The 56,046-nt window shown below is 62.0% G+C and carries 60 protein-coding genes (2 of these 60 running past the window's edge); 18 read left to right on the forward strand and 42 right to left on the reverse strand.

What is annotated here, in order from left to right:
- The 21 genes from BSE24067_RS04140 to BSE24067_RS04235 form a co-directional block, all read right to left on the reverse strand.
- A protein-coding gene (locus BSE24067_RS04140) for a TadA family conjugal transfer-associated ATPase (protein ID WP_062911845.1) crosses the window boundary here: on the reverse strand, window positions 1-781 show its 5' portion. The gene continues 266 nt to the left of window position 1, outside the view; only the first 781 of its 1,047 coding nucleotides appear in the window; its start codon is at window positions 779-781; the stop codon falls past the left edge of the window.
- 275 nt (window positions 782-1,056) lie between these two features.
- On the reverse strand, window positions 1,057-2,265 hold the full coding sequence (locus BSE24067_RS04145) for a vWA domain-containing protein (RefSeq protein WP_151062609.1): 1,209 nt from the start codon (window positions 2,263-2,265) through the stop codon (window positions 1,057-1,059).
- 7 nt (window positions 2,266-2,272) lie between these two features.
- Window positions 2,273-3,202: a hypothetical protein gene (locus tag BSE24067_RS04150; RefSeq protein ID WP_151062610.1), complete on the reverse strand. Its 930-nt coding sequence runs from the start codon at window positions 3,200-3,202 to the stop codon at window positions 2,273-2,275.
- A gap of 99 nt (window positions 3,203-3,301) precedes the next feature.
- Window positions 3,302-4,327 carry an ATP-binding protein gene (locus tag BSE24067_RS04155; RefSeq protein WP_151062611.1) on the reverse strand — a complete coding sequence of 342 codons (1,026 nt, stop codon included), beginning with the start codon at window positions 4,325-4,327 and terminating at the stop codon, window positions 3,302-3,304.
- A gap of 119 nt (window positions 4,328-4,446) precedes the next feature.
- Window positions 4,447-4,698: a DUF3717 domain-containing protein gene (locus BSE24067_RS04160; RefSeq protein ID WP_151062612.1), complete on the reverse strand. Its 252-nt coding sequence runs from the start codon at window positions 4,696-4,698 to the stop codon at window positions 4,447-4,449.
- 256 nt (window positions 4,699-4,954) lie between these two features.
- Entirely contained in the window at window positions 4,955-5,419 is a 465-nt protein-coding gene (locus tag BSE24067_RS04165) for a hypothetical protein (protein ID WP_151062613.1), read from the reverse strand.
- A 14-nt stretch (window positions 5,420-5,433) separates the two neighbouring features.
- Window positions 5,434-6,954 carry a hypothetical protein gene (locus BSE24067_RS04170; RefSeq protein ID WP_151062614.1) on the reverse strand — a complete coding sequence of 507 codons (1,521 nt, stop codon included), beginning with the start codon at window positions 6,952-6,954 and terminating at the stop codon, window positions 5,434-5,436.
- A 78-nt stretch (window positions 6,955-7,032) separates the two neighbouring features.
- A complete protein-coding gene (locus BSE24067_RS04175) occupies window positions 7,033-7,428 on the reverse strand; it encodes a hypothetical protein (RefSeq protein WP_151062615.1) in 396 nt (131 codons plus the stop codon).
- A gap of 88 nt (window positions 7,429-7,516) precedes the next feature.
- Window positions 7,517-7,648 carry a hypothetical protein gene (locus BSE24067_RS32755; RefSeq protein WP_257737063.1) on the reverse strand — a complete coding sequence of 44 codons (132 nt, stop codon included), beginning with the start codon at window positions 7,646-7,648 and terminating at the stop codon, window positions 7,517-7,519.
- Complete coding sequence (locus BSE24067_RS04180; protein WP_124680441.1) at window positions 7,645-8,118, reverse strand: hypothetical protein; 474 nt, start codon at window positions 8,116-8,118, stop codon at window positions 7,645-7,647. The genes BSE24067_RS32755 and BSE24067_RS04180 overlap by 4 nt, the downstream gene beginning before the upstream one ends.
- Before the next feature lie 8 nt (window positions 8,119-8,126).
- Window positions 8,127-8,519, reverse strand: a complete 393-nt coding sequence (locus BSE24067_RS04185) for a hypothetical protein (RefSeq protein ID WP_151062616.1) — start codon at window positions 8,517-8,519, stop codon at window positions 8,127-8,129.
- 86 nt (window positions 8,520-8,605) lie between these two features.
- Entirely contained in the window at window positions 8,606-9,067 is a 462-nt protein-coding gene (locus BSE24067_RS04190; protein WP_151062617.1) for an outer membrane lipoprotein, read from the reverse strand.
- A 268-nt stretch (window positions 9,068-9,335) separates the two neighbouring features.
- Complete coding sequence (locus BSE24067_RS04195) at window positions 9,336-10,163, reverse strand: PRTRC system ThiF family protein (RefSeq protein ID WP_151062618.1); 828 nt, start codon at window positions 10,161-10,163, stop codon at window positions 9,336-9,338.
- On the reverse strand, window positions 10,163-10,798 hold the full coding sequence (locus tag BSE24067_RS04200) for a PRTRC system protein A (protein WP_151062619.1): 636 nt from the start codon (window positions 10,796-10,798) through the stop codon (window positions 10,163-10,165). Before BSE24067_RS04200 ends, BSE24067_RS04195 begins: the two co-directional genes overlap by 1 nt.
- Complete coding sequence (locus BSE24067_RS04205; protein ID WP_062911837.1) at window positions 10,795-11,523, reverse strand: PRTRC system protein B; 729 nt, start codon at window positions 11,521-11,523, stop codon at window positions 10,795-10,797. Before BSE24067_RS04205 ends, BSE24067_RS04200 begins: the two co-directional genes overlap by 4 nt.
- A gap of 11 nt (window positions 11,524-11,534) precedes the next feature.
- A complete protein-coding gene (locus BSE24067_RS04210) occupies window positions 11,535-12,677 on the reverse strand; it encodes a PRTRC system protein F (RefSeq protein ID WP_151062620.1) in 1,143 nt (380 codons plus the stop codon).
- A gap of 99 nt (window positions 12,678-12,776) precedes the next feature.
- Window positions 12,777-12,995 carry a PRTRC system protein C gene (locus BSE24067_RS04215; protein WP_046424183.1) on the reverse strand — a complete coding sequence of 73 codons (219 nt, stop codon included), beginning with the start codon at window positions 12,993-12,995 and terminating at the stop codon, window positions 12,777-12,779.
- 8 nt (window positions 12,996-13,003) lie between these two features.
- Window positions 13,004-13,438, reverse strand: a complete 435-nt coding sequence (locus BSE24067_RS04220) for a PRTRC system protein E (RefSeq protein ID WP_062911835.1) — start codon at window positions 13,436-13,438, stop codon at window positions 13,004-13,006.
- A 77-nt stretch (window positions 13,439-13,515) separates the two neighbouring features.
- Window positions 13,516-15,189, reverse strand: a complete 1,674-nt coding sequence (locus tag BSE24067_RS04225; protein ID WP_151062621.1) for a PRTRC system ParB family protein — start codon at window positions 15,187-15,189, stop codon at window positions 13,516-13,518.
- A 507-nt stretch (window positions 15,190-15,696) separates the two neighbouring features.
- Complete coding sequence (locus BSE24067_RS04230; protein WP_233629406.1) at window positions 15,697-18,828, reverse strand: SNF2-related protein; 3,132 nt, start codon at window positions 18,826-18,828, stop codon at window positions 15,697-15,699.
- Window positions 18,829-18,898: 70 nt separating this feature from the next.
- Complete coding sequence (locus BSE24067_RS04235; RefSeq protein WP_151062622.1) at window positions 18,899-19,687, reverse strand: hypothetical protein; 789 nt, start codon at window positions 19,685-19,687, stop codon at window positions 18,899-18,901.
- Between the two features lie 449 nt (window positions 19,688-20,136).
- On the opposite strand from BSE24067_RS04235, the gene BSE24067_RS04240 reads away from it, so the two are divergent.
- The 7 genes from BSE24067_RS04240 to BSE24067_RS04270 all read left to right on the forward strand — a co-directional run bounded on the left by BSE24067_RS04240 (window position 20,137) and on the right by BSE24067_RS04270 (window position 24,480).
- A complete protein-coding gene (locus BSE24067_RS04240; RefSeq protein WP_151062623.1) occupies window positions 20,137-20,589 on the forward strand; it encodes a hypothetical protein in 453 nt (150 codons plus the stop codon).
- A gap of 24 nt (window positions 20,590-20,613) precedes the next feature.
- Entirely contained in the window at window positions 20,614-20,934 is a 321-nt protein-coding gene (locus BSE24067_RS04245; protein WP_062911832.1) for a hypothetical protein, read from the forward strand.
- Window positions 20,935-21,000: 66 nt separating this feature from the next.
- Window positions 21,001-21,336: a hypothetical protein gene (locus BSE24067_RS04250; protein WP_151062624.1), complete on the forward strand. Its 336-nt coding sequence runs from the start codon at window positions 21,001-21,003 to the stop codon at window positions 21,334-21,336.
- Window positions 21,333-22,562, forward strand: a complete 1,230-nt coding sequence (locus BSE24067_RS04255; RefSeq protein ID WP_151062625.1) for a DUF1173 family protein — start codon at window positions 21,333-21,335, stop codon at window positions 22,560-22,562. Before BSE24067_RS04250 ends, BSE24067_RS04255 begins: the two co-directional genes overlap by 4 nt.
- A gap of 53 nt (window positions 22,563-22,615) precedes the next feature.
- Complete coding sequence (locus tag BSE24067_RS04260; RefSeq protein WP_151062626.1) at window positions 22,616-23,035, forward strand: hypothetical protein; 420 nt, start codon at window positions 22,616-22,618, stop codon at window positions 23,033-23,035.
- A gap of 110 nt (window positions 23,036-23,145) precedes the next feature.
- A complete protein-coding gene (locus tag BSE24067_RS04265) occupies window positions 23,146-23,817 on the forward strand; it encodes a Lar family restriction alleviation protein (RefSeq protein ID WP_151062627.1) in 672 nt (223 codons plus the stop codon).
- An 81-nt stretch (window positions 23,818-23,898) separates the two neighbouring features.
- Complete coding sequence (locus BSE24067_RS04270; RefSeq protein WP_151062628.1) at window positions 23,899-24,480, forward strand: cold shock domain-containing protein; 582 nt, start codon at window positions 23,899-23,901, stop codon at window positions 24,478-24,480.
- Between the two features lie 78 nt (window positions 24,481-24,558).
- On the opposite strand, the gene ltrA is transcribed toward BSE24067_RS04270, so the two are convergent.
- A complete protein-coding gene (gene ltrA / locus BSE24067_RS04275) occupies window positions 24,559-25,848 on the reverse strand; it encodes a group II intron reverse transcriptase/maturase (protein ID WP_170297404.1) in 1,290 nt (429 codons plus the stop codon).
- A gap of 924 nt (window positions 25,849-26,772) precedes the next feature.
- Between ltrA and BSE24067_RS04280 the strand changes: the two genes are divergently transcribed.
- Window positions 26,773-27,144 carry a hypothetical protein gene (locus BSE24067_RS04280; RefSeq protein ID WP_151062630.1) on the forward strand — a complete coding sequence of 124 codons (372 nt, stop codon included), beginning with the start codon at window positions 26,773-26,775 and terminating at the stop codon, window positions 27,142-27,144.
- Between the two features lie 88 nt (window positions 27,145-27,232).
- On the opposite strand, the gene BSE24067_RS04285 is transcribed toward BSE24067_RS04280, so the two are convergent.
- Window positions 27,233-28,375 (reverse strand): integrase domain-containing protein, encoded by a 1,143-nt coding sequence (locus BSE24067_RS04285; RefSeq protein WP_151062631.1) that lies wholly within the window; start codon window positions 28,373-28,375, stop codon window positions 27,233-27,235.
- Between the two features lie 1,467 nt (window positions 28,376-29,842).
- Here BSE24067_RS04285 and BSE24067_RS04290 point away from each other — a divergent pair.
- The 4 genes from BSE24067_RS04290 to BSE24067_RS04305 all read left to right on the forward strand — a co-directional run bounded on the left by BSE24067_RS04290 (window position 29,843) and on the right by BSE24067_RS04305 (window position 31,714).
- The gene (locus BSE24067_RS04290) at window positions 29,843-30,847 is read left to right on the forward strand and encodes a PRTRC system protein D (protein WP_062911823.1); all 1,005 of its coding nucleotides are present in this window, start codon (window positions 29,843-29,845) and stop codon (window positions 30,845-30,847) included.
- 9 nt (window positions 30,848-30,856) lie between these two features.
- A complete protein-coding gene (locus BSE24067_RS04295) occupies window positions 30,857-31,195 on the forward strand; it encodes a hypothetical protein (RefSeq protein ID WP_062911822.1) in 339 nt (112 codons plus the stop codon).
- Between the two features lie 118 nt (window positions 31,196-31,313).
- Complete coding sequence (locus BSE24067_RS04300) at window positions 31,314-31,463, forward strand: hypothetical protein (protein WP_170297405.1); 150 nt, start codon at window positions 31,314-31,316, stop codon at window positions 31,461-31,463.
- Window positions 31,460-31,714 carry a hypothetical protein gene (locus BSE24067_RS04305; RefSeq protein ID WP_062911821.1) on the forward strand — a complete coding sequence of 85 codons (255 nt, stop codon included), beginning with the start codon at window positions 31,460-31,462 and terminating at the stop codon, window positions 31,712-31,714. The genes BSE24067_RS04300 and BSE24067_RS04305 overlap by 4 nt, the downstream gene beginning before the upstream one ends.
- Before the next feature lie 46 nt (window positions 31,715-31,760).
- Here the strand turns inward: BSE24067_RS04305 and BSE24067_RS04310 are convergent, their stop codons facing one another.
- The 6 genes from BSE24067_RS04310 to BSE24067_RS04335 form a co-directional block, all read right to left on the reverse strand.
- A complete protein-coding gene (locus tag BSE24067_RS04310; protein WP_211195073.1) occupies window positions 31,761-31,988 on the reverse strand; it encodes a hypothetical protein in 228 nt (75 codons plus the stop codon).
- A 94-nt stretch (window positions 31,989-32,082) separates the two neighbouring features.
- Window positions 32,083-33,225: a DUF7146 domain-containing protein gene (locus BSE24067_RS04315; RefSeq protein WP_151062632.1), complete on the reverse strand. Its 1,143-nt coding sequence runs from the start codon at window positions 33,223-33,225 to the stop codon at window positions 32,083-32,085.
- 435 nt (window positions 33,226-33,660) lie between these two features.
- Complete coding sequence (locus BSE24067_RS04320; protein ID WP_151062634.1) at window positions 33,661-34,215, reverse strand: single-stranded DNA-binding protein; 555 nt, start codon at window positions 34,213-34,215, stop codon at window positions 33,661-33,663.
- An 11-nt stretch (window positions 34,216-34,226) separates the two neighbouring features.
- The gene (locus BSE24067_RS04325) at window positions 34,227-35,066 is read right to left on the reverse strand and encodes a hypothetical protein (RefSeq protein WP_151062635.1); all 840 of its coding nucleotides are present in this window, start codon (window positions 35,064-35,066) and stop codon (window positions 34,227-34,229) included.
- Window positions 35,054-35,503 carry a hypothetical protein gene (locus tag BSE24067_RS04330; protein ID WP_062911817.1) on the reverse strand — a complete coding sequence of 150 codons (450 nt, stop codon included), beginning with the start codon at window positions 35,501-35,503 and terminating at the stop codon, window positions 35,054-35,056. The genes BSE24067_RS04325 and BSE24067_RS04330 overlap by 13 nt, the downstream gene beginning before the upstream one ends.
- Before the next feature lie 112 nt (window positions 35,504-35,615).
- Window positions 35,616-35,978 (reverse strand): hypothetical protein, encoded by a 363-nt coding sequence (locus BSE24067_RS04335; RefSeq protein ID WP_062911816.1) that lies wholly within the window; start codon window positions 35,976-35,978, stop codon window positions 35,616-35,618.
- A 425-nt stretch (window positions 35,979-36,403) separates the two neighbouring features.
- Here BSE24067_RS04335 and BSE24067_RS04340 point away from each other — a divergent pair, with 425 nt between their 5' ends.
- From BSE24067_RS04340 to BSE24067_RS04365, 6 genes are all read left to right on the forward strand, one after another.
- Window positions 36,404-37,105 (forward strand): nuclease-related domain-containing protein, encoded by a 702-nt coding sequence (locus tag BSE24067_RS04340; RefSeq protein WP_151062636.1) that lies wholly within the window; start codon window positions 36,404-36,406, stop codon window positions 37,103-37,105.
- A gap of 230 nt (window positions 37,106-37,335) precedes the next feature.
- Entirely contained in the window at window positions 37,336-38,571 is a 1,236-nt protein-coding gene (locus BSE24067_RS04345) for a hypothetical protein (RefSeq protein ID WP_062911814.1), read from the forward strand.
- Between the two features lie 52 nt (window positions 38,572-38,623).
- Complete coding sequence (locus BSE24067_RS04350) at window positions 38,624-39,823, forward strand: FlhC family transcriptional regulator (protein ID WP_151062637.1); 1,200 nt, start codon at window positions 38,624-38,626, stop codon at window positions 39,821-39,823.
- Window positions 39,813-40,010: a hypothetical protein gene (locus tag BSE24067_RS04355; RefSeq protein ID WP_062911812.1), complete on the forward strand. Its 198-nt coding sequence runs from the start codon at window positions 39,813-39,815 to the stop codon at window positions 40,008-40,010. The genes BSE24067_RS04350 and BSE24067_RS04355 overlap by 11 nt, the downstream gene beginning before the upstream one ends.
- A 7-nt stretch (window positions 40,011-40,017) precedes the next feature.
- Window positions 40,018-40,383: a hypothetical protein gene (locus BSE24067_RS04360; RefSeq protein ID WP_151062638.1), complete on the forward strand. Its 366-nt coding sequence runs from the start codon at window positions 40,018-40,020 to the stop codon at window positions 40,381-40,383.
- Between the two features lie 222 nt (window positions 40,384-40,605).
- On the forward strand, window positions 40,606-41,619 hold the full coding sequence (locus BSE24067_RS04365; protein WP_151062639.1) for a CAP domain-containing protein: 1,014 nt from the start codon (window positions 40,606-40,608) through the stop codon (window positions 41,617-41,619).
- Between the two features lie 877 nt (window positions 41,620-42,496).
- Here BSE24067_RS04365 and BSE24067_RS04370 read toward each other — a convergent pair.
- The 13 genes in view from BSE24067_RS04370 to BSE24067_RS04430 are tightly spaced (at most 26 nt apart) and all read right to left on the reverse strand, a layout consistent with a single transcriptional unit that may run on beyond the window.
- Complete coding sequence (locus BSE24067_RS04370; protein WP_151062641.1) at window positions 42,497-43,699, reverse strand: hypothetical protein; 1,203 nt, start codon at window positions 43,697-43,699, stop codon at window positions 42,497-42,499.
- 10 nt (window positions 43,700-43,709) lie between these two features.
- Entirely contained in the window at window positions 43,710-44,303 is a 594-nt protein-coding gene (locus tag BSE24067_RS04375; protein ID WP_151062642.1) for a type 4 pilus major pilin, read from the reverse strand.
- An 11-nt stretch (window positions 44,304-44,314) separates the two neighbouring features.
- The gene (locus BSE24067_RS04380) at window positions 44,315-45,448 is read right to left on the reverse strand and encodes a type II secretion system F family protein (RefSeq protein WP_151062643.1); all 1,134 of its coding nucleotides are present in this window, start codon (window positions 45,446-45,448) and stop codon (window positions 44,315-44,317) included.
- A complete protein-coding gene (locus BSE24067_RS04385; protein WP_151062644.1) occupies window positions 45,445-47,751 on the reverse strand; it encodes an ATPase, T2SS/T4P/T4SS family in 2,307 nt (768 codons plus the stop codon). The genes BSE24067_RS04380 and BSE24067_RS04385 overlap by 4 nt, the downstream gene beginning before the upstream one ends.
- Window positions 47,748-48,326 carry a hypothetical protein gene (locus BSE24067_RS04390; RefSeq protein WP_151062645.1) on the reverse strand — a complete coding sequence of 193 codons (579 nt, stop codon included), beginning with the start codon at window positions 48,324-48,326 and terminating at the stop codon, window positions 47,748-47,750. The genes BSE24067_RS04385 and BSE24067_RS04390 overlap by 4 nt, the downstream gene beginning before the upstream one ends.
- Complete coding sequence (locus tag BSE24067_RS04395) at window positions 48,313-49,641, reverse strand: type IV pilus inner membrane component PilO (protein WP_151062646.1); 1,329 nt, start codon at window positions 49,639-49,641, stop codon at window positions 48,313-48,315. Before BSE24067_RS04395 ends, BSE24067_RS04390 begins: the two co-directional genes overlap by 14 nt.
- Before the next feature lie 2 nt (window positions 49,642-49,643).
- Window positions 49,644-51,248, reverse strand: coding sequence for a type II secretory pathway protein (locus tag BSE24067_RS04400; protein ID WP_151062647.1), 1,605 nt, complete (start codon window positions 51,246-51,248; stop codon window positions 49,644-49,646).
- 5 nt (window positions 51,249-51,253) lie between these two features.
- Window positions 51,254-51,811, reverse strand: coding sequence for a toxin co-regulated pilus biosynthesis Q family protein (locus BSE24067_RS04405; RefSeq protein WP_151062648.1), 558 nt, complete (start codon window positions 51,809-51,811; stop codon window positions 51,254-51,256).
- 2 nt (window positions 51,812-51,813) lie between these two features.
- Window positions 51,814-52,209: a lytic transglycosylase domain-containing protein gene (locus BSE24067_RS04410; protein WP_062911873.1), complete on the reverse strand. Its 396-nt coding sequence runs from the start codon at window positions 52,207-52,209 to the stop codon at window positions 51,814-51,816.
- A 26-nt stretch (window positions 52,210-52,235) separates the two neighbouring features.
- Window positions 52,236-53,501, reverse strand: coding sequence for a TrbG/VirB9 family P-type conjugative transfer protein (locus BSE24067_RS04415; RefSeq protein ID WP_151062649.1), 1,266 nt, complete (start codon window positions 53,499-53,501; stop codon window positions 52,236-52,238).
- Complete coding sequence (locus BSE24067_RS04420; RefSeq protein WP_151062650.1) at window positions 53,498-54,304, reverse strand: transglycosylase SLT domain-containing protein; 807 nt, start codon at window positions 54,302-54,304, stop codon at window positions 53,498-53,500. The genes BSE24067_RS04415 and BSE24067_RS04420 overlap by 4 nt, the downstream gene beginning before the upstream one ends.
- Window positions 54,301-55,575, reverse strand: coding sequence for a TraB/TrbI/VirB10 family type IV secretion system protein (locus tag BSE24067_RS04425; RefSeq protein ID WP_151062651.1), 1,275 nt, complete (start codon window positions 55,573-55,575; stop codon window positions 54,301-54,303). The genes BSE24067_RS04420 and BSE24067_RS04425 overlap by 4 nt, the downstream gene beginning before the upstream one ends.
- A 6-nt stretch (window positions 55,576-55,581) precedes the next feature.
- Window positions 55,582-56,046: the 3' portion of a TrbG/VirB9 family P-type conjugative transfer protein gene (locus BSE24067_RS04430; RefSeq protein ID WP_151062652.1), read on the reverse strand. 411 nt of this gene lie beyond the right edge of the window; the window shows 465 of its 876 coding nt (coding positions 412-876); its start codon lies beyond the right edge, outside the window — the gene reads right to left on this strand; the stop codon is at window positions 55,582-55,584.

Raw genomic sequence — 56,046 nt, forward strand, 5'->3', positions numbered from 1 at the left:
GGATGAAGTCGTACGCTTCCCCGCCGCGCACTTCGCCGACGATGATTCGGTCAGGTCGGAACCGCAGGCAAAGTGCAACGAGCACTTGCGCAGTCACCCCCTTATCCAGATTCGAGAGCAAGCGGACGAGATTCGGAACCGTCAGCTTCAGTTCCTTCGTGTCTTCGATCGTGATGACACGCTCGTCGTCCGGGATCGCGCCATTGAGCGCGTTGAGGAAGGTCGTTTTGCCGGTAGAGGTTCCGCCCGCTACCAGGACGTTGGCCCGGCTCCTCACCATTTCGGCGAAAGCTTCTTCCAGCACCTCGTTCTCGGCGCCCCGGGGGAAAATTGCCCGCTCGGCGTCGCGCTTCGCGTGCACACGAGAGAACGCCCCCAGCCGGGTGTAGTCCCCCAATGCCAGATTCGTTTCACGATGTCGACGTATCGCGAGCGCATCACCGTCGATGGCGGTCGGTTTCATGACCGCGGCGATCCGGAGGTTGTCGTGCCCCGCGTTGATGATCCCTTGCGCGGTTCCCCGCAGCGCCGACTTCTCGACGGAGGCTGCGAGCGAATGGATAGCACCGGTCAATGTCATCGGATTGAACTGGGCGTCCAGGCGATGCATCACGCCCCGCTCTTCGACCCAGATGTTGCCCGCGTTGTTGATCAACACTTCGGCGACGTTCGGGTTGTGTAGCGGTTCTTCGATCAACTTCAACGACTCGAAGAACAGCTTCACAGCGTTCTCTTCGAGTCGTGCGACCTTCAGGAAGGGACTTTCGGCAATTTCAGACATGCAGCTATTGTTCAAGCTGGCACATCCGCCAATCGCCTGAAAGAATGGCTAAATTGAGCAGCTTTTCCGCGGCTGGCGAAGTGCGCCGCGGTACGCACAAAGCACGGCATCGCGCGCAACTGGTTGAGGGGGTAAAACCGAAATGCTCCAGAAAAACGTATAGCTTTCTCCCCGCTCTTACCTCTGGACTGGTGGCAGGCGTTTGCGAGGGACCAAAAAAAACCCGGTCACGTGGACCGGGTGTGTTTCAGGAAATAGCGAGCCATTGCAGCCGCTCAACAGACGACTTCGATCGTCTCGCCGAACGGCGCGCGCCGGGCGCGCTTCAGCGGTGTCGTCGACGCCCAAAGGACCGGGTATGCCGGCTCTTCGGTGGGAAACATCCCCTCCATGTCGGTCAGGTACACCAGGAACGCGGGGCGGATGTCCTCACCCTTTATCCGGCGGAACGGATCGACAAACGAGGTGCCACCGCCGCCTTTCAGCGGCGCGAGGTCGACCGGATCTCCCAACTCGAAGACCTGAACCTGCGTCACACGCTCGTCGCAATCGATCACGATCAAGCGACGCGGGCGGATCGCACCGGCAACCGCCAGAATCTCGGCCGCGAACTGCGCCTGCGTTTCGTCCCAGACCGAGCCGCTGGCGTCGCGGACGAACACCGCATCACCCACCTGCGGCTCGTTCAGCGACGGCAAATACATGCCGAGGTGCAGGTAGCGCCGATTCGGCTGCGCCCACGTGTAGTCCGTCGGCACCGCATCCTGCGCGAATCGATGCAGGAGCGACCGCCAGTCGACCACCGGTGCCACGGATTGCTCGACCGCGGCCTGTAACGCGCCTCCGAGCTTCCCGCAGACCTGCGCCGCCTTGGCCGCCTGCAGCACAGCCAGCTTCCACTCGGCTTCCTTGGCCGCCTTATCGGGCCCGGCGTACTGCCGAACTTCCCCGCAAGAATTGGCAGGCCAGGCCGACCGATCATCCGCCGGATCCAACGGTTCAGCGCCCGGCGAGCCAGCGGATTTTCCCGGCTTGCCTCCCGACTGCGGAGGGGACGGCTGGCTGCCGCCCTGTCGCTTCGCCGTTTGCCGAGAATCGTTCAGGCGCTTGCCGTAGATTTCCTCCGCGGACATCCCCTTGAAGCACGGGTCGACGAGCGCACCACGTGGAAGCTGCATGCCGGCATCCAATACGATCGGGTTGATCGCGTAGTCGGCCGCCTCGTTCCAACCTGCCGGATCGCGATATCCCTGCCGCCAACAATGCCCGTTCGCGACGTGCCACACCTCATGGGCGAGCACGCCACGGATCTCCAGGTCGGTCAGGTCCGCCGCATACGCCGGGTTATAGCCCAGCGATTCGCCGTCCGTCCAAAACGTCCTGCAGCTCGGATCCTCGCGGACTTTGAGCCGAAGCGCCAGGGCGCCGATGAACGGGTGGTCGAGTACCAGCGCGGTGCGCTGCTTCGCGATGCGTGCGTCCATGGCGACCTCATGCAGCGGCGAGGAACGACAGACCAGTCGGGGACAGAGCCGAGACCTGGTCGGTCAGCGGCACCGACGGCGCTCCGCCCATGAAAGCCGCCATCAGTCCCTCGATTTCGGTCGCCTTGGTGGCCACCTGCGAACGCAGGACGCTGGACTCCTTGAGCTCGGCGCCGTTGTGCGCGGCGAGGTGCTGCTTCGCCTCCGTAAGGATGTGCGCGAGTTTCGGGTCGTTGCTGAAATTCAGCTTCGGCAACAGATCGCACAATTCGCGTACGTGATTCGCGACGTCGAGGCGGACGTTACCGGACGCGTACAGACGCGAAGCCATCGTCGAGACAGCCTCGTACAGCCGCCCGACCAGGTCGTGGTTTGCGGTCTGGATCGACGCCATCGCATGCTCGTCGATCTCCGTGCGCAACGTAGTCAGGACATCGTTCGGCAGGTCCACACCGAACTGGCTGGCGTCCGGGAACGGCAGCACCGACAACTTGACGCCGAACTTGCCTTTCAGCTCTGCCAGGCTCGGATAGTCCGCCTCGTTGTACAGGGTGTTCATCTCCGCCCTCGCCTGCTCCTTCAGGTCGAGGTAGTTCGTCAGGAAGATCGACACCGCGAGATCGAACTCGTCCTTCATCGCACGCAGTCGGTCGGCCAGCTCCATGTAGACCCTGGTCGGCAGCAAACGCACGCCCAGCTGGTCGTACTTCAGCGTCCGGCCATAGTAGTGCGAGCGAATCCTGTTGCCGATCGACAGCACTTCGGCATAGCTCGGCGCGTGCTCGGGGAGCAGGCGCTTATTGAAGCGTCCGATACCGCGCGCGCGGTGGCTTTTCTCGACCTCCTCGGTGACTTTCCCGTCGTAACGACGGGCAACCCACGTGGAAATTGCGAGGGATGACAACATGACCTTCGACTGCAGATCGGTGATGTTCATGAATAGCTCCAGATAGACAGAAAATGTCGAGACGAAAAAAAACCACGGACCGGAATCGGCCGTGGCAACAGGGAAAGGCACTACGGGGTTTGAAGACGGTTACTCGCCGCGAATGATCTTGCCGATCTCGCCGCCTTGCGCACGAATGAACGCATGGTGGTTTGCCAGCTCGGGCGTGCGCGCAGTGGCATCACGCACCAGCAGCGCCGTAAACTCGCGATGGCCGGCATCTACGAGGCGATCCGCATATCGCAGTACCCGCTCGAAATTGCCGTCGCTCGCCTTGTGTGCGAGCGCGGCGGTGAGCGCGTACAGGATGCTTGGCTCTTCCGGGATGGGGCCCAAATCGGGATTCAGGAGAATCGCGTCGACCGAAGGCAGCGCCCGGTAGATCGCGAGAAAGCTGAGCAGCTCGGTGCCGGCAGCTTCGCCGACCGTCGCACTGATCGCATCAGGCAGCATATCCGCCGGGACAGCTTGCATCGTCTTGGCCAGAAATCCCCATTTGCGGGGACTTGCCGACGCAACGATGTCGCGACTACTACGCTCCTCCCAGAGCAGGCTGGGCCTGAAACGAAGGAACGCGATCAGCTCGGGCGGCACGTTCTGTTGAACCGCCCAGGTCGTCCAGTCATCCACCGTGGCTTCAAGATCGACGACAGCCGCAAAGCGCGAGATCAGGGGATCGAGAATCCCGTTGACCGCAGCGTTGTCTCCGCGGCGATTGGTCGCCGCGACAAACGTGACGCAGTCCGGCAGTTGGTGTTCGCCGATTCGACGCGCCAGCAACAGCTGCATCTTGGCGGCCTGCACCGCCGGCGAAGCCTGGCCGAGATCGTCGAAGAACCAGACCAGTGGACGCGTCGCCGACAGTGCCCTCTCGAGGTCCCCGAAAGGTAAGAATCGAGCATGCGTGCCGTCTGACGACGGAAACGGCAACCCCTTCGAGTCCGTCGGGTCTTCGACAACCGGGTGGCTGATGAGGAGGTCGTGCTCGGCCGCCTTGGCGGCAGCCTCGACGATGTCAGATTTGCCGATACCCGGCCGGCCGGAGACCAGGACCGGGAAGCGATTCGGGATATAGGCGGCAAGCAGCTTGGTAAGACGTGCGGGAGAGAGTTTCATGGGGTTCCTGAATTGAAAGAGCCCCACGGGAACCGCGCCCGGCAGGGACGTGACCCTGCGGGGCGATTGAAGATGCCGCGATGCGGCGAATCGATGCGTCCTGGGACGCCGGTTTGTACTTACGCGCGTGCGCCGAGCAGCGCCGCGGCCTGCTTCGGCGTCAGTGACGATCGCGGGACACTGCTTGAGCGGTTCACGATCATGACGCCGTAGACGTCCGCGAGAACGCGTGCCTCGGCGCAGAGAACGAGCAGCTCATCGGGGCCAGTCGGCACCGGCGAGCGATTGCGCCACACGTTAATGGCCCCTTCGATCTCCGCGATCGAAACGGCGTCCAATCGCAAGGAGGTTGACGCGTCAGGTTGGCTCATGGGTGACCTCGAAAGTATCGCCCCGTGAACGACGCCCTGCGGGGCATGATCCCCTGGGGCTGTAGGTGGCCGCATTGCGGCGGATTCGATGCGTCGATGACGCGGTGAGTAAAGCCAGTGTAGGAGTCGCAATTCTTTGGGTCGGCCGGAAAGATCGAGAAATTCGCGGGGCTTTGAAACCATCCCGTTCCGTACGGACGAAAAAAAACCGGCGCACGTGGCGCCGGTTGTTCAACATCGGTGGGCGAACCACCTCTTACGTCCCAAGCAGGTCGCCCTGAACGTTCACCATCGGAAGGACTGCCTCCCGGATCTCAGCATCGCGCTCACGCATCCGTCGCGTTCGCTCCTCGCCGACACCGTTGTGCTTCTCAACCACATAGATGAAGTACAGCGGCGTTGCCGGTCCCCGCCACGCGGTCCATTCGGCCATGATTCGCGCACGAATCTCCGGCTCGCACGCGAAATAGGACGCACGACCGGCGCGCCATTGCCTTGCGTCGAGATCACGCATTAGCTGCTCGCTCTGGCGGGCCCTGTCGATACGCAGCGCCTTCTCCGCGTCGACGTCCGTCTCGGGTGCCGGCGCAAGCTGATCCGCGAACAGCGGGCAGTCACGCTCGAGCTTCCGAGCAACACGTATGTGCCGATTGAGAAACGCCTGCTCCTTTCGGCGGGTCCAGACGTAGTCTCCGTACCGCACGGTTCGATCGAATCGCATCTTTCGCTCCTCGATCAACCGGCGAACGACGTGAGCCGCGACCGCGCATAGTCCAGCGTGCCATTCGTCGCGTGAAGCGTCCGCGCCTCCGTGGAACCCGGCTTGGCCAACGCGTAGCGCGTCGCCGCACCATGGCGAAAACTGCGGATCTCGGAATAGCCGTCAGCGATCGCGCGATCGACGTGTTCGACACCGGTGATGACGGTGTTGTCGGGCGTCCGATACCGCGCGAGGCCGGCCTGCTGCTTCGCGTCGTTGGCGACCTCTTCGGCGAGACGTTGCGCCTTGGCGGCGTCCTGCTTCGCCTGCCACTCGGCTTGTGCCGCCTCATCGAAGCCGCAGAACGCAAAGATCGCGCGCCACCGGCGGGCCGAATTCAGCCCGCGCAACGACAGCCCAAACTGCTCGCGAAGCACCTGCTTGCTTTGGTCGTTCCGACCGTCGGGGTGATCCAGAAACTTCAGCAGGGTGGCGACGTCACGGGCCTCGACGGCGGCCGCAAACTGGTTCGGCCTTTCGAACGTCGTACGCCCTCGATCCAACCTCGCCATATCGGTCCTCAGGTCATACTGCCGTTGCGAGATCCGCCCTTTCTGTCGGTCAGATTCGAGACTGTCCAGCGCCTTCCTCAGGACCGCGTCCCCAATCAGCTCACGCAAGCGCTCAGCGACAGGAGACATCCCTATACCAACATCCAACGGGCGTTGGTATTGCTCAGGAAGGGCCGGCTTGTCCACGAGGCCATCGGCGAACAGCCTGTCGTCGACGTCGACATACGTGCTGTTCGCCGGAGCGGTCCGCAACGCCTCGACGACCCTCGCGCCGAGCGCCGCGTCGATCGTCCGCTTTTCGTGACGGAAGATCGCCACCGCAGACTGCATGACGTTGTACGGAAGCGAGTTACGAAGAACGGGAACCTCCAGAAGGACGGGGAACCACTCCAGGTCGTACCGGAAGTGTTTTGTGTCGCCACGATAGTCCGCCAACACCGCGTCAGGAATCGGCTGATCCTGGAACAGCGCATAGGCGACGTGGAGCTCGTGTCGACCGTTGACCCCGCCCGACAGCGAGAGACGCGGTCCTTGCGATGTGTAGCCGAAGAGGTCGACGGCGACCTGATCGCAAACATCGGGTAGGCGAAAATTGGATCCGGCGGCACGCGCAGTCTCTACCTCGGCCTCCAGTTGCTCGCCTGACAGCATCCACGCCGGCCGCTTCGCCAGCTCGAACACGAACTGGAAAACTTCCCAGCGCTTGCGGGTGATCTGCCATGGCTGCAGCTGCCTTCCGTCCTTGGTGAACCAGCGGTCACGAAGTTCGGCAAAGATCGACGTGAAGATCGCGTGCGCGGTGCCCGGCTGACGGACGGTCAAAATCCCGTTGTAGCGCAGGATCGGCAGCGCGGTACCACCACGTGTCAACGAGATTTCCGTCGTGTCGTAAGCGGACAGCGATGCGTCGTGGAAGAACACGTGGAAAACGTGCGCCAGGGTGTCGACTTGAATTGCTGCGTTAGGGGTGTGAATCGTGTACATGAGTGGTCGTCCTTGCAAAAGGGGCAACCACCCCATCCGGGCAGTTGCCCCGGATTGGGAGAGAGAGAGGGTGATGCGTCAGTCGAGGTCGAACAATCGCGATACGGCGGCAGCAATTGCCCAGGCATCGGACCGCGAGCGCGCGCCGATGCGAATCACCGGCTGGATGCGCCTATGCCCGTCCATCGCTCGGATCAAGTTCACTTGCACACCAGTCGCCGATTCGAACCGAACTACCGAGACGCAGGTCTGCCCTGCCAGATAAGGTGCTTTCGGCCACGCCGATGTTGCACGGAGCCCGCAAAGTTCTTCGGGTGCAGTCGCGTATTGGTTGGCAGGCAATACCCATTCGGGCTCGAGGCCGCCGTTTCGCAACGCACCGTCGATTTCTGCGGCGACCTCACCCACCGTCTTGCCGACCGGCTCGAACGGCACGCTCGCCAGTTCGACCGGCAAATCCAGTACTTCAGACATGGAAACCCCGAAAATAAAAAGGGCCACACCGAAAGGTGTAGCCCTTGATAGGAAGGTGGCCGCCCAGAGGGTCGGCCGTCAGTTCGATTTAATGCGTGTGGTGACGCAGAGAACGACGTTGGTCGCGCTCCGCCTTGCGACCGCGTTCGCATGCGACGATGCCGTAGCCGCAGAACACCAGCGTCAGAAGCAGTGCAACAGGACCGAAGTACATATTCATTCTCCGTTCATGGAATCCATGCCTACGATGTAGGTTATCACACCGATCACGACCAGAGCAGCGACGTTCATCGCGGTCCAGATCGAGAACTCCGAGATGGCGTGCACGTAGCCGACTAAGCCCACGATCGACGAAACCGTCAGCGTGTGGCAGAACCGCCCGAACTGCTGCCGCTGGTCCTTCGACCAGGACGCGCGAACAAGCCGCGTACCCAAGCGGGACCGCGACGAGGCCGCCGGCGGCACCACCGAGACGACAGCAAAGCTATCCCCAGTCGATTGAATGAGCTTGGCCTCATTCCCATCCCAGGATGCGGTGATCGTCGGCGGCGGCTCGCTGTCGTGCACTACCGCCAGGACGGCACGGACGCGGGCCGAGACATAGACCATGCCCAGATCCGCGTCATAGGACCCGCGATCGATGATCGTCACCCCCGAAGGGTACTCAATGCAGACGTCGACGAATTGCATCAAGCCCCCTATCGCCTGTCGCTATCGAGACCATCCACGAGCCGCAGGCCGCCAAGAAATGCCTGGTAGCCCTCGTCCGTGTCGAGCTGCGCGAGCGGCACGACGTTGTCGCCACCGCCCGACAGGTCACGGCAACCGCGCCGGGTGCGGAACGACACCGCGACATGCTGGCGCGACGTCGAATCCGCAACCTCGAGCATCATCCGGCTGGTGCGCAGGGTGACGCGGCAGCCGCGGCCGGCCTTCGCCGGCTCAGCCACCACCTCGTGCTCGCCCGCGCGCAACCGCAGATCGCGCGCAACACGGTAAAGCATTCGCGTTGCATGTTGGGTCAACGCCGCATCGGACGCGACGCCGCCCGCGCGCCGATCCGCATACAAAACTTTCGGTACCTTGAACATCTTGCCCTCGGAATAAAAAAAGCGAGGCCCCGGACGGGAACCTCGCTATGCAGGAAGAAGCCGGCGGCTGCCGGCGATTAAACGGCTCAGCGCGTGATGCGCATGCCGGCAGAACTGCTGACGAGCATCACGCGATCGCCGGGGGCGAAGCGCTGCTCGTCGGATTGAACGACCACCAACGTCCGCCCGGATCCCGTGCGTACGACGACCTCAAGGCCGGCGTGACGCGCAAGCGATTCCGACAGACGCTGCGAGACGTAGGCCGCACCGGCGCCAGCAAGCGCGCCGGCGATGTACCGCCCGTTGCCGCCACCGATCGTGCGGGAGCCGAGAAATGCGCTGACACCCGCGCTCAACAGCGACGCCAGGCCGGAACGGTCCGACTCGTTGGTGATCGTGATGCCGCGCACGCTGACGACGGTGGCCGCCTCGATTTCACCCGCGCGCTGAACGTCGTAGCGCTGGTAGACGTCGGGAGAGCCGAAGTCATACGAAGCACATGCGGTCAGGGACGCGAGAAGCAGGACAGAGATGAGAAGCTTGAGCATGACGATTGCCTCAAAAAAGAGGGCAATCGCCCGTCAGGGAGATTGCCCTGACAGGGGAGCCGACACGTTGTCGGTGAGAGAAATGCGCACGGACAGAGCCGATGCGATTGGGTCGATGCGCAGATGCGCGAGAAACAGATTCAGTGTAGGACCGCGCGCCGGCGCCGCGCGCCAGAATCATCGAGAAAACGGCCCCGCTTTCCACTGGACGAAAAAAAAGCGCCTGCCCGATTACTCGGGAGGCGCTGGTTGAAGTTGGGTTGGCAATCTACCACGGGATATCCGGGTCCATCGGATCCGCGCCCTTGCGCCGCCTCGACTTCTTCGGCTTTGGTGCGTCATATCCGAAGCGCGCCCACGCGACAGGATCGATCGGTATCGGGCTTGTGCGCCCCGTCTCGAGGTTCACAAAGCTGCCCGAATACTTCAGCGACCCCGTCCGATAAAGCGTCCAGAGTAGGTTGTAGGCCTGTACCGAGATCGCCTGATTGATGACCAGGGACTGCTTGCGCAGGGCATCAGCCATCGAGCAGGACGGCGCGTCGTCGTCCTTGTCGTTCTCGGCGTTCAGCAGGTCCGGGAACAGATCACCCACATGGGGCAATCTGTCGTGCCGGGCCCGGCCGAGCTCGCCAAGGATGACCTGGCCGCGATCCGTCTCATTCCCGCAGTCGAGGTAGTAACGACAACTCCCCCGCTTCGCTGCCCGCACAATGGCGTGCCGCGCGCGACGTGAGTCGACGCAACCCACCACGATGTCGGCGATGATCCGCACCGACGAATCGACACGCCGCGGCTCCGCAACCCAGTTGGTACCCATCAGGTTGTTGAGCCGATTCACGAGCAGCAGCGCCTTGTAATGCCCGACGTCATTGGGATAGAACCCCTGCCGCCCGACATTCGTCTCGCTTACCGTGTCATCGTCGTACACCGTGCACTCGAGCCCGCCAGGGTGGCCGAGCTCGATCATGGCGTGATGCAACCGCGCGAGACTGGGAAGAAATGCGCTCCCGGTCCCGCCGGCTCCAACAACCACGACACGCCACGGCCGACGGATCATGTCGGCCGGAATACTGTGAGTGATCACCTCGCTCATCACACCACCTCCGTCGTCAGCGCGGCCGCCCATGACTCGGGAACGCGTTCGAACTTCTCGAAGATTCCTTTCGCGCAAAGCCGCAGCGCGACCGACGGCGTACGATCGCAATCGCCCAGCACAAGCGCAAACTTCACGTCGTGCTTGTCATCCTGATTGTCCGTGCGCGAGAAGAACGCCTGGCCGGTGCCATGGGAATGGCAATCCACCACCAGCCATTCGTCATCTGCCAGTCGCGGACGCTCATAGACCAGATGCCCCGGCCCGTGCGACAGTGAAGGCAACGCAACGATACGGAACTCACCGGTCACGCTGTTCCAGACAATCCACGCGCCGACCTCGTTTGGCAACGCCGCCCGGGCCATCGCATGAAACTCCGCGACGAGCGTGACGGGAATCTGCCCGCACAAGAGCACCGTCGTCTCTTCGACGTTCCCGTACGGGACAGCCGTCGAGACCGCGTACTGCGCGATGCGACGCACCACGTGCACCCAGGGACGCGAGATTTCGAGATAGACGCCATCCGATGCGATGAGCAGACGCTCACCCGAACGCGCCATCGGGACAACGGCCTCCCGCGACGGAACCATCACCGAGGGGAACGACTGCTGAAGAACGGTATCGAGCGGATTCATGCATTCCTCCCGAGTTGGCCGTTCACCAGCTGCTCGAGCGTCCGCCTCATCGGGACCAGCGCGTTGAGCGGAAACGTCTCGCCGAACTTGCCGTCGAGCATGTCCCGCCAGAACGCGTACTCGCCGTCCTTGTACTCGATGCGTTTACCGCCGGCGTTCGGATGCGTGAAGGCCGAGTCGAAGAACCCGGCTTCCCAGCCATCGATCGACGCCACATCCACACGCTTCGGAACCCGCGCGCTACCGATGCAGATCCGACCCATGTCCCAGGTGTTGAAGTACGGCGGCTCGAACAGCGGCGTCTCGCGTACGGGGCGATCGCTGCATGCCACCGCAAACACGGAAAAACCCTGATTCGAGGCCTGGAACACCAACCCGGGATTCGGAACCACGGCGCTTCGCTTACCGAGGCTCTCGCATTCGAAGAACACCCGGCGCATCGCTGGCGGACACCACCACGTGACTGCTTCTGGCGAGACCCCGAGCACCGTCGCTGGCAAAAACTCCGCCCGCGGGGCAACGTGTTCGGCGAGATGCTGAAGCGTTTGAACAAGCACCTTCCGGTCAAGCGGACGACCGGCGCCAATGACGGGTCGACCGCTTTTGCGGTCAGCGATGACAGCGTGGGCTGTCGCAAAGTGCGCGCCATCCTTGCCCGTATAGAGCAACAGCGCTTGCGACAACGCGACATCAGAGCCGGTTCTACCGGCCGAGATACCAGACATAACACACTCCTTTAAGTAGGTTGGCTCACCAGCGCGAGAAGTCGGTCGAGATGCGTGAGAATTCGAAACGCCAGTGCCAGGTCGGCGTACTGGCGGCGGATAGCCTTCGGAGTCGACTCCAGCCGGGAGAACCCGCTATAGGTCGTTGCATCCCCGCATTGAGCGGCACCGTCAAAGTGATGGTCGAGAAGGTCGCCAACAAACGCGTTGTCCTCGACGATCACCGAACAAATTCCATAGACGGGATTTGCGTCGTAGCTCACGTGAAACAGATCTCGCGTTCGGCTACGGCGCATCAGCGCCCGGAGGTTGAGAACCTCGGTGCATACGCGCCGAGGCATGCCCCTGCTGCGAGCGCGAAGCCGCACCAGCTCCGGGTCGGTCATGGCGCGCCGATCACGCCACTTACCGCCGCTAAACACACACGGATCAGCGTCGTCCGGGCAAAGCTGTGGCCGAACAACCGACGGCAGATACGCGGAGCGTGTTTCTGTGTCGTCCTCGAAGCGTTCCTTCAGCGCTTCGTCCGCATCCTTGTCTGAAATGTTCGGATCGCCGTCCCAATACCAGCACGAAAATTCGTATATGAACCAGTCAGGCAGGCGGATGAACATCGTTCGGGCCGATGCGCGGTACACCGCGGCCATCACCGTTCGGAAGAGCAACGGGTGGGCCGACCGCAGTGTCTCGATCGCCCCTTCAAGCGAGTAGACCCACTCGTCTTCAAGACCGAATCCGAAAAATAGCGGCGTCGGATCCTCATCGTTGTTCCCGTTACCGAGGCCATCGAGAACATCACGAACCGCATGCGCGTCGAATAGATGCGGCGTGAATCGCAGCCGGGAAAACTGCCCATGCTGACGTCGCGTCCACGCATGAAACGCCTGCTGGAACGCGTCGCCGGCGTCGGCCGGATCATGAACATCGCCTGCGCGTAACGGCCCGTACTGGAAATGCTTAAGGACCAAATCGGACAGGTTCACGTTTTCGCGCCACTTCAACCGCACCGCGCCCGGCACCTCCGTCGAGAAGGAAGGAAGCGTCAGAAGATCAGCGGCAGGTCGACGTCCGGCAGCGGCAGCGCGTGGCGGTTGCCAGCGCGCGGCCGAGCCAGCTGCGATGCTTGAATCAGGGAGTGCAGGATCGAAGAACATTTCCGCATTTCCTCGTCATATAAAAAAACCGGCCTTTCGGCCGGTTCCTGTTGATTGAAGCCACCATCCGGAGCGGACAGGGCTTTGAGCAGATCGCGTTTACGCATGGGCACCCTTGGCACCCGCTGCGCGGACGAATTTGTAGTGCGCCACCTCGCCCTTCATGTCCGGGCCGTCGACCGCAGCGGTCGTCAGCTCCGGATACTGAGCGGTGTACAGGTCACGAACCTGATCCGGCGAGAATGCCGGGCCGGGATCCATGAGCGCCATACCGTTGTAGGTGAACTCGCGTACCAGTGCAGCAATGCTGATCGACATGATTTACCTCACAGAATCAACGAGGACAGATCCGTGCCGGCCGGCTTCTCAGCGGCAGCGGGCGCGACATCCGCCGGTGTGGCGGTCGCACCGTCTTCGTCGTCGGCGTCGCCTGCGCCCGCGTCTGCGGCCGTCGGCATCGATGCTTTCGCCAAGACCTTCTGCGCCTTCGTCGCCTGCGTCTGCTGCTGGGCTTCCAGGATCGCGTTGGTAGCCGCCACCTGTTCGCCGAGCGACTGGTGCGCCGCGGTAAAGCTACCGATCGCCGCCGCGAAACCCTCGTCGAGCTCGCTGGCCGTCGCTTTCAGGATCAACGGCTGTCGCAACATCGCGTCCTTACCGCCGGCCGGCGTCAAAAACACAACGATGTTGTCGCCATCCATCGTCAGCGACAAGACGAGTTTTTCCGCGGAACGAAGCAGCGGTTCGAGTGCTTGAAACATTTAAATCTCCAAAAAAATATGCGCCGCACGAGGCGGCGAAGAATGTTGATGCGGCTCGGCCATAAGCCGCCCGCTACTTAGAACTTGAGAACCTTCAGGAGCTTGCCCTCGTAGGTGAACCCTTCGACGGCGAGCAACGCCGTGATGACATCAGCCTTCGCCTTCGAGAACACCTTCTTGAAGTTGTCGCCCATCGCCGTGCGCAGCCCGAGCTCGTCCGCGATCACCATCATCTCGGCCTTGGTGACGAGTTCCAGAAACTCTTTGTCGAGCTTCCAGTACTGCGTCAGGTCGAGGTTGTGGTGCTTGCAGAGTTGCTTGAGATACGGAACGTCGAGGCCTTCGATCGCCGCGACGAACATGCCGGTGACCAGCGTCGCGGCCTGCTCATCCGACGTGGCGCAAGCGAGAAAAAGGGCCTTCGAGAGATCAGTTGCAGGAGCCTTCTCGTCCGTCACCTTTTCGTAGACGGATCGGAAAACGTCCTCCTTGATCTGGCGCGCGTATCCCGCGAGGACGATTGCGATCAGGTACTGTCGCGCGAGCGCCGCGTTCTTGCCGACGTCCCGCCGCAAAGCCTTGCGCCAAAGTGCCTCGCGGTACTGCTTCACCCGGTCGGACTCAGCGACGACGGTTACCGCCGTCGGCGCAGACGTATCGGATCCGCCCTTACCAGCTGCCTTAGTCGAAACGGTCGAACCCTTGGTGTCAGAGGTCGCGGCTTTCGCCGCCGCCTTCTCAGCCGTGATCCGGTCCGCGACCTTGCGCATATTGCACACAGTGTCGAAGCACTGGCCGCGGAAGGTCTTGCCGAGAGAGTCCGGCAACCCGCTGACCGCGACGCCGTAGTTCTGGCAGCCGTGGCACGCCTTCGCTTGCGCCTCGCCCACCCCGTTCGGCCCTTCGACCGCGAGTTGGACGCGCGTGTGGTTGTCACCGGCGCGCACGATCCGTACGGTCGGAAATTCGTCCCGCAAGCCGTCAGCAATCGCCTCGAGCTGCTTTTCGGTCTTTCCGTTGTAGCACTGGCGATTCGTGCAGTTACCAGTCGCTATCGACTCGCCGAACATCTCGGATTGCGTTGCCGAGTTGTGTGGGCACGCCGCGCAATCGGTTTTGTCGAAGATAGCGGCGGACAGAGAGCATGCCGCGCTCTCGACCAGCTTTCGCACGTCGGTGACGGACTTCTTCTCGGCGATGATCACCGGAAGAACGCGATCCTGATTTTCCTTGGAGAGCGCGGCCAGCAGCTCCGCATGACCAAGAAGAATCTGGCGCGTATTCAGGGCGATGAGGACTTCGTTACTGCAGTTCAGCAACGCGAGACGACTGTTGAGCGTGGGAAGGCTCCAGCCGATTCGCCTGGCAGCCTCTTCGCGATCGCCCTTGCAGCGGCCGAGCAGTCGCGCTGCGTCAACTGCTTCTTCACCGGGGGAAAGGTTCGACCGCTGGATGTTCTCGATGAGAGCGATGTCTTCAGCTTCGGCATCGTCGACAAACACCACCGTAACCGGCATGTCGTAGTCTTCACCGCGCGTTTCCATTGCGGCTTTGTACCGACGGCCTCCGGCTATCAGCTCGAAGTACTCTTCGTCGAGCGGCCGAACGATGACCGCGGTATGGACGCCGCTTACGCGGACCGTAGCCTTCATCTCCTCCATCTCGGCGTCGTCGAAGTACGTTCGGGGGTTTCGCCCGAGCTTGATCCGGCGCAGCTTGACGGTGGGTTGCTGCAGATGTGCGTGTTGCATGTCAGGTCCTCCGAAGTGGGAACCTGCCCCCGATCGGGAGTGGTTCCCGATGGGGTTGGAAAGGAATGCCGGCGACGCCGGCTGAGTCGATGCGTCAGAGACGCGGTAGATGAGGAAAAGATACCGCCTGAATTCGCGGGACTGCCGCGGAAAGCCCGAAAGAAACACCCAGCTTTCAAGCGCGTGCGCCCGCCGCGCGCATCAATTAAAAAGGCCCGATCAAATGACCGGGCCTGAGCAAAGGAACTGGGGCGTCCACTGAACGCTACGCTGCACCTTCTCCATTGACGGAGCGACTGAGCAACGTCGTGACAGCGCCGCTGACCATCCATCCAACAAACTCGGTCTCGTACGGTTGGTGGACAAGGCGATCGAGACATACCACTTCCGCACCGCCCTTCGTCACCTTTCCGAGAACTCCCGCAACGGTTGCGGTGCTCGACCCATCCCGCTTGATCGTCACCACGCCATCGCCAATCGCAACAGTCACGCGCCGTTCCGCTTTCATTACGCTGCCTCCTTCAACAATTTACGCATGTCGTACGTCTTTTCACCGTGAAGCCGTGCAATGTCTTCGACGAACGCATCCAGCAAGGTGTCCATGTGCAGAAACGCCTCGTCTTCGAGCTCGGGTGTCGCCCAGTCCAGACCTGCCTGCATCGCGTCACGCTTGTGCGCGACCATCTGGTCCTGATAGACATCGATGCTTCCGGGCAAGTGGAAGTACTCGACACTCAACCGCCCCTTGCGATTCCACCGCAAGGCCCGCCGCATCGCCTGGTACTCCGCACGCCAGGTCCACGACCGGTCGTAGAACAAGACATAGTCCGCGTTCGGGAGGTTATAGCCTGCCCGACCCGACTCCTTGGTTGAAAGCAGGCCCGTTGCGAGTCCGGTGAGGAACCGTTGGTCCTTTGCCTTCACCCGCTTGGCTATCGGGACACCGCCATGGAACAGCACCGTGTCGATCTTGCTAACGTCGAGCTCGCGGGCGATCAGATTCAGCACGCCGGGGTTTTCGGCGAAAACGATCGCCTGCTTACCTTCGGCTGCAATCTCCCGCATCCGGTCGATCACGGCACGCTGTTTGCTGGTCAGCCCACTGCGGCGCTCGATCCCCTCCATCCCGTACTGCGGATAGTTTGCGGCGAAGTGCACCGCCCGCATTCTCGCAAGGATCGTCACCAGATTGCAGGATGTACCGTCCTTCTGGCGATCTCGGTACCACGATGCGAAGTCGTCGGCCGCGCGCAAGTACATCGCGAGATGATCCGGCTCCCAGTCCACTGTGTGAACGCGGATTTCCGGCGCCTCGATCTGGATGTATTTCGCGACGTCCGGCTCGCACACCAAGCGACGCTTGAGGTGCGGCGCGAGCATCGCTCGGTAAAGCGACAGATTTCCTATCTTCGGCACTTCGCGCTTCGCCCCATCCTGCAAGTTCTCCGCGAATTGCCACGTGACCCACTCCGTCACGACGAAATCGTCTCGGAATCGATCTATGCCGCGGTCGGCGTACTCTACTGACTGGAGCCAGCTCTGTTCGAGATAGCCGCGACGATACCCGTACGGTTGAGCAGCGGTGCCATCACCCCCTGCAAATGCGATCAGACCGAACGCGTCTCGCGGGTAGTTCGGAATTGGGCTACCCGTCAGCACGTACCGCCGGCGTGCCGACAATCGCCACAGCGCACGGCTTTGCTCGCTTGTCGGGTTCGCTAGACGCTCCCCTTCGTCAGCGACCAGCAGCCCAATTCGACGCCGCAGGCGGTGCGCATACGTCGCCCGTCTCGACTGCGACGGATCGACCACCATACGCAAGCGCTCATACGAGATCAGGTTGAAGCGGCGCAGATCATCCAGATCGGCGGGCGACTCGATAACCTTGATTTCGTCCATACCAATCGGCGTTAGCGCAGCTTCGGCCAACAGCTCCGAGACCAGACGCGCTTCCACCACAATCAGCCCATGCTTGACGCCGGCCGCCAGAATCAACGCGAGCGCGAGCCGCGACTTGCCGCAGCCCTGCTCCCAAGCGATCACGCATCCCGACGGCTTCATCAGCGTCTCGATAAGATCGTCGACCTGGAATTCCCAGTCCAACCACGTGGGAATCCCGAGTGTACTGACGCGGGAACGAAGCGCCGCGGCGTGATCAGGAAAGCGCGCCGCCAACCCTTCGTGGACAACCTCCCATACCTGAGCGACGTTTTCAACCGCGAATCGCGCGTTCAGCTCGTCGACCGCGAGGCGGTACTTCGCGCCCTTGAACACGTACGCGTACGTGCCATCGGCTTCCCGCTCGAACACCACTTCGTCTCCTGCCTTGATGAGCGGGCTCGCCCACATCCGGTCGTCAACCTTATGCGTCGCACGCGCCCTGCCAACCACCGACGACGCCGATCCGGCTCCCGCCGAATACACAACGTGCCGCAACGGTGTCTGCTGCCGCAGTGATCGCCGGGATCGCGCGGCGAGGTGCTCACGCAGGCCGGGCGCGACGCTAGGTTCTCCGCCTGCGGCTCGGATACGCTCGATCAGCCTCTCGAAGGCGCCTTGCGGATCGTCCTGTACCAGATACACCTCCAGGTCGAGTAGCCCCTGACCCGCATATCGGAACCCGCGCGGCAACCGATGGCCATCCGTCGAGAAAATGCGGTGATCGTAGATAGCGTTCAGCACCATCGCTTCGGTGAATCCGCACCTGAAACCCAGTCGAATCCAGCGACCGTCATGCGCCACGCCAACGCGGGCGTCTCCGGTTACCGGTCGTGTGATTGCAGGAATGGAATCGTCGAGCGTCTGCAACTGCAGCCGTGGCCGATCAAACGACCGCTCCTCCCAATGTAGGCTTAGGAGCGGTGCGGGTCGGCCGAGGTCAGCAGCTGCACGGACGAAGTCGCCCGGCCGTGTCCTGTATCGATCGAAGACAAGCACTGCCGTCCGGACGTTTGCGCCCTCCAGCTGGAATGCGTCGTCCGGCAGCTCGAAGTAGCCGGCCAACCGTTTTGCGGCCCCGTAGTAGTGAAACGGCTTTCCGAAAGTCGCACCGGCGATTGCTTCGGCCATCGTTGCCGGTAACAAGGCAACGACCACGTTAGCAGCTTTCAGAGCTTGAGCCAGTGCATAGTCATGGGACAACGCGCTGGTGTTCGGGCCATATCGTCCGATCGTGGTGCACTCGAACGGATACAGGTGCGGCGACTCGAGGTGCAGCGAGAACGGCGGATTGATCATCGCAACGTCGAACCCGGACGGTCGGATTTCTTCCATTCCAGCCCGACGAATCGATACCTTGAAACCCGCTCCCTCGAATGCCGACTGACATGCCGCCACCGCAGGATCGTGTACATCGACGCCGTAGATCGAATGCCGCTCCGGATCACCGAACTGCAGGAGGCGCCCCGAGCCGATCGAGTTGTCGAGAACATGGACCTTGCGCTTCGGGTTAAAGCGCTCTACGAATCCCCACATATATCGGGCAACTTCGTCTGGCGTGAAAAATTGTCCGAGGTGGCGCCGTCGCGCTGCGGCCAGCTCACCGTGGTGGGCCACGCCGACATCGAGCGAACCGAGGCTTTTCATTGCCCGTAGCGGCGCATACCAGTCGCTGGCTTCGAAATCGAATGCAGTCTGCATAGAAATCTCTCGATAGAAATAGAAACGGCCCGCCGAGGCGGGCCGAAAAAGGAAGGTTGGAGCTACCGAACTATCCGCGCGATGCGAGATGTTCGGCTCCGAACTCGCTGATGAAGATCGACAGCGCATCGCCGATCGCGTGCGCGAACTTGAACTGCCATTTGTCGTTGTAGCGGACAATTTCCAGGCCAGTGAAGCTCTCCTTGTCTCGCGAGCGATACTCGTCACTCACGAGGCGGCAATGCCTTAGCTCGCCTGCAAGTGCCGCACAACCAGACTTCACGGCAAATGTCGTGAGGCCCGTCACCAGTGCTGCAACGCGGCTTTGCGAGTAGTAGCTAACGCGACGCCACCCGCTGCTGCTGAAGGAAGCTTCGCTTCCAACCGACGCCTCGATCACAATGCCGCTGTTGGTGCGCTTCATTTCTGTCGTCGGCTTCAACCAAAGCCCGTCGATGATCGCCTTGGCGGCTTGCTGATACGCGATCGATGCGCCGGCATCTCCTGCGAACTTCTGCTTGAGATGCGACCAGAATGCGTCCAGATCCGGCGTTGTGCCTGATCGAATGGCTTCGCCGATATCGATGCCTGCCGCTTCCAACTCGGCGGCTCGGTCGATCTCGATACGCGTGCCGGCGGGCGCCACTTCGCGCCGCGCGACTCGCACTACTACTTCGGAGAGGTCGACACAGAACTTCGTCAACTCTCGCTCGACCTTGTATTCGTGTCGCGAGCGTGTGGCACGCTCGTAATCTTCGCAGCCAGGAAACAGGGCGATTTCTGCGTCTGCAACTGCGCGATAGGCGTCGGCCGCTCTCGTCTGTGCCGACTTGAACTGCTCGATCAAAGCGTTGTACATGATGTGCTCCACCAGTAGAAGACGGAGCACCGCCCGGACCGGGAATGCCCCGATCGGGTTGTGTAGGAAGATTTGGTGCCACGCGAGGTGGCTGGTTGTCGATGCGTCGAAGACGCGGAGTACACGACGATCGTAGCCGCATCATTTCGGGCCACAAGGTGGAAATCACGACTGTTTGCGTGCTGCTTTCATCTCTGTTGACGGGACCAAGTTTTCCCCAAAAGCGTTGGACAACCTTGTGGAGAACGGGCGCAGACCCTTTAGTGCTGGGACCGTCGACCAGATGCTCAATTTTTAGGCATCACGGGCGGACGCAACCGGTTGAGGGGGCTTTGGAAGAAAGCTCCTGAAAAATGGTGGCCTTTCCCGGTCACCTCCTGCGCCCACCGGCTGCATGGTTGAGGTGGGCACATCCGTCGCCCTTGTCACTCCAACCGGGCAACCACACAATGATCGATCTATCCAAACGCGTCTCTCTCAGCTACGCGCAATATCTCTTCAGCCAAGCCTTGTTCGTGGGCAAATGGGCCTTCTACGTTTTCTTCGTGCTTCCGAGCGTAATCGTAGGTGGCGTGCTCGCTCTTTACAGCAACTTCTCCTTCCAGACGATTCCGCGTGAGGTTTTGCAGTTCGCCGCGCAGACAGCGGCCAATCCGCCCGCGCAGCATGGCTCGCTTTGGATCCAGGTTTGCAAGGACAAAGTTCCTGACTATGCGCTTCCGGCTTCTCCGATCTGCAAGTCGAAAGGTCTCGAGCAGCGACCGATCGAAGCACTGGCGAGGGAGGTAGGCGAGCGCCTCTCGTGGGCGTATGCGGTCGTCGTGGCACTTGCGGCAGGACTCGCAATCGTCTTCGGGCCATTCCTCAATGCTCACCGCGGGCGCCGGCGGCAAGAGAGCTAAATCCGGCCGCTGGCGTTATCGAAAGTGTTACTCCAGACTCTAGCGGTACCCAGCCCCATCGCCGTCGACCTGGTCGCTCAGCTCGCCAGTACCGGCGCGTGGCCATACATCGCCATTGGGACTGTTGCGGCCCTGCTCATCGCAGTCGTCAACACAGTCCGCGTCGTAATTGCGGCAATCCGTCGATACGAGCGCAGCCGCGCTGTTCGCATCATGCAGCTACGCCATCCGCATTGCCACGTAAAACGGCTTTCCAAGGGGCAGTGGCTCTTGATCGACAAAGACACCGGCACCGAATACGTGCCGCCACCGCTCGAACACCCACCAATCAATGAATGGATCTAGCCGCAGATTCACGTCCTGGAACACCAGCACTGCCGGTGATAGATCCGACCGCTCAATCCACCTGCCATGAACCTGTTCATTCCGATTCCACTGATGATCCTCACCCTTGCGGCGATCTTCGCAAGGCTCAGTGTCGACAACAAGGTGATCAGCGGCTGTGCAGTCGCGGTCTTCCTCGCGATCTGCTGGACGTACTCTCGCCTGTTACGCCGGCGCGAAGGCGGGAGAATACGACGCGACGAAGACGAAAAAGTCGCTATGGAGCAGCGCTATCCGTTTTGCCACGTGACGCTCCTATCGAGCGGGGAGTGGTTCCTCACCGAAAAGGCAACCGGACGCGAATACAAGGGCGGGGCCAGGGTCGGAGTTACGGCACCCGGCACCAATGAGGAAACCCGATGAACAACGTCTTCTTCTCCGGCCTTACCGTGCCGCTTAATGATGTCCAAGAGCACCCGGCTGCTTTTGTACGCCAGCTCGAGCGCGCGAAGATCAATCCGGGTTACGCGCAGTGCCTTTGCCTGGGTGCTGCGCGCCCTCTCCGCCTCCAGATCCGCCGATACGGCAGTCTGCTGCACCTCGCTGGGTGGCCGGATGAAGGGCCGATGCACGACGCCCAATCGTGTTCGTTTCACAAGGCACCGAACGAAGGCGAAAACGAGGCCGGCAAAACCCTGCCGGGCATCGTCGCGACCGCCGCGGGCTTGCGCGCAAAGCTCGACGTTGCCCTCACTCAGCGCACGGTCCGCACCGCCTCCAAGTCCGCCCGGCAAGCTAGCGGTCCGACAACCTCACGCCGCGCGGCCCCTCTTCTAGGCTTCCTGCAGGCGCTCTGGAACGTCGCCGGCCTCAATCGCTGGTCTCGCGCAGAGGGGACGCGGAACTGGGGTGTCTGCAATGCGCGCGTCCTCTCCGAGCTCGGTGACGCCGTGATCAACGGCGAGCCCGCCGAGCAGGTGCTGCACGTCATGCGTCGTTTCCAGGAGGCTGATCGCGTTGCGATCAACGCCGAATTCGATGCCTTCCTTGGCCGCGTCGGCCAGCGAGATGGAACGAACCATCGCGGCCTGGTCGTCGGCGAGATCTCAGAAATCGGCACGACGCCCTACGGCCGGTCGATCACTTTGCGCCAGAGCAAGAAGCCGTACTACTGCAGCTCCGGTTTGATCGCCCTCGCGGAGAAGCGATACGGCCACGCGCTACGCGCGCTCGGCGACCGTGCCGCGCGAGTCGTCACGATTCTCCTGATCGAGCGCACGTCCAAGGGCCATCACATCGTGGTCGATCTCGCCGCAATGCTTTGCTCGTCCACGTACATCACGTGCGATTCGATCCACGAAGTCGCTATGGCAAATCGGCTCGTTGCCGAAGGCCGCGCCTTCGACAAGCCGATCCGGCTAAACGAGGGCACCGACATGCTGCCGGACTTCGTCCTAACGGACACCGCGGAACCAACCCACATCGAGGTCTATGGGATGAATGGCCTGACCGAGTACGAGGCTCGCAAGCGGGAAAAGCAACGCCTTCGCACCGCGCGCGGCATCCAGGCAGTGGAGTGGGATATCGACCGATTTCAGCTGGCCGATGTCCGGTTCCCTCCCATTGCGCGGCGAAGGGCTGGACCTTGACATCGTCGTGCGGCCGGCAAGATGAATGCATCCTCTTAGCCTGGACGCCTCCTATGCACGGCAAGTCGCTTTTCCTCCATCGCGCGGTCTCCCGCACCGATCAGTGGGGGCCGCAGTTTCCCGCCCTCTCCATGGCATGCCGCCACCCCGACTCTTTCTCCGGTGGGCGGCAGCTCGCCGTCGCGGTGACAGACGCTCGCGGACTGCGATGCGCAGCCTTCACGAACTTCGGCGCCATCCTCGAGTTCCGCGCGTCGTGGGACGAACTGGAACGCGCCGGCACCTGGTGGCATTACGCGCGGGCATGGCATTTCTGGTTCGTTGACGATCCGCAATCCGCGCGACGAGTATTTCCTACCGATTCCGGGCAAATCGTCGTCGCATCCTCCGAATCAAGCCACACATCCAACACGTCGACCGACTCGCTCCTGTCCCTTATTCGCATTGCGGAACTGCGAGCTTCACGCGATTAACTCAGACTGGTGAGAAATAACCGGAAGGAATATTCGCGCTTTTCTCGGTATTGCCGCGCTGCAAAAACAGCAATAATGCCGGCGACGAGAAACTTACAACCTTCCGACAAATGATCGAACAGCTCTATCCATGTGAGCACTGCGGCGGCCGGCCGACCGTCGGCCGATCGCAGCGACTCGTTGATGGCGATGACAACCGCCTATTCGACTTTAGCCAGTTCGGCCGCTTCGGCGGCCCACCACGCATCGGTGACGTACAAGCTCGCCCACCCGAGGCGCCTCGGACCGAGCCCCTGGTCTGCATCTACTGCACTGGTTGCGGCATGTCGACGCCGTGGGAAGCGATCGGCGATGACGAAGCGGCCGCGAAAGACCGATGCGCCGAAACATGGAACCGACGCTTGAGCCGCCCGAAGGCAACGGCTGAGGACCTACGAAACCTGATCGAGAGAGAGCTCGGCGCCTGCGATACGCAGTTGGTGCTCGACATGTTGTCCCGCGTAGAAGGGGACTGGGACGAGATCGGTCCGATCTTCAAGATGCTGGCGCAGCGCCTGGTCGATGCTACCGTCGTCACCGTAGACACGTGGCCGATCGCACCCGTGCTCGAAGACGCGGCACGATATCGAAAGCTCGTCCAGCTGGCGAAGTGGATCGAGGTCGACGGCCGGGACTACGTTCAGTTCCCGAAAATCCATTCGCCGAACGAGCATCGAGATTTTCTGTTTGAAGACCGGATCGCGATCGCGGTCGACGCCATGCCGGACCGTGACCGTTGGTAGCAGGCGAAGGCCGCGACATGTCGGGCTATCAGGCGCCGGACGGATATCATTACGTACTCGACCAACTACAAAATCAGAACCATGCGAGGAACAATAAAGTGGTTCTCGAAGGATAAGGGCCACGGCTTTATCCACGGGGAAGCAGCCACTGACTATTTCTTTCACGTCAGCGACGTCATCGGAGCCGAGGCGCCACGCGACGGTGACATCGTCGAATTCGACGCCACTACGAACAATCGAGGTCCGCGCGCGGCCAAAGTGCGAATCGTCGAAAGGCAATCGCGAGCGTCCGCCTCGCAACATCGCGATGATCGCGTCGAATGCATTGCATGCAAGAAGAAAATGGTCCCCCGGATCATCACGCATCGCGGGCGGCCTGAGCGCTCCGTGTGTCCGTACTGCGCAGCGACGTTCAAACGGTTCGGCATGTGCTTCATCGCGTCCGCGGTCTATGGCGACTACAACGCACCGGAAGTCCTTGCTCTCAGGGGATTCCGAGACAATGTCCTCCGGACCACGAAGCCGGGCCGATGGGCGATCCGAATGTACTACCAGGTATCGCCACCGCTCGCGCGATTCCTCCATGCGCACCCGAAGCTCGCGCATCACATCAAGCCAATACTCGACGCAGTCGTTCGCAGAGTTCGGCGGCGCTCGCATTGAAATCGGGATAGGGGCAAGCCTCGCGACTCGACCCCTCCCACACCACCGTGCGTACGGGTCCGTACACGGCGGTTCGGATCAGTTGATCGGCACTGGCCCGACCGACGGCAGACCCAGCGAGAGGAAGTAACGATTCGACAGCGCCTTGTTCAACGCTGGGCTGCAGCTAAGGCGCCATACACCGTGTGGCGAACCTGCCGTCTGGGCAGCGAGGTTGCGGTTCACGCCCCGCGCGACCAATTCCCCGAATCGGGTTCGACCACGCCTCCATTGCTTCCAGAAGAAGCAGCGAAGGCGGCGGCGGATCCATTCATCGAGTTTGTGGAGTACGTAGGGCGTTTCGCAGAAGCCGTAGTAGCCCCGCCACCCGGTCAGATATCGTTTCAGCTCGCCAATCATCTGGTCGACGCTGGTCCCTCGCGTGCGTTGGGTTAGTTCCCGGATGCGTTCCCTGAAGCGTTCCAGAGCCTTGGGCGCAATGCGCCTTCTAGCTTGGGCATGCACAGTGAACGTAAACCCAAGGAACTTGCGCGTGTGCGGCTGTGCAACGGCGCTCTTCGCTTCATTGACCTTCAGCTTCAGTTTGCTGGTGAGGAAGGCCTTCAGACCTAACATCACCCGCTGACCCGCGCGTTCACTCCGCACGTAGACGTTACAGTCGTCCGCGTACCGCACGAACTGCAGTCCGCGTCGCTCAAGCTCCCGATCAAGATCGTCGAGCATCAGGTTGGATAGCAGCGGTGACAGCGGACCGCCCTGGGGCGTACCTTCGTCCGTCGCGCCAACCAGCCCGTTTTCCAGCACGCCCGCCGTCAGGAACGCGCGGATCAGCCTGAGCATTCGCTTGTCGCTGACTCGCTTTGCTACCCGGGACATCAGGATGTCGTGGCTCACGCGATCGAAGAATTTCTCGAGGTCCAAATCCACAACCCAGCGCAGGCCCGCTTGAATGTGGCTTTGCGCGCGCTCCACAGCCTGATGCGCCGAGCGCCCCGGACGGAAGCCGTAACTGGCATCCGAGAACGTCGGGTCCCATTGCCTTTGCAGCACCTGCAACACCGCCTGTTGAACGAATCGATCAAGCGCGCACGGGATGCCGAGCTTGCGCACGCCCCCATCCGGCTTGGGTATCTCGACGCGTCTTACAGGTTGCGGTCTGTACGTGCCGTTCAGCAGTGTGGTCCGTATCGACGGCCAATACTCACGCAAGTGCGCCGGTAATTCCTGAACCGTCATGCCGTCCACGCCCGGTGCACCCTTGTTCGCTTTCACACGCTTCAACGCCTGCTTCAGGTTCTCCCTTTCGCAGACTTCTTCCATCAGTCGGTCGCAAGCCGACGGGCTTTCAGACTCGAAGTTCGCCGCCATAGGTTCAGCCCCTCGAGCGTCGTCCTTCGGGGCTTCACCCCTATCTCCGCCCCCCGAGGACGCGATGCGTTTTCTGCTGCGCTCCCATGTCGAGTTCACCGGCTTACTTGCCACTCCTTTCCGTTTGGGCCTTCAGGCGTCGCCGCCCTAATATGCCCGCTGCTGACTCCTGCACGGCGATCAACGCCCCTTGCGGTCCGTTCAGTCCTGATTCCAGGACGCCGGGCAGGCCTCCCGAGGTAAGCACAACCGCCTTCACCACACACCTGCCAGATTTACCACCCCAGCCCTTGATGGTTGGGGACTTCGCGATCATTAGCTCGCTCGTCCGGCCGGGTAGGCCTCATATCTGGTTTCTGTTCGTCAGGTCATGGCTTTGCTACACGCTTCCTTCAGACCCCGCCTCGCGACGACGCCCTTGCGTTTCACTAATCCTTCGCCCCATCAGGCTGGACAGGGGACTTACACCCCCAAGCTGTTGCGCATGCTCGGCGCACTAAAAAAAAGCCGGCTTGCGCCGGCTTAACGAAGGTTCTAGCGATTTCCGAGGGCCTGTGCCAGAACCTGAGAGACAAGGCTATCTTACCGAGCCCGTCTTTCCTCCAGCAGGCGTTACACCGACTATTTCTCGCCTCATTCTCCGATGCTCCGGCTAACGCTAGCCTCGACAAGCGGGCGCACCCCCGCTTCGCGACCTGCATTTGCGATCCGGCGCGTTTGGCGCTCGGACGTCAGTTGCTTTGAAGACTCCGCACGCATCGCCTATGCGCCCGAGCACACCAGCGACGACAATCTCAAGGTGCTCTGTCAGCGCTGCCGCCTTGCCCATGGCGCCGAGCATCGATGTGCCAGAGTCGCAGCCACGCGCCGGGCACGAAGAGCGATTGGCGACCTGTTCGACGATGCAGTAACGGGAGAAAGTGAATGAGTGCTGTCGATAGGAAACACCCGGTTGATGTCCCGACCGACCTCAACTCTGCAGAGAGACTCCGGCAACAGCCGTCGGCGAACGGCCCCGTGCCGGACAAGGAGATTTTCGTCGTTCACGCGTCCACGATGTGCGAAGGCAGCGACCCGGTACGCGCGTTCGCCACCAGAGAATCCGCCGAAGCATTCGCCCAAATGTGCCGCGACCACGAAGAAGCGCGCCCCCTTCCTCCTGGGATAGACGCGCCTGAACACGAATGGGACCGTTGGACGGAGTTGGACCGCACCTGGGAACAAACGCATCCGGCCGCGCCGCTCTCCCGCCGGGAGAGCTACGACGTCCTGACGCTCCCCTTCGACCCGTCCTGATCCGCAACGGATATTGCATGTTGCGGCGTCGTCCTATCGACGCCGGCAACAGCCTCCGCGTCAACCCGACAAGAACCCGCTGCGACCGTCACTTACGTGGCGACGGCGACGCAAGCAGTCTATACAGCGCCTGCCTCGAAATCCCCAGCGCCGCCGCAGCGTGGCTCTTGTTGCCGGCGGCCGCCTCGAGCGCGGCCTTCGCTTCGGCAACGCTCGGCAACGGTTTCTTCAGCTCCGTCTGCCGGGCGAACGTCGACAGGTACGCGTTCGCCTTCGACGGACGGCTGTGGCCGGCGGCCTCGACGACCCGGCGCTTCGCGTCCTCATGCGCGGCAGGATCAGGACGTGCCGGCGAACCCTTGATCGGCGCCGGCACCTCGGCCACCTGTTCATAGAGCGTCTGCAGATATTCGTGACGCAGCCCGTGGCTCGTCACGCCGATGCCGCTTTTGGTTACGCCATGCTTCGCGAGCACGTAGTAGTACCAGTCTCGCCACTGCTTCAGCGTTCGTCCGGCCGGAATCGTGGATCCCGTAACACCGTTGCTCAAGCGCGCCGCTTCCTCCAGGATCGCGACCTTCTTCTCGATCGGCACCTCCCGCGGCCGCCCGCCCTTCGTTCCGCGCGTCACTGCGAGCATGTGCGGATCGCGCACCGCTTCTGCCGGGCGCAGCATGAAGCTTTCTTCGACACGCAACCCAAACGCCGCCTGCATTTTGAGTTGCACCGCGGTGTACGGACACGTTTGCGCGATCTCTTCGATCTTCGCGACCGCGTCCACTCCGTTCACTGCCCATGACTTGTCTTCCGTCGCCACGTAGCTGCGCTCAAGGCCCATTTCACGGCGATCGACGTAGTCGCCGAGCGTCCCGACCAGATTCGCCTTGCCCAGCCATTGGGCGAGTGCTCGCAGATACGTGAGCTTGTTCTCGATCGTGCCGCCCGACTGCTTATCCTTGACCCATCGGTCAACGAGGTACTCGACGTGCTTGGTCTTCAGCGACCATGGCGTCTGCAGCGCGAACCCACCCTCGCGCAGTTCGACGAATGCCTTGCAGATCGCCGTCGCCCGATATTCCTGCGTCTTGATCGACAGCGCCCGTTTGCTGATCCGCGTCGCGCTATGAATCTCGGCGACATGCTGATCGAACAGCACCAGCAACGCGTCGCGAAACTCGGGCGACAGTCGATAGCGTCCCACAACAGACCGAACGTTGAGGATCGCAGCCATCCAATTACTCCTTGCGGTCGATACCGCTCCCACCAGGCGCAACCCGCCCGCCTCTTCCTATCGTCAATCGATCATCCGGAGCGCCGCATGCATCCGCATGCGCCCGTCCGCCAATCGCGCTCCGCGAAATCGCCGGCCACGATCCCAAGGATCGGTACCGACGCCATTCGCGAACCCATCGTACGATGCGCGGCCGCTCGGTCAAGAACCGCTCTGCGCTGCCCAGTCGGTCCACGGTCGGTTCCGCAGACGCGATCAGTCCGTGATCCGCCGGCGGCCATCGCTTCGCGCAAACGCTCCCCACGTCAGCCGACACAAGCCGGTCTGGATTGCTCGGGGCGACCCATAGGCGTTCACCTTTTCCGTCCGTTGCGCGCCCCTACCTGACGCGCCAACGGCTACTTCTTTCGCCCTCGCTCGCGCGAATGGCTCCGCCGGAATCCGCCGGCGCGGTCTTGCTGCTTCCTGTCCTTTAGCGATTCCATCCGATCAGCCCGCTGCATGGGAAGAGCATGCAATCCGACTGTCCATCCCGCTGCAATGACCGACGCAGTCCGCGCTTCGCGCAAACGGTCGCCGACCATTTCGCGCCCGCTTGTCGGACGCGCTGCGCGGATTCGCTCCGCCCAGTCCAGCTTCGTGGCTACCCTGCCAGCCTGACGCTCACGCGTCTCGGCGTCGACGAACCTGGCGGTCGCCGGCGCCGGGCTATGTGCCGGGCAATTCCTGTTGCGCATTTGGGTTACGGCTGCGCCTACCGTTCGTTCTTCCAATCAGGGAATCGCGACACCGGTTTTTCCGGTTCGCAAGACTTCCCCCGCCCCCAAGCACGTTCATGTCGGCCGCGGTGTGTCGGGCTTCCTGAACGCACCCAGCTCGTTCGCTGAAAGGGCGTGAGTAGACGCAAATGAGGTCGCGTGGACTGTCCGGTGTCCGGTGTCCACATGTCCTCATTGCGTCCCATTGCGGCAAACCGCCGCCGATCGTATGGATATCGCACTGTCCAGGGGTCCTCAAGGTGGACCACTGTGTACTTGATTTGCTTCAGAAAAAGGCCGCGTCAATGTGCGGCCCGGACATTTCACTGCGTTGGAGGCCCTGAACGGGGCCAGAAGGGACGTGTGAGCGCCAGGCGCTCCGGTTCGATGCGTCGATGACGCGGTAGGTGATGCCCAGAATAGGCCTTTTCGTCACGCTTAGCAGCGCGAAAGCTGTCGGGAAGTGCGCCGCTTTCCAAAACTTGACTTTGCGTACCGCTCGATAGACTGAATCACGCAATCTCGGACTTTATCCGGGAGATTCAAGGGCTCGCCGTTGCAATCTCCCACTCTATGTCCGACTTCGGTAACGGCCCATTCTCAATGTCCGACTTTATCCAGGACTTTCGTGAAGCGACGGTGCCGAAGTTCGACTCGGGGTTCGACGTTGCACTCGCCTTCCCTGAAACAGACACCAAAGGAGTCGCCCTTGAAAACTGCAGTCTTCGCTATCGACGTCGGTTACGGCAATACGAAATACGCGCACCGTGCCGCGAACAACGCCGTGGCCTCCGGAATGTTTCCGTCGCTCGCGCCGCTTGCGGCGAGTCGCTCGATCGCCGGATACGGCGACAGCGTATTGACGGCCCGCAAAGTAGCCACGATCGTGATCGACCAAGTCGAGTACGAGGTCGGCCCGGACGTTTCCCTGACTGCCGCGTACGGCAACACCGGCCGCGCGCTGGCGGACGACTACATTCTCACGAACAACTACGCTGCGTTGCTCCTCGGGGCGATCCACTTTTCCGGCGTGACCCATATCGAACGCCTGGTGCTCGGCCTGCCGGTTCACAACCTGAAGAAGTACGCGGGCGCGTTGATGGAGCGGTTCACCGGCACGCTGGATTTCGGCGCTGGACGCGTGAAGATCGACAAGGTCATGGTGATCCCGCAGCCGCTCGGCTCGCTCGTCCTTGCCTCCAGCAACCGGAAAGGCGGGTTTGGCCGGGACGTTGAACATCTCGTCGTCGACGTCGGCTACTTCACGACCGACTGGGTATACGCGAGCGGCTTCGCGATGGATGACAAGCGCAGCGGTGGCATGCCGGGCGGCGCATCGCAGATCTATCAGCGCATCGCCCAGTTAATTGCACGCGACCAGGGCGACGCGGTCGAGGACATCGAGCGGATCGACAAAGCGCTGCGCGAGCAGACGCCGTTCTTCTTCTACGGGAACGACATCGATCTCGCGCCCTATCTCGAGAAAGCGCAGCCGTTGATTTCGGGCGTCGTGAAGGAAATGCAAAACAACGTCGGCCGTCTGGCGAACGTTCGATCGATCATCCTGTCCGGTGGAGGCGCGGCACTCTATGCGTCCGTCATTCGTCAAGCGTTCCCGCGAGTCGTCATCGAGGTGATTGACGCACCGTGCCTCGCGAACGTTCGGGGGTTCCTGCTGGTCGGGGAATCCAGCGTCGCTCGCGAACGCCGATAAGGAGCGGACATGAGCGACAAGATCGAGATGACCATCACGATCAACGAGCTCGTGTCGCCGCTCCTGTTCGAGCGGTTGCGCACGTGTCCGTCGGCCCGTCGCCGGGCCGCCGTCCTCAAAGCATTGGCCGAATCAGCGCTTCGTCAGGAATTGACCGGGCAGGCGCGCATCGTAACGCCTGCAGTGGCCGCGCCTCCCGTCACGCCCGCATCACCCCTGGCCACGCAAGCGCGCGCGACCGGCGCCCACGACGACGACGCGTTTCAGGTACTCAGTGTTGGCGATGGGAGCCTTGACGGCGCGGGCTTCGACGACTCGCTTCACGATCAGCTGGGGGCATGGGCGTGACAACCCATCGGCTCGTTTTTTCGTGGCTTGCTTTTTGCATAGACCTGAGAGAATTGCAGTACGAGGTAGGTGTTCAAAACGTGTGACGCGTCTTGCATCGATAGAAAAGGAGAAGAAAATGCTGGAACTGATCGGGTGGATTCGGACGGGTGAAATCGTGGACAAGCTCACGTCGCCGCTATTTCTCGCGTGCGCTGCAGCGTTCATGATCGCGGGCTACTACTGCGCGGGCGCGCTCAGATCGGCGCAACGCCAAGGTGACGAATGAGCATCATCGGCGGTCTCCCTTCCACCATCGCCAGCGGCTACAGGGCATTGCCTTTCGTTTTGCGCCGCCTCGTTCTGGTCTTGGTGTACTCGCTGGTCTTCACGGCCGGCGCTTTCATGCACAACCATGGCGCGGGCGACATCGCCAGTCTGTTTCTTCTTGTTGGCGCGATCGGCACCCTTTGGGCTGCCGGGGCGTGGCGAGTCTTCAAGGTCGTCCTCCTTCTCGTCCTGGTTATCGTGGGCGACTAAGCAAAAAAAAAAGCGACTTCCCGAGGGAAGTCGCTTGTCGTCAGGTTTAGTGCGTCCGGCTCTTCTCTTTTTCTTCAAGCCACGCCATGCAAAAATCGACCGCCGGCTGAAACGCTTCATCCCGCAGGATATAGCGATCGTCGCCTTCGAGCTGCCGGTCGATCACATCGAAGCGCGGACCTTCGGAAACGTCCGCCGCCCCCTCTGACGCCACCCTGGCCGTCACCTCGATCACTTCAAACTCATCCAGCACCAGTCGAAACGCGCCCATCATTCACCTCGTGATGTGGCCCGGCGCAATACGGCCCGGAGGGGACGTATCCCCACCGGGTAAGATAAAAATGTGCCGACGAATGCCGGCGTCGAAATCACATCGCTGCACACATTCCGCTACTGCCGGTACGCGACAGGTTCCGCCTCCGCGATTCTTCGCGTGCCAGTTGCCTGGCCCGCACGAGATCACGCTTTTGGGCCCGCCGCTGGTGCTGCAGTTTCCATACGTCGCAGAAATCCACGCCCTCGACCACTGACTTAACGATCGAGACGCGCTTGCCAAGCGCACGAATGCGATCTGCAAGAAGCTGCGCATGATGTTCGCCCGGCCTGACGCCGCGCCGTTGGTCAACCTTGTCGCGATCGGCGTAGATGATCACGTGGTCGTAATCGTCCCAGTTGATGTCGGCGCGCTCGAGGCCACCACAATTCAGCAGGCAGCGGACTTCGATGCGATTCTCGTACCGTGCGACGACCGCAAAGCCAGTCTCGGCGCCCTCCACCAGCGCCAGGGTGCGAGACCTCGTCGTGTTAAGCCGCACCGATGACCCAAAACTGCCGGCCGGCGCACTCATCTCCAACTTCGCTCGCGATTTCCCATTCTTGGTGAGAAAGGGAACCTTCTCCCCGTCGGCCGTGAGGTAGGTGCGATGGACACGCCGCGGCTTGCCGGCCTGCGACCGTGCTCGCTGAAGCATCACGGGAAACTTCCCCTGCTTTTTGCCAAAGGCGTCGACGTACTCCATCCCAGGGTGACAGCGCACGTCGCGCCCGATCCACTCGAGCCGTAGCCCGGGAATCCGCGTCGAAAGGTAGGTCCACGCGGGCGAGTCGACCGTCACCGGAGCGGCACCGTCCCACGCAGCCTGCATGTCGCGACACTTCTGCTCGTCGGTTTTTTCGGGCCGGACCGGGACAGGCTTCGCCTTGCGCACCATCGCGGGGGGAATCCCGCCGTTGTAATTGTCGGTCTCGAGCTCGTAGAAGATCTCGCGATACGGCTTGCCCGTCACCTCATGGATCAGCGTCGCCCCCATTCCACCCTTCAGGCAGCGGGCGCAATGCCAACCCCCGTTGGGGTCTCGTTCAGGCGGGAAGATCCGGAAGGTCTCCTCGCCATCGCAAAGCGGACAGGTCCACCACCGCCCTTTTCCACTCAAAAATCGGCTGTCGATGTAATGCGGAAAAACATTGGTCCAGTCGATGGCCGCGAGATCCAGCTTCTTCAGCTCTCCCATGATTCGTCCTCCGTTCGCACAACGGCGAAAACGCGTGCATCCGCCACCCATCGGATAGCAGGCACTGTTGAATCAACAAACCTTCCTACCGCCGCGAGCTCCAACGGGACGTCGAATCGACGCGACAGGCAGAGCCCCGCGCGGGACGAAAGGCAAAAACACTTCACGTTCACGGATCTCTCCAGTTGGACTGCGGGTTTTTCGATGCCTGAGACAGGCGCAGAAACGCTTGCTCAACGAAGCCGCGCGCGGGCGCGTCGGCTTGGTTCAGCAACGTCAGCGGAACAGGAAAATGCGGGAGGGAAGGAAGACGGCGTGCGATGTGCCCGAAGGCACGTCGCACGCTATAGGTGAGAAAAAACGGGAGGGAGAATCGGGATGGTGAGCCCTTGCGGGAAACCCTTCGAATCAGACCGATTTAATTAGGGTCTGATACTAAAAAGGGATGTCGTCATCCATCTCGTCGAAACCACCACCACCGCCATACGACTGCGACTGAGCCGGCGGGGGTGCCGAGTGTTGCGGACGCGCCGCAGCGTTTGCTGGCGACTGACCGGACGGCTGTCGTGAGGCCGGGGCGCTTGTATGACGACGCGTGCCCTGCTCGAACTCGTTGTCGCCACCGTGGCCACCGCCGTCACCGCGACCGCCGCCGTTGCGGCCGCCGAGCATCTGCATCTGGTCGGCGACGATCTCGGTCGAGTAACGATCCTGCCCGTCCTGGCCTTGCCATTTGCGAGTGCGGATGCGGCCTTCGACGTAGATCGAGCTGCCCTTTTTCAGGTACTCGCTCACGATCTCGGCCAATCGGCCGAAGAATGAGATGCGATGCCACTCGGTCATTTCCTTGTAGTCGCCGCTCGCCTTGTCCTTATAGCGATCGGTCGTCGCGACGCGAACGTTCGCGACCGCGTCGCCGCTGGGCAGATATCGCACTTCCGGATCGGCGCCAAGATTGCCGACGATGATCACTTTGTTAACAGATGCCACCTAGAACTCCTTCACGTGGTAATCGACCACAGCCACTTGTCCCACATGACTTGCTGGCCGTTTTTCAGAATGGGGGAGCCGTCTTCCTTGCGGAAGGCCGGCACTTTGATCTTGCGGAGGCGCTTCACAGTGACGATTTCACCGACGCGGCAACCGCACTCGTTGATCGCCTCTTTCAAGCCTTCTCCCTGCAGAACACGCTCGCCGCTACGCGTATCGAGACGCAGCGCGAAAGACGTGTAGGTGGAAGCCCTTCCGGGACGACGATTGGGAAACTCCTCTTCTCCCCAGCCGGTAATCCGGCCTTTGACGGCGGCTGATTGGCCCACGTCATCGCTGCGAGTACGATGAGTTCGAAACCTACTGGACTCGCTTGTGGACTCTGCGTGGTGCCGCTCGTCTTCGGCGTCAGTTGCCGGTTGCTGCGCATCTAACGCCCGAGGCGACCAACCGTCCGAGCCTGCAGCGGTTGAAGCGCCTCCCAAAGCAGAAGACGCCGGCACGCTTGCGCGGCGGATCGCGGTCGCTATCGCGTCCTTCAGCGAGACCGAGTGCTGATGCAGCATCGCCCAGTGCGGCGCGAGCGCCGGCAGGATCTTCGTGCCGAACATCGTGTCGCCAGGTGCGTCATCGAACGCGGGCACGAACTCGACGACACAGTCGCCCTCGTCGACGAACAGATGGATGACTCCCTCGATCGTCACGAGCGTCTCGTTGTCCGCGCCAGTGCCGACAGCTTTCGCGCTGCCGCATGCTGACGAGCGCGGTTCGACCGCCGACACCGATGCCCGAGGGCTGCCCGGGAAGGCCTGAGCGAGCACGCGCGTGAAGAACATGGCTACACCGCCCATTGCGCCTCCAGCGAAAGCTGACCGCTGCACCAGCGATTGAGTCGGTTGAAGTCATAGTTGAGCAACGGAACATCGCGGATCGCGTCCTGCATCGCGCGCGGTCGGACACGACCGAGTGCGCAGACGATCGAGTAGGGAATCGCCCCGGTCCATAGCTCCATGATCCAGCCGAGCGTCGCGTAGTAGTCGACCTTGTCGACCGGCCGGTTGCACAGCCGTTGATGCAGCATTTCGGCGCAGTCGATCAACGCCTCGGGGACGTTGTCGCTATGCCGGCTGTCGAGAGCGAAGAAGACCACGGCCTCGGCGAGCTTCTCCCGCACGTGCGGCTCCCAGCGATCGGGATCCGGCAAAGGATCGGGTTTGGGTGGAGTGATGAGAATCGGCGAATCACCGCCGAACATGTCGAGCTGCCAACCAGCAACTTGCGGTTTCATGAGCGTGCTCCGGATATCAACCGGGCACCTCATTCCCCTTACCGGGAACGTGGTTCCCGGTGGGAGATAGGACGACCATGCGAATTGCTTCGCACGGTCGGACTGGGGCGACTTACTTCGTGCCAGTTTTCAGATGGTGGGCATTCGTCTGGTTCGACGAAGCCTTGATGGGGATGACAACTGCGGATTTCGCATACTGACGTTGCGGGGCAACCGGTGCCTTCCCATCGGAATGCACAGGTGCGACGGCACTTCGGTTCGCGTGCCGCGGACTCTCGTCAGCATCGTGACGATCGGCGCTATCACGCTCGGGCTGATGCGATGCTTTCTTCGCGCCATTCTTGAAGTGGTTGTACGCAGCACCCGCCATCAACAGCGCGACGATGATCGAGTGCGCCGCGATGTAGACCGCCAAGCACAGTGCGAGGAACTTGACCGGCGATTTGAACGCGCCGCTGAAAAGGGACTTCAACATGTTTCTCTCCAGAGAAAATCGAACAAGGGAATGTCCGGACAACGCCCGGTGGTTTCGATGCTCGGAACGAGCAAGGAAATCGGCGCAAAGCGCTTTCGTCTGCGACCTCGTTGGTCAACACACGAAATCGCTCAAGGCCGATTAACTGGGAAGGCGCGGGCAAGCCGCGAAATGGCAGAGCCGGATGGCTCAGGAAGGTCGATGCGTCGGAAACGCGTGATAGAAGTAGGGTAAGCCGCACCAACGCACGGTGCACTCGGAATGCTCGCCAATCGCGTACAGCTTTGGCCGAACCGTCCGAACGCAACCGGTTGTGGGGCAAAACCGAGAATGCTCCAGAAAATCGTATAGCTTTCTCCGGAACTTGACTTCGAAAAATCGGAGACAAACTGGACGCGTCACTTCATCAACCGAGGCGCATCCCAATGTTCTGGATTCTCATCGTTGTCGCCAGTGTCTGGGCACTGGTCAAGCACTACGCGAAGGCCCATCCCCGTCGCCAATCGCCTCCCCCGGTTACCAGGAGCCAGGCATCGGGCGATGCTGGCGAGGCGCGCGTGCTCGGCGAGCTGCGCCGCGTCCTGTCGCAGCTCTGCGGCAACGACTTCTACGTCCACCCCACTGCGCTGCTGCTGCTCCACGCGCCTGGCACCGAGTTCCCGACCGCCGAAGTCGACCATCTGGTTGTCACGCCGTTTGGCATCTTCGTGATCGAGACCAAGAACTGGGCCGGCACCATTACGCCTGGCAGCAGCGCCGATACGGTCGTGTGCCACCTGCCGAGCGGCAAGCTCGAGGAACGGCGCTCGCCGATCAGCCAAAACCGGGCCAAGGTTGCCTTCCTCCGCGGCACGTTGCCCTCCGTCTGGAACGTCCAGGGCCTCGGCGTCTTCGCGAACGACAACCGCTCGCTCTCCCCCAACCTGCCGCTTGCGCTCGTCACTCTGCCCGATCTGGGCTACTGGTTGCGTACCCAACGAGATCGCCACGCGAAGTCCGGAAATCCGAACATCAACGTGCGGGCCGCGTGGAGCGTCGTGCGCCGCCTGAGCGTGGACGACCCGACCGGATCGGCGCTATCGGCTCACCGCCATAAAGTTGCCGCAGATTCATCCGTAAACATATGACCACCGGTTTACATTTTCTTACAGTCTGTAACTTCTAGTTTCAGATCGCTGACGCGCGCCATTTGGCGAAAGACACATTGTTTCGTGCAGCTTTCGCTTCTTGGCACTGAAAAGCGCCGCGTAAGCTGGTGCAGGCCGCCAGGTCTCAATTCCGTCGGACGGGGCGTCACCCGATCCGGCAATCCGCCGAACCCGTGCCAGGGAAGGCCCAACCTCTACTGGAGAGCGCTTTGTCCAAGAAGCCGCCGAAGAAGCCCGAAGACGACGAGAACTTCAACCCGACCGTTCCTGACAATGCCACGTCGGCGGACGGCGATCTCGAACTGAAAGCCACGTTCGCGCATGTGCCGGACCAGCTTGAACTCACCACCGCCGCCCGCGAGATGTTCACCGGGCTGCCGGACAGCCTGATTAGAACAATCATTCAGGAAAGTGAGGAAGTCGCCCACTCGACGCGCAAGATCCTGCAGGAGCACATGCGGATCGGTGGCAATTTCGCCCACATCCATGCATCCGTCATCGGCCATTTCGTCAGCACGCAAGGCGACAACCAGAAGGTCAGGAACCGGGCGGCCGAGCTGGTCTACTCTTTCCTCACCAAGGTGTTCCAGAAGTCGAAGTCGTCGGTCAGCCTGTACATCCGTGTCTACAACAAGTTCTCGAGCAACATCGGCGCGGTCGAAATGTTGACGTACAGCGATATGTCGCTGCTGGTGCACAACCACATCGGCGACGACATCATCGAGAAGGTGATCGAAGCGAAGCGCGATGACCCGACGCTCACGAAGAGCGAAGTCAAACAGCTCATCGCGACGCTGGAAGACCAAATCGCCGGAAAGGACAACAGCATCGAGGAGGCAACTTCGCAACTGCATGCCACCATCGGCCGGCTGGACGACGCTCAGAAGGAAATCGACCGCCTGTCGGCCGAACTCAGCAACGTTCGGCAGGAGCAATCTCGCGAGAAAGTGAGAGCCCAGGAGACGCAGGTTTCCCTCGCATCGACCGGCAAACAGGTCGCGACGCTACAACAGACGCTCGCCAACAAAGAGCGCGAGGTCGAGCAGCTCACCGCCGATATCGTCAGGCTCAAGGCGAACCCGGTGAAGACTGAAGTGCCGGTACCGACCCTGCCCGAGTCCTACACGAGCCTTCAGGAAGCGGTAAAGGACAAGCTCGCCGAACACGAGGCCATCGACCTTCAACTTCAACAAGCCAAGGCGGAATTGTCTGACCTCGAGGCACGTGCGAACGAGCAGCGCGCAGCGATCGAAGCGAGCGAGGTGCTCGAAAAGAAGATCCGCGGCCTGATCGACACCTTCAGCTCATTCGTGCAGGACTATCACAGCGCGCAGTTGCTCGCGACAGCAGACGGAAACCCGGCCCGCTTCAAGCCGCTGTTCCAGGCCTTCAGTGACCTGATCGGCAAGTTCCACGGTGAGGTGACGGCGGCCGTACGCGCCTGATTTCGCCCGGGCCACGCTTTATTGTTGTGCAGTAGAAGAGAGACTCAGAAAAATGGACAAGAAAAACTCGCGCGAGACCTACCGTTCGATCGAGCGACTGTACGTACCCAACTGGTTGGCCGAGCGCATCCAGGTGACAAACTTCGACCTCGTCGATCAGATGAGATGGCTGCTCGAAATGAATGGGGATTTCAACGACATCCTCGCCGTCGAGCGCAAAGAGATCGACCACGTCAAACATAACGAGGAGTCGTTGCGCAACCTACTGCGCACGCCGTTCCTGATGGTCGCGCCGACCCTCGAGTCGGTCGAGGACTGGCGCTGCTTCGTCGACGACACCCCCACGACCATCGCGGTCGACCAGCTGATGCGCAAGCTTCCCCCGCTGGACGCGCTCGCGAAGTTCTCTGTCGAACAGCACAACCGGGTCTTCCTTGATCTGGTCACGAGCGTCATTCACCTCAGCGTACTGGCCGCTCCGCTTCTCGGGGTTACGACCGTGGTGGTCGCCTACCTCGCGTCCGTACCGACCTACAAGCTGCGGATCGCACTCGGCCGAATGAACGGACTGCCGCTGTTTCGTTGGCGCTTCAACACGCCGACCTTCTGGTATCAGTTCACCGCCAGTGATCTGACCGACGAGATGGTGGCGCACCAGATCATGGCGACTTCGCCGATCAGGATGAACAGCGCGCCCGGCAAGGCCGGCTGGAGCGAATTGCGCTTGCCCCGCGAGAAGAACGAGACGTACGCACATGCCCTGATGGCATATGGATGCCGCGCGTCCACGGCCGCCAGCCTGTTTCGCCTGAATCAGAACGCGATGCGCCAACGGTATGTCGAAATGCATGGCACCAGCTCACCGTGCGGCAACACGCCGAACTCGCTCAACTGGTTTGTCGAGACGCCGACCAATCGCCTGCACGGCACGATCTTCACGTGGCTGTACCGCGCGGCGCTCGCTTCAGGCGCCAACGCACCGCAAGCGCTGATCGCAACCAACGACGTCTACCAGCAGATCTTCGGTGGCCAACACGCAATCTCCGTCGACCGCGGCTGCAACCTTACGCGGGCGATGGCCGCCGATAACCGGCTCACGATCGCACCGTGCCGGACCTGCCGCACGGAATACATCGTCAGCAACAACGATACCAAGATCGAAATGCACCATAGCTTCGATTGCCCCGCCTGCACGGGACAGCTTGGCGCGAAGCGACGTAGCACCAAGGCGAGGACGCGCAATGGCGAATGACGATAATTGCGCGGCGCCTCACGCCCTTCCGGACTTGCCGGCAAGCCTGATCGTGATCAACGGCGATCGCCGGCCGCAGTTCGCATGGTATGACGCCGAAACCGAGCAGTACTACTCCGAGGCCGACGGGCGCGTCATCGTCGACGTCCAAGCTGCGCTGCCGTGGGCAGCGGTCTATGTTCACTAGAGGGCACATGGACGATCTCGCCTACCTGGTCGCCGAAAGCAACGCCGCGTGGCTCGACGGCCGCGGCGATGGCCGATTCGAGCGCTACGAACGGTTCTATCAAGCGCAGCGGGAGACAAGGGCGGGGTCGTTCGAGCTCGAGCAGATCAATGAGGCTTATCCCGATTGGGTTGGAAGTCAGCCTCCGCCGGTGCTTGGAATGCTGGCCAAACCGTGGTTCGGTAAGGTGCTGGTCGCCCTCACCTGCATGTACGTCGGTGCTGCAGCCGTCCCCGCCGTGTCAATGGCAATCCCGTATAAATCAACCGCGTTGCTGGGCGTGGCGTTCATCGGCCTGCGGATATTCCACTGGAAGCGGCGCAAGTCCCGATGACGGCAGACCTTGACTCCCGCCTGATGGCGGGATTTTTTTGCCGACTCGCCATTAAGTCTGATGAAATTTAACCGTAATTTAGAATTGGCGTTTTTTTGGCTCGCCCAAGCCATTTCGAAAACTGGGCCGTCGGCCACGCGGACTTGACTTCGCGGCCACGTCGGTAGGATGGAATCAAGGGTTCGCGGTGGGCGAGCCCAACAACAATACGAGGACCAACAAATGAAGAAGATCACGACCATCAGTCTTTCCGCACTCGCAGCGGCATCGCTGCTCGCGCTCGCCGCATGCGGCGGCGGTGGCGATGGTGGCAGCACGAACACCGGCTCGACGGGCAACAATCCGAATCCGTCCAACCCCGGCACGCCGTCGACGACGGTCCCGGGCACGGTCGACAGCCCGCAATATGCGGCCGGCAGCGCGCAGCTCGCGGCGCTGAATATGCTGAATCAGTACCGCACGCAATGCGGGTTTCCCGCGCTCAAGCAAAACACCGTGCTTGACCAAGCTGCGCAGGCACATGCCAAGTACATCGGCCTCAACAACGCGGTTACGGATAGTGAGGTGTCGGGCAATGCTGGGTACACTGGCGCAACCTATGCAGATCGGGCAGTCGCCGCAGGATTTCCAGTGGGCGTGATCGGAATCGGGGCGAGCGGAGCGAACGCTGTCTTCACTACCAATTTCAACGCTACTGTTGCCGGTCAGCAGTTTGTCGACTCTCTCTTAGGGGGCGCATATCACGCCGTCGTAGCGACCTTCCCGGTTGATCTCGCGGGCTTTGGCGAATCGGAAACGCAGACCACCTCCGGATCCTACACATTTACTGAGTCGTGGCAATCGGTCAGCATGTATAGCGCCAAAGCGCAAACGCTCCAGGGTGGCCCGAAGACGTTTCCGTGCGATGGCGTAACGGGCGTTCCCTACCGTGGCATCGGCGAAGTCCCTACCCCTCCGAGCGTGTCTTCGTCCGGTTGGGGCACGCCAATCACGGTGATGGGGAACCTCACCGACGTAATCGTTTTGCAATCGGCATCGGTAACCGGATCTTCGGGAGCAGTCGCAATTCAGGTGCTGAATTCCGACTCTGATCCGAATAAACTCGTTGGCAAGTACCAAGCTGTAGCCTATCCGACTTCCCCGTTGCAGCCCAACACCACCTACAACGTGACGCTCAACGGTACAGTGAACGGGACAGCTTTCTCTCGAAGCTTCAGCTTCACGACCGGAGCGTAAGCGTATAACAAGCCTTCGGCTCCAACGAAAAAGCGCCCTCTCGGGCGCTTTCTATTTGTCGAACACTGAGCCTAGTGGTTGCATTGGCCGTTGGGTGCACCGGTCGGATTGATCCAGAAGTTATCGACGCTCCCCGTCGACCGATTCACATAGCAGAACGCTTCCCACGTGTTGCTCTGGTGGCATGCGAGCTGATACAAGTACCACGGGCCGGTCAATCCGCCATAGAAAACCACATACCGATCCGCGCTGAAGCCGCCGCCATATGGGTAGTTAGGGTTCTTGCCGGGTATGCTGGTCCAGTCCCTCCACTGGTTACTGACTCGGAACGGGGCGTTCTGCGTTATTTGCCCGTCTTGGTTATAAAAATTCGTCTTATCTGCATCGCTCATCCTATAGCCATTCGCTACGGCCGTGCAGACCTGATTTGGATCGACAACTACAGGAGGCGGCGGGGTAATTTTGGTGCATCCTGGCTGAGTCCAACTTGAGCCGGTCCAGGACGACGGCACAGAGGTGTCAAAGCCTGCCGGACACTGCGGCTGAGCCGCATAACTGCACTGTGGTTCAGACCATCGGGCCCCCTGCCAAACTGAGGAGACCACGGTCGTCCAGCCCGCGCCTGTTTGACACTGCGGCTGCGGAATCGCCCCGTTACGCAACGGAGCCGCGCACGTGGAATCCTGATAGCCCGGGGTGCAAGGGATCGGCGCGCATGCCTGCCGCATTCCGATATATGCACCGGCCTTGTCGTAGAACGGATACGACCGAAGACCGAACCCCGGCTGGCACGATCCGTCAGCAAATGCGCTGCTCGCAGCGACGGACATCAGCGCTGCCAATGCCCACTTCATCCAGCTTTTCACTTACCTCTCCCTCAATACGAACAATAAGTTTCGACGACGGCTGTACCGCTGATCCCGTTACCGTTGCCGTCGGTAATGAACACGGTCCAGGGTCCGCTGCCCGAAGCGGAAACATTAACGGTCGCCGTCGGATTTACGTAGAAGCTCACCGGACTGAAGACGATTTGCGGCGTCCCACCGGTAGCGCAATTCGGCGCCGGAACGCCCCAACCGTTCTGGACCATGAAGTACCCGTGCCGGAGCGCTGGCCCACCAATCGGTAACCAGGCGTGATCCTGACACGACAGCATCTGCCCACGACCGTCGCTGTTTTGTGCCATCGCGCCATTTGTCGGACACCACGCGCGCGGCGTTGCAACCGCACCCGGTGTGATCGTCTGCGTCACCTGCAGCTGGCCATTCACGGTGCTGTCGCCTGTCGAGATCGGCGCCGGCGCAGACCCATCCGCGTTCTGCACGACCAGCGTCCCCGGGCTTCGCACCGCGTTGCTGACCGCAACGTTCGACGCAGCAAGCGTCGGCGCGGCGATCGTTCCGGTCGCGTCGATGTTGCCGACGTTGTGCAAATCGACACCGTTGACGTCCTGGCTGCCCGTCCATTTCAGCGAACCGTCGCGCCGGATGAAAACGGCATTCCCGTCCGATGACGGGCCGTTCGTTGCCATCACGATGCCGGCCGGCGCGCCGGGAACGGGATTCGTCGCAGTCCAAGAACCATTCAGCCCCTTGATCGTCGCCGGGTTCTGACTCGTCGAGAACCCGAATCCCGTGCCAGCTGCTTGCGCGACTACCCCCGCGCCGGCCACGTCCGGAGTTCCGCGCCTCGTTACGGGCTGCGACGAATAGAAGACGTAGCTGACCTTGCACGACGTCGTGCTGGTGCCGCAGTCGTCCGGACCAACGCTCATCTGGATCATGTAGGAGCCGCCCCAGAACGGCCCGGCCGCGTAGTCCGCCTTCAGGTATTGACCAGCGCGCAGTTCGGCGAACGTCGGCGGTGTGATCGGCGTGGACTTCCCGCCAACCATCTGTGCCACCAACGTGCCGTACTTGTCCGTCACCCAGTTCGACAAAGCAGTGTTGATCGCCGCCTGGTTCTTGCCTTCGACGCTCAGCACGTCATGCCGGCGCGTCTCGACGTCACGCTGGATGGCTTGCAATGTCATGAGCCCTGCAGCGACCAGCACGACCACGACTTCAATAATGCTGAGCATCGGTCTGTCCTTAGTTGCTCTTCGTCGCGTACATCACAATGCTGGCGGTCGCGCCCGCCGATGAGCACGCCGTGTTCGCAGCGGCCGAGCTATAGGCGGTCGTCGGACTCGAGATCGTCGTGTTGTTCACCTTGACCATCGTGTACGCCGCTGAGACCGTATCGGCCGAAAGCGCACAAACTGTCGCCGGCACGGGATACGTTACGGCAACCGCGTCATTCGTTGCCGTCACCGTTGCAGGCGCTGCTGAAACGCTCCCGCCGAAGAGTCCCGTCAAGGCACCTGACGTCTTGTTCAGGCGTCGACCCGCGGTATCGAATGCTCGCCCCTGCGTAAGCGACTGCATCGTGACGGACGAGAAGTCGATCTCGCTCGCGGTCGCGTCCTGAATCCCGCTCCGGAAGTACTGCGCCTCGCTCTTGAACTGCATCGCATGAATACGGTCCATCACGTATCCCCAGCCCATGTAGACGAGAAGCGCGATCAGTGCGCCGCCCGCCATCACGCCCGCGGCCTCGACCAGCGACAGCTCCCCTTTCTGCTTGCGACGGCCCTTCCCGATGTAGGGACGCTTGCGCGGCTGCTGTTTGTTGTGTTCGTTCATGTCGTTGGCTCCTAGAAATTCTGGTTGATAGAGGTCGGCGCGCTATCGAAAGCGACAGCACCCGTTGCGAGATACGATCCCAGGCCGAATACAAGGAACGCCAGCACCGCGCCAGCGAGTAGCACGTAGTGCGTGATCTTTGCGTTTCGTCGGACCGCCTCGACGACACGCTCGAGCGACGTCTGCCCAAGATCCTTCACCGCCTCGACAAACTGGTCCCGGCCGGCCGCGTCGGTCAGAATGTCGATGGTGGTTTCCGAGAAGATCCCGGTATCGAGTGCGAGCATCGGTTGGTCGGGGTTCGCAGTCAGCCGCGCGCTCATCCGGCGCAGATGCCAACGCATCCACGGGTCAGCCGACTTGGTGAGTTTGTCGAGGGCAGCGCGCAGGGTGAGGCCCGAGTCGAACAAGCCCGCCAACGACACGATCAGCAATGCCGCACGCAGATCCCGGCGATTGCGCCACATCAGCGGCATTGCGTCGACGCGGTTCCGAAACTCGCCCGTCCAATGCTTCAGTGTCTGGAAATACCCCACAACCAACCCCACGACGACAGCGGACGTCAGCCACCAGTAGTCGGCGCAAAACGTGTCGAACGCGTAGATGAACTGGCCGAACGCCGACCACTTCTCAAGCGGCTTAACGTCCAGCGTCGCCGGCAGAATGTGCGCGCCGAACAGCACACAAAACGAATAGAGATAGACCAGCAGGAAGGCCGGATACGCCATCTGCAGCGACGTTGTCGCCGACAGCACGCGCTTCGCATGCGCCGCCATCTCGGCCAGCTCCAGCCCTCGGATCGCGGCATCGTCACGGGGCGACTGCCCCGCGAGTTCGAGCAACACGAATTCGTCGTTCGGGATAGACGGCTTGATCGCAGTCGCAAAATCATCACCGGCGCGCATACGCTGGGCGATCTTCTGGAACACCGGCCACGAGAAGCTTTTCCGCGAGCGATGGCGCACCTCGAGCGTCGTCAGCCGTTCGAGCAAGGTCTCGCTGTTGCGCAGCCCCTTCTTGGCGATATCGAGACGAGTCTCCCGGAAGAACATTTCACGCATTGCCCGGAATCGAAGCGTTGCAAGGCGCAGTCGCTCTTTCGCCGGAAGTACCACGAAGACGGAGTAGATGAGCGACTTGATCACGATGGCAACACTCCATCCGCGTCAGGGGTCACGCGATATGCGTCGAAGCTGCACATCGACTCATCGATGAATCGCGGATCGATGAGGCCGCGCGACGCCTTGTACAGCGCGTGCTCGTAGACGGTCTTGCCCGTCATGTCGGCGTCTGCGAAATCGCTCTTCCGGCTGCTGCGCCACACCTGCTCGGCGCCCCGCCAATCACGCACGGAAACACGCTCGAGGAACTCGGGCGAAGGTCGGTACAGTTCCATCGCGAGCGTCTGCCCTTTGATGCCCGCCGCTACTTTTCCAGTACGCGTGAAAAGCCCCGGCCGGCGGCAGTGCTCGCACCCGTCCTCGTCCCGGCATGCCATGCCGGACGTGTCCAGGCCGAACTTACGCTCGAGCGTCGCGATCTGCTGCGGCGACAGCACGTCGCGCGCCGGTCGCTTGCAGTGCGGGCAAAGAACCGGGATCAACTTCTGGTTGCCGACCGCATTCAGGAAACTACCGGACGCCACCTCGTCCATCGGCAGCTTGAGCCGGCCACCGACCAATCGCATCACCGCGCCGAGAATGCTGTTTCCGTGCAGCGTCGTGCGCACCGGGTGGCCGGTCAGCGCGAGCTCGGCGACCAGACCGGCAAGGACAGAGTCGCGAACTTCTCCGATCGTCAGGTCGTCGGGATCCATTCGCATCAGCGTGCGAACGACTTCGACGATCTTTCGGTTGGCGTCCTCTTCCGTTTCGTTCGGCCGGCGCTGGATCGAAATGTCCGACAGCCACGGCGCGGGAACCTCAGACGGCTCGTTGACCGCGAACTGCTTGATGCGGTCACGATTCGGCACGAGATACGACATCGCGCGCAGCAACGTCGTCTTCGCTGACCCGGTTTCGCCGGTCAGGAACGTGGCGCCGCCGGTTACCTTGCCGAGACTCTCAAGGATCTCCAGTTGGGTCGCCTCCAGGCCCATCTCGTGCGGAAGCAGCACTTTCACATGTTTGAAGTTGCCGTCCAGCAAGCGCAGCGCGACATCGAACCCGCCGACAAGCGGCGCACTCTGCCAACGGATATTGACGAGGTTCATATGCGCGACGAGCGGAATCATCGCGGACTGAGGTGCCGACGGCTGGAACGTCTCGCCAGAGTTCGTATTGCGTTGAACGAGGTCCTGATAGGTTGCCGAGAGTGCCCGGCGTACCAGCGCCTTCGGCATCTTCCGGTATGAATACATTTCTCCGTCGACACGCAAACGCAGCTCGACGTCTTCTGCGTATTCCCGGTACTCGTAGTGAACGTCTCCCGCGCCGTACGCCGTCGCCGCCTCGATCACATCCCGGAACGCGCCGATGGCCCGGGACGACTCCGGTACGTTCGACGTCGCCCGCTGCTTTTCCGATTTGTAGAGCGCCGCAATCACTTCCTCGTCAGCGACCATCTCTTCGTGCACGGAAATATCCGCGCGCGCGAGGTCCTTCAGATAGGTCGCGTACAACTGGCTTTCGTGGAAGCGCTGCGTCGACACAACGATCGAGATTCCTGCCTGCAGCTCGACCGCAATGAACTCGCGGCGTGCCGATTCGCTGACGGCCAGCGCAGCGTTTTCATCGCGCTGGCACAACACCCGTTTGAACGTCAGCGCGTCTGCATGCACCAGACGCGGCCGACCCGTCTCGATCGAAACCTCCGGCGCCTCGGTCACGACCGTGCCGATTCGGCGCACCGTCGGCGGGTCGTCGTATCCAGCCGGACGCGACGATGCGGCTTCGCGCCCATTCACTGCGTCGGCGTCCTGCGACTCGGACCGCTCGGGCACACGTGCTGCCTCATGCGCCGCGGCATCCGCCCGCGCAGCCGCCGGGCCCGCCTCGGGTTCCGACGAAACTGCCGTGTCGGCCTTCATCTCGACCGTCGAAGGCGGAATATCGGAACTCGCGGTCGTACGCATGTTGTCGGGCGTGGCACTCCTAGCATCGTGAGCCGGCGGAGCATCGGCGGCGACAGCACGCGGCGACGCAACGTCCTCCTCGAACACCGACACGTCTTCGATTTCATCCTGCGCGCGACGCAGCATCATGCCCATCGTCATCGGTTGACCGTGATTGGCCTGCCGCGGGTTCACCGGTTTGCTCGTCGTCTTGAAACGCGGCTCGCGCGGGCGATCGACTTCAACGGCTGATTCGCCGCCGTCCACCGGCTCTCGACCGACGATCGGCATCGCACTCGACGAGCTATCGGTAAAGCCCGCTTTGAATGCCTTGAGCCGGCCGAACAAACCGCGCTTCTCCGGCTCCTGCGACTCCATCTCCGCAAAGAGGCTCATTGCGTGCCTCCGAGCGGGATACCCGGCAACGGTGCGCCGGCTGGCAACGGCGAACCCAGATCCACGAGCGAACGAACGGCGTTCGTCGCCGGCGACTGGAGCGGCGCGGCGCCGCGAATCGGCTCTTTCCACGTCCGCTTGCCTTCGGCCACCGTGACCGCGTAGCCGTCGACGCTCTTGACGCTCCAGCCGTTGAGCAACGTTGCACCGACCCGCGCCGGGTAGATCGCATCGCGGAACGAGTACAGGACATGGGCTCCGGTTTCGTCGTTGAACGCACCGAGGAACGAAACCGGCTCGGCATGCGCACGCGGCGGGCGGAGCGGTTTCTCTACCGGTTTCGGCTGAGCGTCGCCTGTCACTCCGCTCGCGACGATGCCCGGCTGCGGCTGCGACATGGCACCGGGCGGCAACATACCAACGCCGGGCGCACCCCCACCCAGTTGGCGGGCAAGATTCGCGCGCGCCAGTTGGTCAATGTCGTCGATCGACAGGCTGGCGCCAACGGGTCCGGCATGAGCGGACGCGGCAATCCCAACGCCCGCCGCGATGAGTGCGTGCTTAATCGAAAACATAGTATTTACCCTTCGCGGTGAAGTGAACGCCATACGACGATTCGCCCGTTTCCCTGTTGGGGGTCGCTGTCGCACCTTCATTAAGACGCAGGTCGACCGTCAGCGATTCGATCGTCATGTTCGGCGGCAGCTTGGCGAGCAGCGGTGATTGCCAGCGAAAACCTTCGATCGTCCAGCCGCCCTGTTTGAGCAACGGCCCGATCCGCCCTCCTCCAACGGCACCAGGCGCCGCAATCAGAGACCGCGGTTCATCGAGCGTGACGACGTAGCCATAGGCGCGAAGCTCCAGGGTCTTGGACGACATGCGTTGCGGTGGCGTCTGGAGCATGTCGATGAACGCCTGCAAAGCGGGCCAACTCTTCGACTCACTCTCCTTCAGGGACGCGACCTTCGGAACAGCCGGACCTCGCCACTCGAGCGAAAGGCCGTCACGCGCGAACGTCACCGGACGCATGTCCGCAGTCGCTGCCTGTGCGAACCCAGCGAAGGTCCCCCCATTCCGGCGGAACTTCATCGTGCAGAACCCGGACGACGGACAGGTCGCCTCCTGGAACAGCCACCCCTTGATGACCGATTCCTTACCACCAACAGCCGCGAGCAACGCAGGCGCGAGTTCGGATGCTCGCGGTTGCACGCGCGCGAACGCCTCTTGAACCGCCGTCGCGTACCGTTCGGCGAAAGTTGGAGCACGGGGAGGCGGCGGAGGCGGAGACAGCACATCCATCAGCTTGGGAACGCCGAACAACCCGCCGACCACGATCGCGATGACCGGAACGAGGGTCGGCACGGACATCGGAAGCTTCGTGACGCGACCGACCTTGCCGTTCGCGAGCAGCTCGCTCGCCTGGAACGGCTCATCAACGTCGCCGATCCGATCGCCCGTACCGAGCGTGTCGAGCTTCAGATTGCCTCTCAGGCATTCCTGCTCGATCTCCAAACGCCGCGATTGCGCCGCCTCGGGGGACAGCACTTCGTCGTTTCGCACCGCGCCGCGCACCACGAAGATCAGGTAGATGCGTGCGCCGTCCTGCAGCAGGACCAGCGCCGCGGCGCGGCTCTTGATGCGCTCATGGAGGGCTACGCGCGCCGCACCCGAGTACAGGCGAGAACCTTTCACGTCGGGGGTATCCGGCATCGCAAAGCCGCCGATCAGGTCGGTACCAACTTTGAACTCGACGTAGTGCGTCGCGCCGAAGGCATCCGCATAGCGCCGGCGTTCGGCCTTTCCGCCCTTTACCGGGTAGGCCCGCCAGTCGATGCCGAACACAAGGCGTGCGCGCTTGTCGGTCGGCAGGGGTTCCGTGATGTGCATCATGATCACATCGACGGGACGACCGTCGCCTTCAGCATGATGATCTGGAACGTCTTCGCCTTGTTCCAGCTACCCGTGATGCCTGCGATGCCGGTATTCGTCGTGCTGTCGGCCTGATCCGTGATCGCGCCATACAGGACGATGGTCTGACCGTCCGACAGTGCAATCGTCTGGTCGTCCTTCGTGCCAACCGTATGTGCGAGCTGGATCTGCTGCTGAGTCTGACCAGACCCAGCGCCCGCGCTCGTAAACGGACCGTTGAGTTTCGAGCTGTCCGCCCAGTACGCGAGGACGATCTGGTTGTGATCGTTGACCGCGGGCAGGACGTTCACGAAATCGCCCGTGGTGATGGTGCCCGGCGTCAGACCCGGCACACCGCCGGACGTCGCCGTCAGCGAGCCGGACGACGGCGTGGTCGATCGCAGGTAGTCGTCGCTCTTGAACGACGCAACCGAGACCGGCAGGCCGTTGAGCGTCATCTTGGTCATCGTGTTGTCCTGCACCGTTCGACCGTACTGGTTCAACGCATTCACGACCGCATTGGTTCCAGAGAACGGCGCGTCCGGGCGCAACACGGAGACACCGACCGAGCCGCCACCCGTGGCAAGCGACGTCGGTGAGGAGAAGCTGATCGCGTAGCGCGCGAGGCCGGCATGCATCGCATTGAAGACAACGTCCGCGTTCATGCCCGCCTGGCTGCCTCGGTTCAACGCGATCTGGATCGTGCGGACCGTGATGGCCACCTGACGCGTCGAGATCGCGTTTTCGTGCTTCAGCAGCTTCCCGATGTTGTCGGCCGCTTCCTTGGTGTCGTACACCATCACGAGTCGGCTCTGCGGGTTCACGCTCACCCTGCCCATGGGCGATTTGAGCTTCTCAATTTCGGCCGTGATCGCGGCGATCTGATCGAAGTCGCCTTCGCGCCCCGTCGATGTCTGCGCCGAGAACGAACCCGTGTTGCCGCCGGAGCTACCGCCACCGCCGCTACCCGACTGATTGCCGGTCGACGTGTCCATGCCCTTGCTCATCGTCGATTTGATCGACACCTTGCCGGGGATCGCGGCGATCTGGTACATGCGCGTGACGAACCGACTCACGTTGATCGTGCTGCCATCGAACGACCAGTCGAGACCCAGGTCGGTCGTCATGTTCTTCATGTACGTACCGGACCGGCCCGTGAATGCCTGGCGGTAGACCGGCTCTTCGGTTCTCGCGGTATTGTTCTGCCCCTTCGACTCCGTTTGGCCCGGCACCAGCGAGTCGCGTGGCACGAATACGTCCGGGCTCAGATGCACCGGGTAGCCCGTCGCGGTCGAAATCAACGTCGCGATCTGCTTGATGCCGAGGTTCGCGGGAAGCGTGACCGTCTTGTCGCGGAATACGGCCGGCAGCGTCGCTTCGTACGCGAGCGGCACCAGCCGGTCACCCAGAAACGCGGTCGGCACGTCCTCGACGAGCGCCATCGGCGCGGGCCCCTTCCCAAGCGCGTCCGAGATGGTACGGTGTGCAGCGTCGTAGCTGTCGTTGACGTCCTGCTGCGTCACGGCGCAGCCTGCGGCCATCAGCGCAGCTGCGATCGCGACAGCGGATTTCAAAAGGTGAACACGCATGGTTCTCAGTCCTGGCAGTTGCCCGCGCGTGCGATCACGCGGATGACGTTGTTCGAGTGGCGGCACGCGCGCGTCGGCGTGCGCATGTGATTGGTCGCCTTCATCACCTGCTGCAGGACGGAGGTGAAGTCGCCCGTGAAGGACGCGTTGAACTCGAGCGGCAGGTCGTCGTCAATCTTCCAGGCGAGCTGCCAGCCCTGCTGCTGCAGCCAGCGGTCGAGCGCATCGCGCAGATTCACGTCTGCCGGCGTCACTGAGAACGTCAGCGTGCCGCTCGCGGCCGGCGCACCCGCGCCCGGCAACACGACAGCGGCGACGTCGGTAGACGGGGCCGCTGCCATGCTCGTCGGCGCGGAGATCGGTGCTGGCTGCAGCTGTGACTGCCTCGAATTCTCTACAGCAGCCGGTTGCGTCTTCGGCGCAGAGGCGAGCACCTGCCAGCCGTCCGCATCGATGGACTTCGCGGCGGGATCGGCCGCAGCGTGGGCCGCGATATGCAACACGGCCAGCCCCGCCGCAACAAGCGCGCGCATCCGCGCCAGATTCGAATGTGTCTTCTGCATGGTTACCGGCCCTGTTGCATAAAGCGGCGATAGATCGCGCTGGCGTAGACGAGCTGCTTGGATGGCGTAACCGCGTTGTAGGCACCGACCGCCTTCCAGTTCGGGCCGAAGCGGCGGACGTTCGACGCGAGGATCCACGCGCCGACGTAGGCACTGACGCAGCCGTTGAAGAGATGCTCACGACGGATGCCGTAGCGCGCCAACGTGGGTAGCCAGGACGTGTTGATCTGCATGAGCCCGATGTCCTCGCTGCCGTTCGTGTTCCGATTCACCGCATTGGCCCGCATGCCCGATTCGTGCTGCGCGATCACACGCAGCAGCCGCGGATTGACACGGTGAAATGCGGCCGCGTCATCAAGGCAATCTGCGCGAGCGGGCAGCACGGCGAACGCCATCATCGCGGCAACGATCGATACGATGTGCTTCACGACGTTGGCCCTCCGCTCGCCTGCAGCGTTGCGTCCGGCGTTTCGCGATAGACGACTTCCTTACGGCGCTTGACGTGAATCGTGTTGCCGTCTGCGGTCACGGTGAACAGATCGGAGGTGCCCTCAAACATGAAGTAGCGGCCCTTCTGCTCGCCGATACCCAGGTTTCGCGCATCCGTCACGCCGACCCGCACAACCGATTCTGCGAACTTGAAGTACGTCCGGCCCTCCCGGTCGAACACGGCTTCGAGCTTCGCCGGGTTCGGTTGATCGAAGTCGTAGACCGTCTTCGCGTCCCGCGTCACCTCGACGCGGTTTGTCGCATCGGACACAATGAAACGTTCGGCGCGGTCGATCGTCATCACGCTCTTGGCCTCGTCCCAGCTGGTACGCAACGTCTTCCCGTCCGGTGTCTTGAACGTGACGGCCTTCGCCGGTTTCGCCGTGAAGCGGATCTGCATATGCGTGTCGTCGCCATCCCGGATCGCCTGAGCGCCAAAGCGTTCAGCCAGTTGCGACACCGGCGGCGGTTCTGCCGTGACTCGCGCGACGACGCGATTCAGGCCGGCTTCGTCGGCATCGGGGCCGGCCGACGCATAGTTCAACGCCGCTGACTTCGGCGGGTCGCGATGCAGCCGCACGTGCCGCGCGCCGAAATCGACATCTGCGTACAGCCCGGTTTGCGTCATCAAGCGATCGAGCGCCTGCATCCAGTTCTCGCCGTCGCGCGTCGCGAACAGCTCCGAGGTCGTCAGGTCAACGTCCTTCTGCGCGGAACCCGTCCAGCCCTGCGGGACGAGCGACTTGACCACGTTGCCAATCGGCATCGACGCATGAAGCGCGCGGACCGGAGCGAGCGCCGAGCGCGTGCCGATCAACACCAATCGGTTCGTGAAGCCATCGAATCCGGCTGGTTGATCGTCCTTCATCGCAGCCAGTGCGCCGGTGCCGCCGATGAAGGTGTTCGCCTTCTTCCAGCGGGCTGTGGCCGAATGGGCACCGACCTTGTACGTGATCGACGCCGGCGTGCCTTCCACGACGACGTACGGGCCTTCGGTATGCCCCCCTTCGGCGACGATGACCTGGCCCGCCCGCGGCTGGATATAGGTTTTTGCCCCGTCGTTGAAGATCAGTGCCGGCCGCTCGGAGATGCCGCCGAGGATGTCGTAGTCGAAATCGAACGGGTCCGTGTTCGCCGCCGATGCGGCCACACACACAATCGCCGACGCGACGCACGCGAGAATCTTGGTCGTGTGCTTCACAGGCCTGCCTCGATCAGGGAAAGGTGTCGAACGAACCGGGCAAGGTACGAGCGACCGGGATTGGGATTCGCGCTGTGGTAATAGGCAACCGCCTTCGCCACCGAGTCAGTTCGCGCAAAGTTCTCGGTCAGAATCGCCTCGGCGACCGCGACGTTGGTCGCTGGCGCGAGCGCGTCCCATGCCGAGGCGAAGCGCTTGCCGTGGTAGCACCAGTTCACCTGCATGAGGCCGACGTCGAAGTCGCATCGCTCGCGCGCGAGCAGCGTCTCGATCGCCTTGTAGGCGTCTTCGCGCGACTTGAAGAAGAAGCCCTGCCCTGCAACGTTCAGGGTCCATGGCCAAGCACGGCCGCGGTAGTTCGATTCATTCAGCGCGATGCCCGCGAGGATCTTGGGATCGACGTTGGTGTGCAGCAGCTCGAATGGGACGACCGCACGCGAGCACGCCCATCCACCTCGCCGCTCCGCAAGGGCTGCCTGCGCACCGTCATCCAGCACGGGTGGCTGGAGCCAGCCGCGGTCGATGAAAAGGTCGTCCAGTGCGACATCGCGGCCGTCGATCGAGACCGTGAGGCCCGCTTCGCTCGAGCTGCGCACGGGCTGGCCGATCAACGGCGATGCCCATTCGACGAACGCGTCGAGTCCGCAGTAATAGACCGGCTTGCCCGGCAGCATTGCCACGCGGCGCACCGCGCCATCCTGAATGACGACGCTCACCGGGCTGATCACCTGCGCGATCACCGCCGAATGCGCGGCTGCGCTCGCCAATGCCACTACGGCCGCGAAGGCTATGCGTTTGATCATCGGGGCTCCCGGTACGGCTCGAGCACCATGTCGCGATTGATCTTCATCATGAAGTGCCGTTTGCCGGGCTTCGACGAGATCGTCGGCGGGATGTTCTTGTACCGATCGAGCACCGACTGGGCGGTTTGCGCCGCGATCTGACCGCCCGTGCTGCCCACCGTGGTGACGCCAAGCGGGCCAGTCGTCGTGCTCTGGTCGCTGTTGGAGAATGCTTTAACCAGGATGGCCGTCAGGAACGAGGTCGAGTAAATCTTGATGAAGTGGTTGTTCACGTCACCACTGAAGCCGGCCGTGCCATCGCCGTCTGCACCTTGTGCGCCGTACAGCGGCACGTGCTTGCCGTTCGGCAGCCGCATCTCCGCGCCGGCGACGAGAATCGACTCCTGCCCCGGCTGAATGTCCGAGCTATAGGGCGCAACGATCGTGGTGCCCCACGGGATCACCAGGCAACGCCCGTCGCCATTGTTCGCATACACATCGCTTTCGACGATCAGCGACGCAGTGCCAGGACGATCGGAGTTGAGCGCCTCGTTCGAGAGAACCGGAATCTTCGCTGGCGGTGACAGCGTGCAGCCTCGCGACTGGCCGACAAATCCGGTTTGCGCGAAATCCTTGTCGCCTTCGCTCAGCTGCGCGACGTCGTGCATGAACGCGTTGTCGCGCTGCTGCGTCGTCATCGGTCCCGCAGCTTGCCCGCCGCGCGAAGCCAGAGCAGCCTGCGCCGTCGCTTCCTTCATCGCAGCATCCTGGGCCGCTGCCTGCTGGAGCAGCATCTGTTGCGGCGAAATGATGCCGTTCGGCAGTTGCGGCTGCTGCGGCTGCCCTTCCTTGACCTTGACGCCCGCGCGGAAGATCGGAGAGACGTAGATACTGTCCTGGTCGTTCGCAGCCTTCAGCTCCGCGGTACTCGCGCTCGGCAAAACGGCGTCGGCCGAGAGCGTCGGCTTCTTCGCGTTCGCGGCTGCAGCCGCGCTAGCTGCGGCTGCGGCTTCCGCAGCGCGCCGACGTGCTTCGGCCTGTTGCTGCTCGATGATCTTGTCGACGTCAGCTTTGTCGGCGTTGCTCTTGTCAACCGCTTCGGCCGCTCGTTCGCGCTTCGCTTTCAGTGCTTCTGCCTCTGCCTTATTCGCTTCGACGGTCTGCGTGTAGAAGCCGAGCGAGCCGATGCCGAGGGCCGCAATCGCGCCGATCGCAATCATGACGTTGCGGGGCACCTTGCCCTTGAACAAGGCTTTCTCTTCCGGACTGGTCCGATCGATCTGCTTTGCCATACGCCCTCAGAACCCAAACAGGCCGCGACGGCCGCGCGTGATCGTCACTTCCTCGCCCGGTCGCGTGAGCTTCACTTCGTCAGCCAGTCGCTGAATGACGATGTACGGCCCACGGCGGATGAAGTTCGGGCTAACAATGTCGCCACCGTCGTTGATGGTCGGCACGGCGAACGGGGTACGCGGCGGCATCCGGATCCAGATGAACGTGCCATCGTCGAAGACCGTCTCGGGCTTGAGCGAGCTCGTTCCAGAAACTGTGTATTCGAAGTTCAGCTTGTCCGGCGGCACGCCGATCGGCCCGGAATCCGTTTGACCAGCATGGTCAGCATCACGATCGTCGCCCGCGGCATTCGCGCGCGTGCGCACTTTCGCCATCAGCGAGTTCGGGTAGTTGAAGCGGACGTTCTGATAGAACAGGCCGCCGAGCGGTGACGAGACGAGCGTCAGCTCGTACTCGCGCTTGTTCGTGCT

Source organism: Burkholderia latens, assembly GCF_902499045.1.
In the GTDB taxonomy this organism is placed as follows: domain Bacteria; phylum Pseudomonadota; class Gammaproteobacteria; order Burkholderiales; family Burkholderiaceae; genus Burkholderia; species Burkholderia latens.

Bases quoted from the DNA above. Each gene is read 5' to 3' on its own strand.
- BSE24067_RS04145 (WP_151062609.1), bottom strand. From the start codon at position 2,265: ATGGACGCACGCATCGCGAAGCAGCGCACCGCGCTGGTACTCGACCAC.
- BSE24067_RS04150 (WP_151062610.1), bottom strand. From the start codon at position 3,202: ATGAACATCACCGATCTGCAGTCGAAGGTCATGTTGTCATCCCTCGCA.
- BSE24067_RS04155 (WP_151062611.1), bottom strand. From the start codon at position 4,327: ATGAAACTCTCTCCCGCACGTCTTACCAAGCTGCTTGCCGCCTATATC.
- BSE24067_RS04160 (WP_151062612.1), bottom strand. From the start codon at position 4,698: ATGAGCCAACCTGACGCGTCAACCTCCTTGCGATTGGACGCCGTTTCG.
- BSE24067_RS04165 (WP_151062613.1), bottom strand. From the start codon at position 5,419: ATGCGATTCGATCGAACCGTGCGGTACGGAGACTACGTCTGGACCCGC.
- BSE24067_RS04170 (WP_151062614.1), bottom strand. From the start codon at position 6,954: ATGTACACGATTCACACCCCTAACGCAGCAATTCAAGTCGACACCCTG.
- BSE24067_RS04175 (WP_151062615.1), bottom strand. From the start codon at position 7,428: ATGTCTGAAGTACTGGATTTGCCGGTCGAACTGGCGAGCGTGCCGTTC.
- BSE24067_RS32755 (WP_257737063.1), bottom strand. From the start codon at position 7,648: ATGAATATGTACTTCGGTCCTGTTGCACTGCTTCTGACGCTGGTGTTC.
- BSE24067_RS04180 (WP_124680441.1), bottom strand. From the start codon at position 8,118: ATGCAATTCGTCGACGTCTGCATTGAGTACCCTTCGGGGGTGACGATC.
- BSE24067_RS04185 (WP_151062616.1), bottom strand. From the start codon at position 8,519: ATGTTCAAGGTACCGAAAGTTTTGTATGCGGATCGGCGCGCGGGCGGC.
- BSE24067_RS04190 (WP_151062617.1), bottom strand. From the start codon at position 9,067: ATGCTCAAGCTTCTCATCTCTGTCCTGCTTCTCGCGTCCCTGACCGCA.
- BSE24067_RS04195 (WP_151062618.1), bottom strand. From the start codon at position 10,163: ATGAGCGAGGTGATCACTCACAGTATTCCGGCCGACATGATCCGTCGG.
- BSE24067_RS04200 (WP_151062619.1), bottom strand. From the start codon at position 10,798: ATGAATCCGCTCGATACCGTTCTTCAGCAGTCGTTCCCCTCGGTGATG.
- BSE24067_RS04205 (WP_062911837.1), bottom strand. From the start codon at position 11,523: ATGTCTGGTATCTCGGCCGGTAGAACCGGCTCTGATGTCGCGTTGTCG.
- BSE24067_RS04210 (WP_151062620.1), bottom strand. From the start codon at position 12,677: ATGTTCTTCGATCCTGCACTCCCTGATTCAAGCATCGCAGCTGGCTCG.
- BSE24067_RS04215 (WP_046424183.1), bottom strand. From the start codon at position 12,995: ATGTCGATCAGCATTGCTGCACTGGTACGCGAGTTCACCTACAACGGT.
- BSE24067_RS04220 (WP_062911835.1), bottom strand. From the start codon at position 13,438: ATGTTTCAAGCACTCGAACCGCTGCTTCGTTCCGCGGAAAAACTCGTC.
- BSE24067_RS04225 (WP_151062621.1), bottom strand. From the start codon at position 15,189: ATGCAACACGCACATCTGCAGCAACCCACCGTCAAGCTGCGCCGGATC.
- BSE24067_RS04230 (WP_233629406.1), bottom strand. From the start codon at position 18,828: ATGCAGACTGCATTCGATTTCGAAGCCAGCGACTGGTATGCGCCGCTA.
- BSE24067_RS04235 (WP_151062622.1), bottom strand. From the start codon at position 19,687: ATGTACAACGCTTTGATCGAGCAGTTCAAGTCGGCACAGACGAGAGCG.
- BSE24067_RS04240 (WP_151062623.1), top strand. From the start codon at position 20,137: ATGATCGATCTATCCAAACGCGTCTCTCTCAGCTACGCGCAATATCTC.
- BSE24067_RS04250 (WP_151062624.1), top strand. From the start codon at position 21,001: ATGAACCTGTTCATTCCGATTCCACTGATGATCCTCACCCTTGCGGCG.
- BSE24067_RS04255 (WP_151062625.1), top strand. From the start codon at position 21,333: ATGAACAACGTCTTCTTCTCCGGCCTTACCGTGCCGCTTAATGATGTC.
- BSE24067_RS04260 (WP_151062626.1), top strand. From the start codon at position 22,616: ATGCACGGCAAGTCGCTTTTCCTCCATCGCGCGGTCTCCCGCACCGAT.
- BSE24067_RS04265 (WP_151062627.1), top strand. From the start codon at position 23,146: ATGATCGAACAGCTCTATCCATGTGAGCACTGCGGCGGCCGGCCGACC.
- BSE24067_RS04270 (WP_151062628.1), top strand. From the start codon at position 23,899: ATGCGAGGAACAATAAAGTGGTTCTCGAAGGATAAGGGCCACGGCTTT.
- ltrA (WP_170297404.1), bottom strand. From the start codon at position 25,848: ATGGCGGCGAACTTCGAGTCTGAAAGCCCGTCGGCTTGCGACCGACTG.
- BSE24067_RS04280 (WP_151062630.1), top strand. From the start codon at position 26,773: ATGAGTGCTGTCGATAGGAAACACCCGGTTGATGTCCCGACCGACCTC.
- BSE24067_RS04285 (WP_151062631.1), bottom strand. From the start codon at position 28,375: ATGGCTGCGATCCTCAACGTTCGGTCTGTTGTGGGACGCTATCGACTG.
- BSE24067_RS04295 (WP_062911822.1), top strand. From the start codon at position 30,857: ATGAGCGACAAGATCGAGATGACCATCACGATCAACGAGCTCGTGTCG.
- BSE24067_RS04300 (WP_170297405.1), top strand. From the start codon at position 31,314: ATGCTGGAACTGATCGGGTGGATTCGGACGGGTGAAATCGTGGACAAG.
- BSE24067_RS04305 (WP_062911821.1), top strand. From the start codon at position 31,460: ATGAGCATCATCGGCGGTCTCCCTTCCACCATCGCCAGCGGCTACAGG.
- BSE24067_RS04310 (WP_211195073.1), bottom strand. From the start codon at position 31,988: ATGATGGGCGCGTTTCGACTGGTGCTGGATGAGTTTGAAGTGATCGAG.
- BSE24067_RS04315 (WP_151062632.1), bottom strand. From the start codon at position 33,225: ATGGGAGAGCTGAAGAAGCTGGATCTCGCGGCCATCGACTGGACCAAT.
- BSE24067_RS04325 (WP_151062635.1), bottom strand. From the start codon at position 35,066: ATGGGCGGTGTAGCCATGTTCTTCACGCGCGTGCTCGCTCAGGCCTTC.
- BSE24067_RS04330 (WP_062911817.1), bottom strand. From the start codon at position 35,503: ATGAAACCGCAAGTTGCTGGTTGGCAGCTCGACATGTTCGGCGGTGAT.
- BSE24067_RS04335 (WP_062911816.1), bottom strand. From the start codon at position 35,978: ATGTTGAAGTCCCTTTTCAGCGGCGCGTTCAAATCGCCGGTCAAGTTC.
- BSE24067_RS04340 (WP_151062636.1), top strand. From the start codon at position 36,404: ATGTTCTGGATTCTCATCGTTGTCGCCAGTGTCTGGGCACTGGTCAAG.
- BSE24067_RS04350 (WP_151062637.1), top strand. From the start codon at position 38,624: ATGGACAAGAAAAACTCGCGCGAGACCTACCGTTCGATCGAGCGACTG.
- BSE24067_RS04355 (WP_062911812.1), top strand. From the start codon at position 39,813: ATGGCGAATGACGATAATTGCGCGGCGCCTCACGCCCTTCCGGACTTG.
- BSE24067_RS04360 (WP_151062638.1), top strand. From the start codon at position 40,018: ATGGACGATCTCGCCTACCTGGTCGCCGAAAGCAACGCCGCGTGGCTC.
- BSE24067_RS04365 (WP_151062639.1), top strand. From the start codon at position 40,606: ATGAAGAAGATCACGACCATCAGTCTTTCCGCACTCGCAGCGGCATCG.
- BSE24067_RS04370 (WP_151062641.1), bottom strand. From the start codon at position 43,699: ATGCTCAGCATTATTGAAGTCGTGGTCGTGCTGGTCGCTGCAGGGCTC.
- BSE24067_RS04375 (WP_151062642.1), bottom strand. From the start codon at position 44,303: ATGAACGAACACAACAAACAGCAGCCGCGCAAGCGTCCCTACATCGGG.
- BSE24067_RS04385 (WP_151062644.1), bottom strand. From the start codon at position 47,751: ATGAGCCTCTTTGCGGAGATGGAGTCGCAGGAGCCGGAGAAGCGCGGT.
- BSE24067_RS04390 (WP_151062645.1), bottom strand. From the start codon at position 48,326: ATGTTTTCGATTAAGCACGCACTCATCGCGGCGGGCGTTGGGATTGCC.
- BSE24067_RS04395 (WP_151062646.1), bottom strand. From the start codon at position 49,641: ATGATGCACATCACGGAACCCCTGCCGACCGACAAGCGCGCACGCCTT.
- BSE24067_RS04400 (WP_151062647.1), bottom strand. From the start codon at position 51,248: ATGCGTGTTCACCTTTTGAAATCCGCTGTCGCGATCGCAGCTGCGCTG.
- BSE24067_RS04405 (WP_151062648.1), bottom strand. From the start codon at position 51,811: ATGCAGAAGACACATTCGAATCTGGCGCGGATGCGCGCGCTTGTTGCG.
- BSE24067_RS04410 (WP_062911873.1), bottom strand. From the start codon at position 52,209: ATGATGGCGTTCGCCGTGCTGCCCGCTCGCGCAGATTGCCTTGATGAC.
- BSE24067_RS04420 (WP_151062650.1), bottom strand. From the start codon at position 54,304: ATGATCAAACGCATAGCCTTCGCGGCCGTAGTGGCATTGGCGAGCGCA.
- BSE24067_RS04425 (WP_151062651.1), bottom strand. From the start codon at position 55,575: ATGGCAAAGCAGATCGATCGGACCAGTCCGGAAGAGAAAGCCTTGTTC.